The sequence below is a fragment of the Roseofilum acuticapitatum BLCC-M154 genome, assembly GCF_030068475.1.
Taxonomy (GTDB): Bacteria; Cyanobacteriota; Cyanobacteriia; order Cyanobacteriales; family Desertifilaceae; genus Roseofilum; species Roseofilum acuticapitatum.
Genome location: NZ_JAQOSP010000004.1, coordinates 1 through 50,107 on the forward strand (window position 1 = coordinate 1; position 50,107 = coordinate 50,107).

Sequence of the window (50,107 nt, forward strand, 5' to 3'; positions counted from 1 at the left end):
CCTTGATATTACTGGAGTGGGAGCATCTTGCTCCCTGGATTTTTAATTAGGGTATTTCCGCTTCGCGGACATGAATAAGCGAACTTGATATGAAGAAGCGGGCAAGATGCCCGCACTCCTCTAATCCCTTGATATGACTGGAGTGAGAGCGTCTCGCTCCCTGGATTTTTAATTAGGGTATTTCCGCTTCGCGGACATGAATAAGCGAACTTGATATGAAGAAGCGGGCAAGATGCCCGCACTCCTCTAATCCCTTGATATGACTGGAGTGGGAGCGTCTCGCTCCCTAGATTTTTAATTAGGGTATTTCCGCTTCGCGGACATGAATAACTGAACTTGATATGAAGAAGCGGGCAAGATGCCCGCACTCCTCTAATCCCTTGATATTACTGGAGTGAGAGCGTCTCGCTCCCTAGATTTTTAATTAGGGTATTTCCGCTTCGCGGACATGAATAACTGAACTTGATATCATGACTCACCAGCGCCCAGCATTATATTGCATCGTTTGCTCTAAGCGAGGTAAAGCATTCGTCGCCGATTCCCGCACATAACTATCCACCGATTCATCATTCGCCAATTCGGTTAACACTTCTGTCGCTCGCTCATCTCCCATAGAAGCCAAAGCATTAATAATCGATACCGCTAACGCTAAATTATCCGTAGTCTTTAGAGTTTCCACTAATAAATCCAACATCGGCGAACCCACCGCCCCCAATGCCATCACTGCGGCAATATTCACCACCGGATTCGGATGATTGAGAGCCACCTTTAAGCCTTCCACCCCTTCTTCAGGAAAAGTATCAGAGCCATAATTAACAGCCACCTGAGCCAAAGCCTTGACACAACTGGCTTGAATCGTAGGATTATCACTCTGATTAAACAAGGAAACAATGGCAGAAACTGCATCTGCACCAATCACCCCTAACGCTTTCACAGCAGCCCGACGAATATCTACATTTTCCTCATTCACCATTTCAATTAAGCGGCCAATGGTGTTTTCATCCCGATTTTCAGCTAACTGTACCATCGCCCGTTCCCGTAGATTGGGGTTGGGGTGTTTAAGCTGGGTAAATAAAGCCTCAATATCTGTCGTCATTTTAAGCAACTATAACTATTAACTCTTTATACACTAAGAACTCTAAGTCTTGAACTTGACTATATATTAAAGCCAAGCTTTAGACTTAGAGTTCTCTAAAGTTTCATTCTTGAACTTAAAGGTCAAGAATTCAACTCAATTTTCTCCCAGCGATGAACTAGGACAAGGAGTTGATTACATAGTCCAGAAGAGCATTGTACTCAACTAGAGCTTGTGCAGACATATCGCGAGGAGCGCAACCCCGGTTACGAGCGAAGCTCAAAGCTTCAACATAGGGAGCGGTGGGCAGACCTAAAGCACGATAAACTTCACGCTGTCCAGCAATTCCCCACTCATCAAGAGGCCCAGTACCGCCAACTGCCAAGCAGTAGCTAACCAAGCGCAGGTAGTGCTTGATGTCACGCAGACACTTAGCTTTGAAAGTATCGGTGGAATTGGCTTCCCCAGCATTGTTCAGGTAAGAATACTTTTTGATGCAAGCATCATAAGCTTCTTTGGCAACAGCATCAATGTTGCCACTGAGTTTTTCAGCAGCTTCTAAACGAGCAGCAGCCCGTTGGAGGCTACCTTGAACAGACTCTAGGTCAGAGGTGCTAGGAAAACGACCAGCAGCATCAGCAGCAGCGATAGCCGTGGTGAGAACTGATTTCATTTCTTTACTATCTCCAGATTTATGTGATCGGTGTTACTTTTTAATCGACGATTGCCCGTCGCTCTTGGGTGCAGTTATTTATCGGTTTTAGCTTAAAGCGGCAATAACGCGATCAAAGTATCCAGCACACTCAGCAGCTAACGCAGAACAGTCTCCTTGGGGAGTATCATTCTTACGGTATTTAGCTCCTGCTTGAGCTTCAGTATTGGTGTTGGTGATGTGAGCAACACAAATAGCCTTCATGATTTGTACTGCACGAGTCGTAGAAGTTGCGGGAACTCCTAGGGCGGTGTAGGTTTCTTTCAGGCCATTTAAGCACCGATCTTCGAGAACGGAAGCATCACCAGCTAACAAAGCGTAGGTGACATAGCGCAGAATGATTTCACCATCGCGTAAGCACGCAGCCATCCGACGGTTGGGGTAGCAGTTACCACCAGCTTGGATTAGGCCTTGGTTTTCGCAAATCATGCCGGTAATGGCATCAGAAACGCAGCAGCTTGCGTTGCTGGCTACGGCATTAACAGCGTCTAGGCGCTTGTTTCCTTCAGCAATGAAGCCTTTGAGTTCAGCAATTTTGTCACTGCTCAGAGCGGCAGTGCTGGCATCTGCTGATACCACAGCTCTCGAAAAAGCGTCAAGCATTGAAATGTTTCCCTCTCAATAGTTGAATTCAGGTGACCGGTTAGAACTGGTCATAATCGACTATAGGAGATGGACTGTACCCAGACCGGGTTTATGATAAACAAGGTAACAATCCTTTACAATTCTGGGAAATAAATGAGTAAACTGGGAAATCTGCGATCCGGAAAGGGTCGATTTCAAGGTATTTTTAAGGAATCTACTGATGGATGTTCAGTGCTAGAGTTATGGATAAACGATTTTCTCAGCTTTTTAATTTAAGTGAAGACCGGGCGATCGCCCTCTTAGAAATGCCGTTGGATCAGCTCCGCGATCCGAGCGATCGCTATGTAGCGGCTTGTCACCTCATGCATTATCCTACTGAACGGTCGATCGCTGCCCTGATTAAAGCCATTCACAATCGAGAAGATGACCTCTATAATCGCATTGCCCGACGTAAGGCAGTGGAAAGCTTAGGACGATTAAAGGCTGAGATCGCCATACCAACACTGTGCGAGTGTTTAAATGACTCAGATATGTATACCGTGGAAAATGCGGTTTGGGCGATCGGCGAGATTGGTACAGAGGATACAGACATTCTAGAAGCTATTACTCAACTGTTGCAGCAACCCAACCAAAGCTATCGGGTGATTATCCAAGTGTTGGCTAAGTTAGGCTATCAAAGCGCTCTAGAAGCCATTCAACCCTTTATCGACTCAGAAGATCTCTGTATTTCCAGTGTGGCGATCGCCGCTACCTGTCAGTTAAGCCAAGATTTCAGCCAGATGGATCGGGTAGTGAGCTTTCTCCATAGTGACAATCTTAATGTGCGCCGAGCTTGCATCCAAGATCTCATGGATACGAATTATTATCCAGCTCTGCCCAGAATTGTCCAATGTCCTGTTTCCATCGTCTTTCGTCTGCGAGGCATTAAACATCTGGCTCAAACGGGAATTGCTGCTCAGAAATTCACCTTTGCAGAGGTTGAACCCTATTTTGATCAAGTCATCCGAGATCATCCGGATACCCTGGAATTTGTCCATGAATATGACCAAACCCCCAGCCTAGAATTTGCCATTAATGAACTCTATAGTACGGACTTTGGGCGCTGTTATCTAGCCAGTTATACCCTGCTGCACACCTACCCCCAAGATGCCCCAGAGGCTTTACTGGCCACGTTTGCTGATAAAGCCCATAATGACTATGGCGCTCATTACCATGTAGTCAAACTCTTGGGATGGCTAGGTTATGCCCCCGCCTATGATTTACTGGTAGAAGCTCTGCAAAACCAAGCTCCTCAATTCCAAAAATCCAGAGCTGCGGCGGCGATCGCCCTAGGAAATTTAGGCGCAACGGCAGCCATACCCCTATTACATGAGGCTCTGAATACTTCAATTTTTGATCTCAAGTATGCCGCCCTTTTAGCTTTAGAGCAATTAGGCGATCGCCAAGGATCGCAGATCTGCCTCCAGGATACCGATTTAATCTTACAAGCCAAAGCTCTGAGTCAGACATAGGATCTCGGAGCAAAAAGTTATAAGCCATAGAACCTAGTGCTACTTAAAAGGGAAAGGTTACCAATTTGGAAACACTCCTGCCCAATTCCAGTCCCAAAGGCTAGGCTAATAGTTAAGCTTTAGATTAAAGATTATGGCAAAAGAACTGGCAATCCGGACTTGTGGAGTAACCAAACAATTTGACCGCCATATTGCAGTCAACGATCTAGATTTAGAAGTCGGACGCGGTGAAGTCTATGGTTTAATTGGCCCCAATGGTGCAGGGAAAACCACCTTAATTCGCATGTTGGCAGCAGCCGAAGAACCAACGACAGGGGAAATTTATATTAACGGCGATCGCCTCCTCAGAGACCATTCTAACCCCACCCTGAAACGTCGCATTGGTTATCTACCCGACGATTTCCCCGTTTACGACGATCTCACCGTTTGGGACTATTTAGACTATTTTGCCCGTTTATATCAGCTCAAAGACCCCCGCCGTCGGCAACGCCTCTATGATGTGCTAGAACTGGTACAACTGGGCAATAAGCGCAATAGCCAGATTTCTACCCTCTCCAGAGGGATGAAACAACGACTTTCCTTAGCCCGAACCATTATCCATGAACCCATTGTGTTATTGCTCGATGAACCGGTATCAGGATTAGATCCCATTGCGCGAATGCAATTTCGGGAAATCATTAAGGTTCTCCAAGAAGCAGGAATGACCGTTTTAATTTCTTCCCATGTCCTCAGCGACTTGGCAGAACTCTGTACTTCAGTGGGTATCATGGAATTGGGCTATTTAGTCGAAAGCACAACCTTAAAAGATTTGTATCAACGCCTAAGTCGTCAACAAATCTCGATCGCTACCCTAGGATCTCAAGATGCCTTGATTACAGAACTGAAACAGTTTCCCCAGGTGGATGGATGGGAAACCCTCTCATCCGGTCATTTGCGAGTGAACTTTAACGGCACTCCAGAAGAGAGCGCCCAGTTATTGCGATCGCTCATTAGCGCCAATTTACCTGTCACTGAGTTTTATTCTACTCAGGAAGATTTAGAAACCATCTTCCTGAAACTCGGTCATAAGCAAGCATCTTAAGTTAATGCCCTCTGTAAAGGATATATAAAAGATGAGACTAGATTTAATGAACTTCATTGGGGAAATTAACCCCCAACTCTTCCGAGAACTTAAAGGTCGCTTTAAGACTCGCAACATCATGGTTGCCGGGGGAATGTCTTTGTTTGCCCAAGTCCTCGTACTCTTCGGCTTCCTCAATGCATTACCCGATCGCCATAGTGAATATCACCGCTATTGTACCGGAGGAAAACCTGAATACTACTACCACCAGTTACGCTGTTTAATGAATCCCCTGGGCAACCCCGAAATTAACTGGCAACTCTGGTGGTCAGATCTCTTTGTCTGGTTAACCGTGGTCGGGATCTTTGCCCTGTTGGTAGGAGGAAGCTATCTGATTATCAGCGACCTTGACCGAGAAGAACGCAAAGGAACCCTCAATTTTATTCGCCTGAGTCCCCAGTCTACCCAGCAAATTCTTTTAGGTAAACTCCTAGGGGCCCCCAGCTTACTCTATTTTGCCTGCTTCCTTGCCTTTCCACTCCATCTATGGGCAGCACTTAATCTGCATATATCCCTAGGATTACTCGCCCTCTATTATGGGGTGCTATTAGCCTGTAGCGCCTTCTTTTTCAGTGGTTCCATCCTTTTTGGTTTAGTCAGCCATTGGATGGGTGGATTTCAAGCTTGGTTAGCTGGAGTTTTGGTCACTGCTTTTCTGTTTGTCACCTCCATGATGCGGGTTGAAGATGCTCCTATTGATATCTTGAAACTCTTCACCCCCTCTAGCTTGATTCCCTATATGATTGGCGAAAAGTGGCTGGGGAATATTGACTTCTTTAATTACGATTTATTCAGTTTGCGGGATCATTCGGTGGAGTGGCACTGGTTTATTCTTCCCATTGGTAAGACAGTCGTGACCTTAAGTCTGGCTATGGTGGTCGCTTGTGCCGTATGGACAGCTTGGAATTGGCTAGTGATCGATCGCTGTTTCCGCAATCCCAATCAGACCTTAATCGGCAAAAACCAGTCCTTTTGGTTAACCGGATGCTTCAGCCTCTTTACCTTGGGTTTGGCTCCCCATGGATATCAGTTTGAGAATCTATATTGTTTACTGGTGTTCAACCTGATTTTCTTTGCGGGACTAATGGCAGCATTGTCTCCCCAAAGACAGGTTTGTGTAGACTGGGCCCGCTATCGCCATATGTCGGAAACGCGCCATCAAGGATTATTTCAAGAGCTGATGTCTGGGAATAAGAGTCCTGCACTGTTGGCGATCGCCTTTAATTTACTCGAAGCGCAGTTAATTATTTTACCCTGGATCTTAATGTGGCCAGGGGATAACGGCGATCGCCTCCATGGAATCTTTAACCTAGTATTGAGCTTTTCCGTACTGCTCCTCTATGCCAGTGTTGCCCAACTGATTATGATGATGAAATCCAAGAAAAGCGGCATTTGGGCAACTGCGGCGATCGGTGGTGCAATTTCCCTGCTCCCCTTAGCCTTCCTGGTTCTGTCTGCTTATCCTGATGAGACTCCCTTGCTCTGGATGTTTACGATCTTCCCCTGGGAAGCTCTCCACCATACCTCAGCTCTGACTGTGATGGTATCTGTGTTAACCCAATGGGCTGTTGTGGGTTTAGTAGCCACCCAGTATTCTCGACAACTGCGCCTAGCTGGAATTTCAGCTTCTAAAGCCTTGGGCCATGGATAAGGGATCGCCCAGAATTCAGAGATACAGCAGTTTTCTTTCTCGCTTGCGGTACATCTCGATCCCCCCAACCCCCCTTAAAAAGCAGGGGGTTTTCAAAGTCCCCCTTTTTAAGGGGGATTTTCCGCAAGCGGACATGAAAGGGGGATCTTTTGCCTGTACCTCATTACCGCGCTTTGCGCTGTAACACCCATTCCTGATTCTCAATTCCCCTAACCCTGTCCATCAGAGTAGGGGATTTTTGATCTTCTAGATCCTCGATTGTGCCATTCCTGAAGCACTGCGCGACATTGCAAACAAGTCAAATCTTGGAAAAGTTGATCGACTCCTTCGGGAGTATGGGGATAAACCGCGCCGAGGCGATCGCCCTCTATACTCATCTTGGGATCGATCTCGGCCACACATCCATACAACTTTTGATTAGAAAACGAACTATTAATCAGCCATCCCTCTTCATTGAGTAACCGGAGCTTCAGAATCCCCTCTTCTCCAATCCCCAATTCTCGCTCCAGAATACTCGGCACAACCGCCAAAGGCTTTCCCTCATTTCGCACCCGTCCCCCAGGAAAATCCAACGTGACGCTCTGAACTCCTGGACGATACTGGGGCACAGGTAAGATTAAATTCTCCCCTTGAAGGGTGACAATGACCACTGAATCGGCTTTTTCCACTCGCCAATAATCAACGACTTGACCTCGATCATCCTCCAGACGCTCTCCAATCAAGGTCACCCACTCAGAAGTAATTCTGACTAACCTATTGAGTATTTTCCAGTTTTGCACAGATTGATATTGCTTGATTAAAAACCTTGGGAGCGAGACGCTCCCACTCCAGTAATATTAAGGGATTCTAGGAATGCGGGCATCTTGCCCGCTTCTTGAATCCCATTAACCAGACTTGATCTTAGAACTTGTGCGCGTGCAGTACCTCCATCACATCACAGACATAAGCGATGCCCGAATAATCGTCGAAAAACTGTGATGCAACCTCATCCGAAATCTTCACAGCCATATCCCGATTGGGGGTGAGAATCTCAAACTTTACATTCGAGTAGGAATCGCTAACGCTCGGTTCTCCGGACGACCGCACACCGCGACTGCCTTTACCGCCAGCAGGCACGACCGTATAACCGGTAGCCCCGGCTTCGTCGATGATCTTGCCGACCTTTTTTTCCAGTACCTTTTCTGTGACAATGACGAGCTTGCTGGCTTTTTGAGTCATATAAGTTACCTCTTTAGGCGTGTAATTAGTGAACTATACAGAAACTCATGAAAATGGCAGTACCACGCGCTATCACTATCATCTGAGTCAACGAAAGCAGTAGAATCACATTCGTATACAGGTTGTGTAATAGTGCGGTGGCTATAAATAAGCACGATACCATCATACCATCTATGGGTCAATAAGTTTCAGTTATGAAAAAAGTCGGACTGTTTGAGGGCATATATCGCTCTAGCATAGCAGTCTCTTTGACCAGAGACCCAAATGGTAATATAAAAGAAAAACTTATCATTGGAATTTAACATTGCGTTAGTAGCCAGTGAAAAAATTTGTGCATTCTAGGATAGAATAAAGAGTATAGAATTCAATTCTTGATAGACTATTATCTATGAAAGGTAATGCAAAATAGCACATTGCCTTCCAATGCCGTTGTAGAGAAAAACTCTCTCTGAACACCTTATTAACAGGTTTTTACTTAAGACCTGTCTTGTAGGGGTGAAGGCCCTCACCCTTACGCTTTAAAGCTCACTTATCACAATAATCGCCCCTCGTAGAGGAGGTTGAAGGAGGTATTTGTGGATTTTCTTTCTGATTTCTTTACGCTCTTCCTGGGGAAGTTACAGTCCCCAACACTTGGCTTCCTGATTGGTGGTATGGTCGTTGCCGCAGTCAATAGCCGACTGCAAATTCCAGATGCGGTCTATAAGTTCATCGTCTTCATGCTGCTAATCAAAGTTGGCTTGAGCGGCGGCATTGCCATCCGCAATGCCAATATTATGGAGATGCTCTTGCCCGCAGCATTCGCTGTGGTCATGGGTATTGTCATCGTATTCATTGGGCGCTACACATTGGCACTGCTACCGAACGTCAAAGTCGTAGACGGTATTGCCACCGCAGGCTTATTCGGTGCGGTGAGTGGCTCTACCATGGCTGCCGCCCTAACGCTACTAGAAGCAGAAGGCATGGACTATGAGCCTTGGGCAGCCGCACTTTATCCTTTCATGGACATCCCAGCCCTGGTGACGGCGATCGTTTTAGCCAGCATTTATACCAAGAAGCAAAGGGAGAAGTATCTCACAGAAGAGGAATCCTTAAGCAAGCAGTCCGTTGCTGTAGGAGGATATTCCAGCGATAAAGGGATTATCGCCAGTGGATATCCCCGAAAGGAGCGCGTTCCCGGAGGCGATCGCGTCAAGATATGGCCCATCATCCAGGACAGTCTCCAAGGATCTGCCCTATCTGCACTCATGCTCGGCCTCGCTCTAGGTCTGCTGACTCGGCCAGAAAGCGTCTATGAAAGCTTCTTCAATCCCGGCTTTCGCGGACTGCTTTCCATCCTAATGCTAGTCATGGGTATGGAAGCAACAGCAAGGCTCGGTGAACTTCGCAAAGTGGGCCAGTGGTACGCCATATATGCCTTTATTGCCCCCCTACTGCATGGGTTGATCGCCTTCGGTCTCGGCATGATTGCCCACTACGCCACGGGATTCAGCCTGGGTGGTGTTGTGATCCTGGCTGTCATCGCTTCCTCTAGTTCAGACATCTCAGGGCCACCCACTCTACGAGCCGGTATCCCGTCGGCTAATCCCTCCGCCTACATCGGCTCGTCCACAGCCGTTGGCACACCAGTTGCCCTTGCCTTGTGTATACCTCTATTCATCGGACTCGCTCAAGCTTTAGGCGGCTGAATTCAAGACGGGTCGGGGTCTTGCAGCGCTCCTGTCCGGTCATTAACCCGGCAGCTACGATCTAGACTCTAGACCCCTTCCTCCCCTTCATCCCTGACCTTTAATGAATATGGAACCCTTATCGTCAAACCCTTCTCCTCGCTCGTTCAGTTGGTTCAATGGAGACCACATCGTTCGAGTTCTCGAACTGGTACAGGACTTAATTGTGATTTCCTTGTGCATCGGCCTGTTTAGCTTCATGGTGATGCAATTACGAGAGATGTTTCTGTCCCTCTTGCCCCCTTTAAACTTTCCTCGGGTCACTTCCGATATTTTATTCTTGCTAATTTTAGTAGAATTGTTTCGATTGCTAATTATTTATTTAAAGGAGCATCGAGTTTCGATTGGAGTCGCCGTTGAGGTCTCCATTGTTTCTGTACTTCGGGAAATCATTGTCCGAGGCATTTTGGAAACCCCATGGGTGCAAGTGATGGCGGCCTGCTCTTTTCTCATTGTCCTGGGGAGTTTATTAGTTATTCGTGCTTGGATTCCACCAACCTTTGATGGTATTGACCCAGAGCAGCAGGTCTCTCAACGTCACCGGATACGCTTTGGTCAAGCCTTGTCTGAAAGGGATCGTCAACTGGAGGCTCAACCTGTTTCAACCTTGAAGTAATAATTTCTTCTCTGGTGTAAATGTCTCACCAGTACAAAATACGCCTACTCAAAAAGCTGGGGTTATGACCCCGGCTTTTTTCGTTTGATTGGCTTGGTTGTAATTGTCTCTCGCATTTTCGCCAGCTATTTACCTCGATCGCGTCTTTGGCTTATGCTATAGCCCATAGCCCAGAGACTTGACATACCCATCTATAGAAAGTCTCAGAATATCTTGTTTAATGCATAGACTAGATTCTATGTATAAAAAGCGAGCTTAATTCTCGCAAACTGTACATTAATATACAGTTTGATCACTAAAGAAAACCGGTTCAACCATGAAAGTTTTTAACCGAATCAATTTTAATAACCTCCAGGGCGATCTCTTTGGCGGCCTCACTGCCACAGTGATTGCCCTACCGATGGCTCTAGCCTTCGGAGTCGCTTCAGGTGCAGGGCCCCAAGCTGGACTCTATGGTGCAGTTTTGGTCGGCTTATTTGCTGCCCTATTTGGAGGTACTCCAACCCTCATTTCTGAACCGACCGGGCCCATGACAGTAGTCATGACCTCGATTATTGCCCATCTAATTGCCAGCCACGGTCAAGAACAAGGCATGGCCATGGCATTTACTGTCGTCATGATGGCTGGCGGATTTCAGATCTTGTTTGGAGTCCTGAAGTTAGGTAAATATGTGACCCTGATGCCTTATACGGTTGTTTCTGGGTTCATGTCTGGGATTGGTTTAATCATGATCATCCTGCAATTGGGGCCCTTCTTAGGCCAGGCAAGTCCCAAAGGGGGTGTGGTCGGAACATTACGCTCCTTGCCGGATTTATTCGCTAATATTCAACCCATGGAATTGGGTTTAGCTTTGCTAACGGTAGGGATTCTATTTTTCACTCCCTCGAAAGTTAAGAAATTGGTTCCTCCCCAACTGATTGCCTTAATTGCTGGAACACTCATTTCTGTTATTTTCCTAGGGGGTACAGACCTACGGCGGATTGGTGAAATTCCCGGTGGCTTACCGAGTTTACAATTACCCATGTTTAGTTTTGATGTTCTCAGAATCATGGTTGTAGATGCTCTAGTTCTAGGGATGCTCGGATGTATTGATGCCCTCTTAACTTCTGTGGTTGCTGATAGTTTAACCCGTACCCAACATAATTCTAATAAGGAGTTAATTGGTCAAGGTTTGGGTAATATTATGTCCGGTTTATTCGGAGGGATTGCCGGTGCTGGGGCAACCATGGGAACGGTGATTAATATCCAAACGGGAGGACGTACAGCTCTCTCTGGTATAATTCGTGCGGTTGCTTTACTCTGTGTGGTTCTGTTTGCTGGCGGATTAACCCAAAATATTCCCTTGGCTGTATTGGCAGGGATTGCCCTAAAAGTGGGTATTGATATTATTGACTGGAGTTTCCTGAAACAAGCTCATAAGGTTTCCTTGAAAGGGGCCTTGATTATGTACGGGGTGATCGGGTTAACGGTATTTGTAGACTTGATTGCTGCGGTTGGTGTTGGGGTCTTTATTGCGAATATTTTGACGATTGAGCGCTTAAGCGAACTTCAGTCGAATGATGTGAAGACGATTACGGATGCTGATGATGCGATCTTGCTCAATGATGAAGAGAAAGAACTACTCGATCGCGCCAATAACCGAGTATTACTGTTCCACTTAAGCGGGCCGATGATTTTCGGGGTGGCTAAGGCGATTTCTCGCGAGCATACGGCCATGGAAGACCATGATATCTTGATTGTGGATTTGACGGATGTACCGGTGATGGGTGTTACGTCTTCTTTAGCGATTCAAAATGCGATTGAAGATGCTCTCGATCAAGGTCGTCAGGTGATGATTGTGGGTGCTACGGGTAAGGTGAAACAACGGTTAGAAAAGTTGGGTGTGTTGGCCAAATTGCCGCCCCATCATATGTTAATAGACCGTACAGAAGCTTTGCGTCAGGCGATCGCCTTGTTAGACCATCAAAAACAATATGAGTCTGAGGAGAATGATGCTTCTAGTATGGCTTCTTCTTCTGATTTATCCCCTTCTTCCATGAATACTTGAATTCAACCCAATATGTAGGGGAGAATGGCTGTTCTTCCCTACATATCGTATTTTTAGGGATTCATTCCCCAGAACCCTAAAGGCTGCTTTCAATCACTTGACGATACTGACTTTTGGGTTTTACGCCTTTGAGTTCTTGCAATAACTCCTTATCTTTGAACAGTTGTACGGTGGGAGTGCCGGTAATACCGGCATTTTCAGCAATGTCTGGGTCGGCTTCGATGTCAATTTGGATATAGTGAATTTTAGAGTCAAATTCATCAATGACTTTGCTGAGAATGGGTTTGAGGCTGTGACAGGGGCCGCAGGTGGGGGAGGTGTAAAGTACGAGGAGGGGGCGATCGCTTTCATGGAATAATTTCCGTAGGGCATACCCTCCCTTATGCCGTGTTTCCTCCAGCTTAAATGTCTCTTCTGTATCCGCTTGCGTCACCGTTGGAGCCGCTTCTGGTGCTTTTTCCCCTTCTTCCTGCTTAAATTCTTGAGCCAATCCTTGAGCGGATAACCAGCGCTCGGCTAACATGGCTCCCATACATCCGGTTCCAGCAGCAGTAATGGCTTGGCGGAATTCATGGTCTTGCACATCCCCAACAGCATAAACCCCTTCTACACTGGTTTGTACTCCATGTTGGGTGACAATATAACCCACATCATCTAACTCTAATTGCCCTTTGAACAGTTGGGTATTCGGAGTATGACCAATGGCATAGAATAACCCCCCAGACGGTAAGTCTTTCTCCTCTCCCGTTTGGTTATTCTTGACCTTCACACCCCCAAATTTTGTCCCTTCTCCATAGACATCCACAGCTTCCGTATGCCAATGAACCGTAATTTTCGGGTGAGCCAGTACCCGGTCTTGCATCGCTTTAGAAGCCCGCATTTCCCCCTTTCGCACGAGTAAATGAACATGGGAGCCATATTTGGTCAAATACACCGCTTCCTCGGCCGCCGTATCTCCACCCCCAATGACCACCAGTTCCACACCCTTAAAAATGGGTGTTGCTCCATCACAAATGGCGCACGCAGAAATGCCATTACTCCAAAAGTCCTGTTCGTGGGGAAGGCTCAACCGTTTGGCCGTTGCACCGGTGGCAATGACAATAGTATGGGTTTTGAACTCTCGTTCTTCAGATTTTACGGTAAAGGGGCGCTCGCTCAAGTCAACAGAAACCACATCTTCCGTGTACAGTTCTGCTCCCCATCTGACCGCTTGCGCTTTCATCTTGTCCATCAGTTGCGGCCCGGTGATACCATCGGGAAAACCGGGGAAGTTCTCCACTTCTGTGGTGGTCATCAGTTGTCCCCCCGGAATTCCCCCCATCTGATACCCTTCAAACACCACGGGTTTCAGGTTCGCCCGACCCGCATAAATGGCGGCCGTAAACCCGGCCGGCCCGGAACCGATAATCACCAGATTCTCTACTGTGGGGTTGCTCATGTGTTAACTAAACTCATAACGACTACGCTTAGTATAGCGCATGAAAGGTGTAAAAATGTGAGTTGAGCGAGACAAACAGGTTAAAATTAAGCAGAAAGATTAAGCCAATGGTGGGTAACCCAATGGAAGATATTGATAAAATCCGCGATCAATTTAATACTCTCCCCTATTATAATGCCCCTTTAGCCGCAACCCCTAAAGTAGATTACTCTTCCCTTTATATTCATAATATGGTGACGGCTTTTTATCGGCGAGACCAACAGGTAATCGATACAGCCGGGAAAGTTATTTTAGATGCCGGGTGTGGCAGTGGCTATAAATCTCTGACCTTAGCTGAGGCGAATCCCGGAGCGAAAATTGTCGGTATTGATCTCTCGGAAAAATCAGTGGGAATTGCTCGCGAACGTCTGAAGTTACATGGGTTTACGGATGCTGAATTTCATGTCATGCCTATTGAAAATATTGGCACTCTAGAGTATGAATTTGATTATATTAACTGTGATGAGGTTTTATATTTATTTTCGGATATCATCAAATCTCTAACGCTATTAAAATCTGTTTTGAAGTATGACGGAATTCTTCGAGCTAATTTACATAGTAAAATTCAACGGAGCCATTATTATAGATCGCAAAGAATTTGGAAAAAACTGGGATTAATGGATTCAGCGCCCCAAGAGGCTGACTATAATCTAGTGCGAGAAGCGATGCAAAGTCTGAAGCCAGGAGTATTTCTGAAAGAATTTGCTTGGAAAAATAACCAGGAGACTTCTAATGAGTACATTGCTAGAAACCACCTCTTGATTGGAGACAGAGGTTTTGAAATTCCTGATTTGTTCGATGGTCTGAGACAGTCGGGACTAGAGTTTGTAGGTATGGTTCATGCATCTCAATGGGATCTACTCGGTTTGTTTGAGCATTGGGATGAGTTACCGATTGCACTAATGGTCAAATTTTCGGAGTTGTCTACTGAGGAACAACTCCATATCCATGAGTTATTTCATTCGCAACAACGGTTATTGGATTTCTGGTGTGGCCATCCTCAAGGGAATCGGGTCAAGGTAAAAGTTGAAGAATGGACACAAGATCAATGGAATCAGGCAACAGTTCATTTTCATCCACAACTGAGAACCGAAACATTTAAGCATCGGGCGATCGCCTCCATAACCCAAATGAGTGCCCTACCCTTGTATGATTATCTTTCCATCGATCCAGAGAATAGGCCTTTGATCGATAGTGTGGTGGTGAGTCTCCTGTTACCCCTGGTTGATGCTCCCTGTACTTTTAGGGATTTGGTGGGGCGATCGCAAAAGCTCTATCCTGTCGATCCAGTGAGTGGGGAGGCGATCGGCCCCTCCCAAGCGACTCAGAAAGTGAAAGAGCTGCTCATCCCCCTGTACGAGATGGGCTATGTATTGCTAGAGTCCTAAGCCGATCCGGACAAATCAAAAAAAAATTTTGATCGGGGTGATATGAAACTGGAATTGGGTGGGTAAGCTATAGTCAATGGAGTTAGAAGCCTTAGTTTATCGACCCCCAAGGAGAAGTAGATCATCATGAAGACTGAATTTAGAAGCAAGTTCCTGCAACACCTGATCGCGAAGAAAGAAGACGAAGGGTTTACCCTGATTGAGCTGCTGGTTGTTATCATCATTATCGGTATCCTGTCGGCGATCGCCCTCCCCTCCTTCCTCAACCAAGCCAACAAAGCGAAGGAGTCCGAAGGTAAGCAGTATGTGGGTTCCATGAACCGTCAACAGCAAGCTTATTACCTAGAAAAAGACGAGTACACGACTAATATAGCCCAGTTGGGTTTAGGGATCAAAAGCGAAACTGAGAATTATGTTTATGGTATCAGCAGCAATGCAAACACCGGTGTTACCAACTATGCAGACGGTGAGAGCAAATCAGATACTTTGAGAAGCTTCATTGGTGGTGTTCAAGCTGCAAGAGTTGGAGCCGCGTCAGAAGCTACCACTCTTGCCGTTCTATGTCAAACGGATGAAGTGAACTCAAAACCTGTACAGGCAACCTTTAGTACCAGTACCGGTCCTAGCTGTCCCACTGCCTATTCTCCATTGTAGGATGGCTCGATCTCTAATTCCTGTAGTATAGACACAGGTTTATGGAAAAAACAGGGTTACTTAGAGAAAAACCCAACCTAAAACGAGTACCATGAGCTGGAATCCCTAGGAGTGTCTCTGTCAGACTCCTAGGGATTGCTATCAATAACCGTCTATAATATCTGATGTTGCCATCAGATATTATTTCAAGTTTTTGCTAGGTCACAGAAGATGGATAATATCATGTCCGTCTGAACATGGACTGAACAAGGGGCTTAAGCCCCTTGTTATAGGCTGATGAGAAAGTTCTGTGTGAGTCCTAACTCTCCCTTTCACTGCTATATAACATCCATAAAGTTAAACAACACATCAATGACGTTTTGCTTCTGATTCTTTAAGTAGCTCGGTCTAGTTGTCATCTCACATTCCTATGAATTATGATTGAAACCTTCACATCAAATTTACAGCAGCAAGCTATTGAGTATTTAAATACAGGTAAGTACACTCAAGCCATTACCCTCTATAACAAAATTGTTGAAACTGATTCAGCATCAAGGCAAGATTATTGGTACTTAGGATTAGCATTGCTTCTTGATGGACAAGAAGTTGAGGCCCAGGTCACTTGGATGTTAGTGCTTGGAGAAGCAAGCGCAGAAGAGGTCGAAATATGGACAAGAGAATTGCTGGAAGTATTAGAGTCTTCAGCGAATCATCACCAGGAAGCAGACCAGATTCAATTAGCTTGGGTTATCCGTCAGCATATTCGTGAAATAGATCCGACTCATGTTAATAATCTGTTTAAAATTTTACAATTAGGTCTCAAGCTAGAAATTTTAACTGAAGAAGAGATTAATGAGATGGAGTTAGTATCCATCTTAGAAAGCGAGGGAGAGCAACTCAATCTTGATTTTGAACTCTTCATAGAAAGTATAAGACTATTTTTAGATCAAGCACCTCTGACTCCTATATTACCTCAGTTACTAGAAGCCAGTATCCCTTATGTTCTTACTAAGAGTGTATATTCTTTTGTCTCTGTTGTCATGTTGGCCTGTGTAAAAATATGTCAAACGCTCAAACGACCTCATTTAGCCGTTATATTCAGTAAAATTGCACTCAAGGCTAATCCAGAAGATGTTGAAATTTGGAGGCACTTATCGGCCCACTATCAAACTGCTCATGAATACGACGAAGGGATTGAAGCCGCTAAAAAAGCTTATTCACTCTCCACAAGAAACATTGATAAAATCTGTAGTTATTTCTTACATCTTAGGGGACTGATGGGAGCAGGGGGATATTGGCAAGAAGCCCTTAGTATTTTGCATAAAAAAGCTGATTTACTTCATTCTCTCAACCCAGATGAAGCCAGTAATTACCCACCTGACCTGAATAGTCGCCTCTATACTGTGGCCTATTTCTTCCCCTATTTTGAAGATGATGCTCAAGGTAATCGTCAGATTCACAATCACTTAGGGAAGTTTTGTAAAGGGGGCATTCAGTTCCATCATCAAGAGGAAGTTAAGAGATATCACCAAAATTGGAATCCTCCTGCCCAACCCCATAAACGGCTCAAAATTGGTTATTTATCCCATTGCTTTGCCACTCATTCTGTAGGATGGTTAGCTCGCTGGTTATTTGAGCATCATAACCAGGAAGAGTATGACATTTATGGCTATGTTGTAAACTATCGATCGCAGATTCCAGATCCCTTACAACAATGGTATGTTGAGCATATCCCTAATGTTCGTAAACTGGGACTGGGTTACATGGAAGTAGCCGAGATCATTAATCAAGACCAAATTGACATTTTGGTAGATATGGATAGTCTCACTTTAGATCTCCCTTGTGCCGTAATGTCGATCAAACCAGCTCCCATTCAAGTAAGTTGGTTGGGATGGGATGCACCAGGAATTCCAGGTGTAGACTATATGATTGCTGACCCCTATGTTTTACCTGACAATGCCCAAGATTACTATAGTGAAAAAATTTGGCGGCTCCCTGAAACCTACATTGCAGTCGATGGATTTGAGGTGGCTGTGCCTACATTGCGTCGAAAAATGTTAGATCTACCCACTGATTCCATTGTATATTTTAGTTCACAAAGTAGCTATAAACGCCATCCAGATATGGCCAGATTACAATTACGGATTATTAAGGAAGTCCCCAATAGTTATTTCCTAATTAAGGGGTTTGGAGATCAAGAATCGATTAAACGATTTTTTATTGAGTTAGCTGAGGAGGAGGGACTCCCAGAAGAGCGTTTGAAGTTTATTCCTGCTGCTCGCTCAGAGGCGATACATCGAGCGAATATGGGCATTGCTGATGTGGTTCTAGATACCTATCCTTACAATGGAGCTACTACAACCTTAGAAACATTGTGGATGTGTGTTCCTCTAGTAACGCGAGTTGGTCAGCAGTTTGCTGCCCGCAATAGTTATACCATGATGATGAATGCGGGCATCACAGAAGGCATTGCTTGGACTGATGAAGAGTATGTGAAATGGGGAATTCGTTTTGGTACAGAGCCAGAGCTACGTCGAAACGTGCATTGGAAGTTGAAAGAATCCCGTAAAACTGCACCATTGTGGAATGCAAAGAAGTTTGCCCAGGAAATGGAAAAGGCCTATGGGCAAATGTGGCAACTTTATGTTGAGTCAGCAGGTTAGAATGACTAGACCCATTTAATGGCAATTTTGATCTTCAGAAAAGTTTAGGGTTCAGATTAGGGTGACTCATCAGTTGGTGATGTACTTAATTCATCCGGTTGAGTCGTATTTAATTGCTGTTGAAGTTCTTCATAAAGCGTTTTATAGGTGGTGTCTTCTGGTGCAACTTCGATTAAAGTTTCTAGCGGTTTGACCACCCCTTCAAGGTTATTCATTTGGAGTCGAACCATGATTAGACCTTCTAAGGCTACTTTGTTTTTGGGTTCTCGTTCTAAAACGGTTAGGTAACCTCGTTCTTGGCTTAAAAGTTGGTCTTCAACCGTCAGAGTTTCAGTTTCTGAAGAGGGATTAGGTCTAGGAGGGGTGCGAAAGAGTCGAGTAGTGGCCAAAGCAGTAGACCCAAAGAATGCAAGTGCGCCAAAGATAGCGAAACATCGTTGTAAGTTAGTCATTTTTTTATGTCAATCATTACTAACAGAAGGATACTGCCTAGAAACTGATCCTAGGCAGTTGATACTTTTAGAATACCCCAACTTAAGCCAATCGAAATCAGGATAATACCCTGAGTTGTGCATTTTCAGCTAAGGGGAGGGAGGTGGAATAAGCTGATTAATCCTACCTTCTGAATCCAGAATAACATGACCCCCAAGTTCCTCCATCCTCGAAATGGCCCTCCGTCGAGTTTTGTCATCTGTTGCATTAAACAGTACAAGCTGCCAGGCCTGAAATTGTGCTTGTTTACTGTCTGGATTCTCCTGTAAAAATGCTGCGGTTGCAGCAGACAGTCTGGAGATCAACTGACTCTCTGAATCAGAATATTCACTGGCCCATTCCGCTACCTTAGCAAAGGATAGTTCTGCTGCTTCTCCATCTCCGAGAAACAAAAGTTGGTCAGTGCCCAAGTAACGCCAAATATAGTAGGAATGGTGGGGATCTTTGGGATTAAGAGACTGTAATCCTTTTTGCATCATTTCTACGGAAAATTCAGGTTTTCCTAAATATAAGGATACACTGGCAGACATGCCAAAATAAGCGGGAATAAATCGGGGGTCTTCATTGAGTGCGATCTGAAAATATTCAGGAGCTAAATCATAACCGGTTTGATCGCGGGCTGGATCGTCCCCAAAATAGATGAGAAATTTAATAAAGCTCCAATTGGCAATAAGATTATCAAAGCCGAAATTGGGCAAAACCTGGAGTAATTGCAGTTCGATCGCTTCTTGAGCGACTTCTTGCTGTAGTTGGGGTAGCGATCGCTCCCTGGAAGCGACTTTAAGACGGCTTAATTTAGGCAATTGTACTGAAACAATAGCCAGAGAACACAGGAGCGTTAACCCTGCTGTTGCTAAGGTATTAGTCCACTGTCGGTTCATTAACATGGAGATCTCCTAGCTCAATAACCGGAATAGTCTCGACCTGAGATAAGGCGATCGCCTCTTGATTTTCATCCTCTAGTCGAATTCGTCCCTGTAACTGAGGGATTAACACTGACCATTGAGCCTCACTCAAGTCCCCTACTAACACAATTTCGGGCCCTTCATCAACCTCTAGATTCTCTTCCATCAGCAAATTCATCGCTACGCTCGATAGGAGAAGATCCGCATCTTCGGCTTCTATATGAGTATGATCGATCAGCAAAGTCATTTTAGCGCGATCGCCATGACTGACTAGACCTTTGATTACCTCTTGCAAGGCTAACCCAATCCTTTCTTCAGATTTTGACCAATCTGGAAATATAATTAAATTGATCTCTTGCAGATTTAGAAGAGCCAAAGTCGCCTTCAGCAGGGCTGAACTCATAGTATCAGCCATTTTCTGCCAAGAGAACTGCTTCGCTTGGGCTAAACCTTTAGTTATCAATGAGCGACGAACACTAGGCTTTTGCACTTCACAGAGTTGCTCGGCCAAACCCTCAACATCATTCGGATCGACATAAATAACCGCATCTCCCCCAACTTCTGGAAGGGAAGCATTGGCACAGGTAATGACCGGACAACCACAAGCTAAAGCTTCTGCTACCGGCATTCCAAAGCCCTCATATACCGAGGGATAAACCAAAGCAACCGCCCCAGAATAGGCGACTCTCAACTCTTCATCCGGGAGAACCAATGGATGTACCACAGTCCCTGAAGCATATTGTCTGTATTCGTTGCCGAGAGTCACACCACTTCCTGTACAGACAATTTCAAACCCTTGTTTGCTGTGCAGTTCGGCAAATGCCCGGAAAAATAGGATAGTATTTTTATAATTTCCACCCGCACCCACCAGCAGAAAATAAGGCTTGGTAATCCCATATTTGTATTTAAATTCGCTGATTTGGGCGGCTGTAGCTGGCGTAAATGTGGGCGAAACACCGCAATGAGCGACAGCAATTTGATCGAGAGTAACCTCTGGGAAAAATTTGACCAGATCGCGAGCAGTGCTTTCAGAAATAGAAATGTAGGCATCCGCATGACTGATGGCATGGTGTTTTTCACGCCACATGGGTTGATTAAGATCTGCGCCTAGGACTTCCGGAATCATGTCATAGGCCATGAACACAGAAGGGGTGGATAGGGGAGTCGTATAGTAAGTAGAGATGAATAGATCTGCCCCTTCGCGATCGCAAACTTCCTGAAGCATTTGTTTGTCTGCTTCTGTATTGTTGTAGTCATAAGCAGGAACGATCCGAGATGTGATTCCAGGTACTTGGGCAGTGTTTGAGCGATCCAGTAAGAGGATATGATTGGCAAAGTCAGTTTTAGCCCATTCTGCCAGTAGCGATCTCCAAACCCGCGCAATCCCTGTATTATAAAGCTGGAAGAACACACCATCGATCGCTATGGTCGGCGATCGCTTTTCAACTGGTTTCGAGAGTTTTGAGAATTGAGGTTGTAAGAATTTCCAATTTCCTTCAGTTACCTCTTTCTGGACTAAGGGAACGATACCCAATGACTCAGCGCGATCGACCCTTGTCTCATCTCCCACCCATGAGAAATAATCGCGAAGATAAACCGGGAACTGAGATACTGACTGTAGCGATCTCCACTGGTTAACCGCATTTTGATAGCCGTAATACTGCTCTTTAAATCGCAATTGTTCCGGAGTCACATAGGCAAAATGTTGGAAAACCAAACCCTCTTTTTCCGTTTCCTCATGAGTCAAAGGATTAATTGCAGCAATATTTTTAAACTGTCCATCCAATAAAGGTTCAACCAATATCGGAGGTTCATGAGCTGCCCAAACATATCCCGGCTTAAACCTCCAAGTCCGCAACCAATCCTGTTGCGGATTTTGAGTGTAGCAGTTGCGGGTACTAATCACTAATTGTTCTCCAACAAAGTACCAGCACCAGTAATAGGCGGCCGTTTTCTCCGGATTTCTGATGAACAGTTTCCGACTATTACAAATCTGCTCTAATGTCCAAATTTCATCTACATCTATCTGCCACAGCAAGCATTCTTCTTGAATATTGGCTAAAGGAGCATTCACCATTTCTCGCTTCCCGTCCCAGAATTGCCCCTCTGGTTTTCGATACAGGGTTATATTTTCTGGATACTCTGCTTTGAGTTGATCTAAATACTCAGATGTTCCATCTTTACTCAACCCTTGGTTATGAATCTCATCCGTTACTTTTCCACCAAGTTTGACACTCCAACTGGTATCATGTTTGAGGTCAGCCACTCCTTCAATAATATGCCAATGCCATTTAAAAGGAAGTTGTTTTAGAATGTCGATGTGGTATCGAATAAAGGGTTCACCGTTAAGGACAATAGTGAAGAAATGGATGGGGATGTCGCAAACTGGGTTAATCTTTTTCTGTTTGCTTTTTGCAAAAACAGAATATCCATTACGCACCAACAAATTATAGCTAATTAAATCATAGTTGGGATCTGCCAATAACCTGCGATGACTGCGATAGTTTTTGAAGGTATTAATATCATCAAGCATGATCCACTTTGCACCATATACTTGATCCAGTTCTATGCTACCTGTAAACTCAGAACCATCTATTAAAACTGCATCAAACTGATTTATGTTATTTTCTTTCTTTATAATCTCAATTCCATTTTCAATTAAGCCAGCTTCCCTTAAATATGTCCGATCTTCTTTCAGCCACTCTAAAACCAGATCAAGAGAATAATTATTTAATCCACTTTTGTATTTATGATAGAAATCCGACACTTCTAATTCTGGTGGGAAATCATCTATTGAAACGGATGAAACATTATAGGGCTTAAAAAAGGATTTATTCTGATATCTTTCCTTCAATTTTTTGAATCTAGATTTGGATACTTCTATAGAAAACAACCTTGGTTTATGAGGGTTGAACATAATACCTTTCACCAAGGCTTCTGTGCTACCTTCTCCCGAAGATGCCCCAATCTCTAGTATGGTTTGCAAATTTTGGGTTCTAGCAATCCGCTCAATGTGCAAATAGAATTCATCATTTTTTATTTCAGGTGCAATGATTTTCTGTAGAGAAGATTTATCCAACCCTTCTTTATTTTGCTTAGTTAATTGAGTTTTGGGTTTTTCCAGAATAGTCAACAAACCATTATTTTTGAACGATTTTCGACCTGGATATAAATTTTCTAATTTCTCTTGTATTCTTTGATCAATTGAACCTTCAAACATGACTTGCGTTTGAATAGATTTGAATTGACTAGCTCCAATAAAATCTAAATAATCTTCTGTGAAATAACGATTAATATGAGGGGAATTATAAACATAATATACAATTAAGTCGGCTGTTTCTTTATCGGTATATTGACACAAATAACTGCATAGCTCTGGAGGTCTCATTAATAAGTGACCCCAAGGGGGAATGGGTGAATTGGAAAACTCAAAAACTTGCCCAGATTTATCTATTATTTTGGGTAAATGATGCCCATCACTGGATGACCATATGGGTGCAAATAGTGAGAAGAGTTTTCCCCCTGGTTTTAAAGCCAGAAACATTTTATCTAAGGCAGCCGGTAATTTATGAATATGCTCGAAAGTGGCAATGGAAAAAATAAGATCGTATTTTTCGTAATATTCTGGGGGCAAGTCTTCTATATTGGCTAAGAAAAAGTTATATTTTTCTAGAGATCTGTCTTTAAATCCCAATTGAGAAATATCCTTGAGATCGTAAAGAATAGTGCCTGCATGAGATAGTCCTCCTGCTTCCTGGAGAGAGTCTTCATAGTCTGGTGTTTCGATTGCTGACCAAGATTTTACATCAAGATAGTTAAAAACGAATTCTGGGGGCAGACTCCCCCCTACTTCTAAAACATCTTTCCCGGCAAAACCAACTAACTCTTGACAGATATGGGCAAAGGAGACATGATAGCTGAGATTAAACTTACTTTGACATTCAGCAATATTGGATTCACTTAGCATTGTTCCTTCTACCCGATTCTCAATTGAAGTCTGTTGATACCGATCAGTATTCCCCATTGACTGAGAAAAACGATCGCCCCCTACAAAATCCCGGTCAAATCTAGGCAGAAGCCTGGCAAGACCTCTGTGGCTGATACACTGGTGGGAGCATCTAGCGCTTCTGGGGGCTGTTTTCAGTTCATCCACCAACCGAGAGGACAACCTTATCGAGGTATTCTTGCATTTTAGCTTGGGTTGTGGCTAGGCGATCGCCTCTGAGACAATTTCCACAGCCAAGTCGGTTAATATGAGAGGAAACGAGTAAACCCATGCGATCGCGCTATCATGACCCTAGCCATTAAACCCATTACCGATGCAGAATTAATGCAACTCAGTTCCCAAAATCCCGGACTGAGATTTGAACGCAAGGCCGATGGAACTTTAATCACAATGCCACCAACCGGAAAAATCTCTAGTAATCGAGAACTAAAAGCAGGTGCTTATTTATTCGCCTTTGTAGACTCTCATGAGTTAGGAGAAGTTTTTAGTTCGAGTGGGGGGTTTATACTCCCTAACGGTGCGTTATGCTCTCCTGATGCTGCTTTTATTGCCAGAGAACGTCTCCCAGAGGGATGGGATACTGGAGAAGACGAATTTTGCGATATAGTCCCTGATTTTGTCATTGAAATTCGTTCTAAGACGGATAGCTTAACTAAGTTAAAAGCAAAGATGGCAGAATATATCGACAATGGGGTGAAATTAGGATGGTTAATCGATCGCATCAACCGTCGTGCTTTTGTTTATCGTGCTGATGGTTCGATTACGCAATATCCAGAGAATGCAATCCTAGAAGGAGAAGATGTGATTCCGGGTTTTACCGTCGCTTTGCAAAAAATATTGTAGTAGTTGTAGTGGCTTGGCAAGCTTAAAACTGTAGGTTGGGTTGAACGAAGTGAAACCCAACTTTCGTCAGACGGGTGTTGGGTTTTCGGCAAAGCCGACATGTTCATGTCGCGAAGCGAAACGTTCCTCAACCCAACCTACATTCTTACCTACCGAGATGTTTGAGATTGCTTCATTGCTTCGCTCCATTCGCAATGACATATCATAACTGACATTATTCAGATTTGATATCACAATCGGCGATCGCCCCCTACCAAATGGCAGTCAAATCTAGGGAGAAACCCAACAGAACCTCTTCTCCCGATACACGGGTGGGAGCCTCTAGCACCTCTAGGGGTTGTGCGGGACGGTAGATTTCCACTTGGCGCTGTTTGCGGTTAATCAACCAACCGAGACGGCAACCATTATCGAGGTATTCCTGCATTTTGGCTTGAGTTTTAGCCAAACGATCGCTCGGAGACAGAATTTCCACCGCAAAGTCAGGACACAGGGGGAGAAACTTTTCCCGTTGTTCTGGGGTAAGATTATGCCAACGCTCTTTCGTAATCCAAGCTGCATCTGGAGAGCGATCGCTGCCATTGGGTAAATGAAACCCAGTGGAAGAGTCGAACACTTCACCGAGTTGGGTTTGTTCATTCCACAAGGCCAGTTGCACAATCAGTTTAGTATTCACACGGCCCGTTTCGCCACCTGTGGGGGGCATGATATGGAGTTCTCCCGTTGCACTGCGTTCGAGTTTAACTTCTGGGTTTTCTTGGCAGAGTTGATAAAATTGCTCAGGGGTGAGTTGAATGATGGGATCGAGATTAAGAGTCACCATGTTTCTAAGAGATGTAGAGCGTTAACTTAACCGAGCCGTACATTCGAGGATGAGGCGCTGATTCTCGATCGCATGGGGAACAATTTCCGAAGCTTGACGAAACGCCGCGATCGCCTCCCGATAATGAGCCAGAGCCGCATGACATAATCCTAAGCCATGGAGCGCCCCAAAGTGACTCGGATTTAAGCGCACCACCTCCTCACAATCGGCGATCGCCTTATAATACTCCCGACGCATATAATACAATACCGCTCTCCGGTTCCAAGCCTCCGCAAAATCCGGCCAATCGCGAATCACTTCCGTTAGCACCTCTTCTGCTCTATCAAATTGACCCGCATCCAACACTCTCTGAGCCTGTTGCAGTCGCTTTAAACCCATCAGTCCCTTCTGGTTAAACCAGCGCCGCCATAGCTCCTGAATTGCTTGTTCGCGCACTGGTTCAGAGTCGCTCTGGAGATCGGATAGCAAACCATCTAATTCTGGATCGCGCATGGTTTTCCACAAGAGTCCTTTTCTCTAGTGTATTACCCTTTTCGAGTTTTGAGCCAAATTCAGGCCTGTTCGCTCATCAAGGATTCATACTGATCCCCTGTAATCCGTCCCCCTTCTTTCAGAGTTTGGGCAATTTCCGATAAAGTTAAGACAGAATGGCCACAATAACCCTCTTCTTTCAGTTTCTCTTTCACTCCCCGCTCATGATCGATAAACACCACAATATCTTCCACTTCTAATCCCACCGATTTCAGTTTTGCCGCTCCTTCCATGGCACTGCGTCCAGTAATGAGGATATCCTCAATCACCACCACTTTTTCACCCGGTTCAAAATGGCCTTCAACTAACCGTTTTGCCCCATAATTTTTTACTTCTTTGCGAGGATAAATCATCGGATGTTCTAGGCGCAAGGCTAATCCCGTGGCGGTGGGTAAAGCTCCGTAGGGAATTCCAGCAATGCGGTCAAATTCTAAGGTCTTCAAAATATCAGCATAGGCGCTAACAATTTGATGGAAAATTTGCGGCAAGGAAATAATTTTTCTCAGGTCAATGTAGTAGGGAAACACTTGACCAGAAGCTTGCACATGATCCCCAAACGTGATGCAGCCAATATCATAGAGTTGCAGGATCAAATCTCGATAGGGCGTAGCGTCCAAGAAACAGACATCAGGAACCCATAGCTCGCAAGTCGGACGACCTTCGAGTTTTTGTTGTCGTTCTTGATTGATTTTGTCGCGTAAATCGGCGATCGCCTCCCTAGGTTTTTTTTCTGCGAATATTTTTGGAGGAATCGGCAGTAATAAGCCATCCCCACTGCTATTCAAACCCGCATCTAAAATTTCCGTAATCTCCGGGAAAATGCTATCATAATCCGTCAATAAAATCAACCGTTCTGGAGCGATAAGACGGACTTGTGCCAGCACATCCGGCATCACCTCCCCTAGGGATAAAGCCAGTTGATCGGGTGTGCCCCAACTTTGGGCAGCTTCAACGAGATGGAGATAGAGAGGGGTATCGCTATGGGGATAATCTTGGAGAACAGAGCCGGAAGGATTACCCGTATAACAGAGGACAAACACCAGGCGATCGCTATACATCAAAAACGGAGCCACTTGGTCTAAACCCGCATAGGGCAGTACCGTACAGCCATCCATTTCCCAAGTTTCAAACACCAACCGCGCAAACCCGGTACTCGTCTCTAAATTACTATATTGGGCATCCAAAATAATCGGAATAGAAACAGGAATCGATCGCCGAATCGATTGCAGTAAACGTATTCCCTCAGCACCTAAAATCTGATACGCGCCCAAATTCAAGGTATAGGCACACACGAGATCCTGAGTTTGGGAAATTCTCTCCTGTAAATCCTGCTCTAAATCCGGATCGAGATTCGCGTAGAGCAGACTCTCCGTTTTTGAGATCGCCCCTTCATACTTGTGCCAAAAAGTCATTATGCCTCCTGCTCAAACAGCACCCTAATATACTCGGCCTCGATAAACTCGTTTATGACGGGCTTTTTCCCCATCATTTTGCTCTGGCTTCTGCACAGAAGGCACAGCTTGCAGACGAGGTGGACTCTCTCCATTCTGTTCAGATGCAGCAAACGAATGAGAAGCACTCTCTAAAGATTCGTCAGAGTTCAGGGCACTCTCCAGGGAGGGAGGCGATTGGCTGTTCTCCATGTCCTGTTTTAAGGCTAGTAGACAAGAAACCAGGGGATCGTTGTGAATCGTTAATCCTCCCAGAGCCAATAGAACTTTCTTGATGCCCGCAATCACTTTAAGCGCTAGAGTATCCGCTTCAAAAGGCGGTAGAATATCCAGCGCTCCATAGGCGATCGCCGCTTGCCGTTGGGAATGAGTCACTTCCGGATCTGTACTCTCTAGCAGAATCACCCCAATTTCTGGATCTTGCTCTTGACAACAGCGACAGAATCCTTCTGGCTCTAAATCTGGAGTTTGTCGATCCATGAGAATCACCACCGGTTGCGGACGATCGCTAGATTGGATCTCTTCTAGCATTTCCAATACATTGGCGGCAGATGCTGCCAGGATTACTGCCAAGTTTTGGCAGATTAACACTCTTTGCCATATCCACCGTTGGAAATCGGAGGGTTGACATAAAAGAACAGTCGCTCTTGGATTAGTCATGGAAGGATTAGACAAATGGATTTAGAGTAGAGAAAATTGTAAAGTATAAGCTAAGTTTATATTTTAATCTTTTGATTAACGGTTTTTAAGGAATTCCTTACGATCGGTGTAACAGAAAACAGCACAAAAATTCTGTATCATTTAATTCATTTAATGGTCAGATCTTTCATGCACAATCAAATTTGAGATGGCTCAGGTGGATTCCTTTTCCCTAGGGTTTTCCCACGGTGAGAGAATTCACTCTTCTATTCAGTTGTTAATGAGACTTAAATAGTTTACCCAAAATCCGTATATTTAAGAAATGAGAAAACCCTATTTACAGCTTGAGGCAAAAGTCTCAAAGAAACCCACTCAGCCCCCAATCAGCATTAAGCAATACTCCCTTTGGTTTTGGGTAAGTTTAGGAATAATGACGGCTTTAATACCTCTTGGATGGCAGGCGATCGCCCAGGCTCAGACCCCCAGCACTTCAAGTAGTGACATCCCCGATCAAATCCAAATCGTGCTTAATACCCTGTGGGTAATTTTTGCTGGAGTGCTGGTATTTTTTATGAATGCTGGCTTCGCCATGCTAGAAACGGGCTTTTGCCGTCACAAAAGCGCTGTCAACATTTTAGCAAAAAATCTGATTGTATTCGCCTTATCTTCTCTAGCCTTTTGGGCCACGGGATTTGCCTTAATGTTTGGCGATGGTAACCCCTTCATTGGAGTGCAAGGGTTTTTCTTAAGTGGGCCTGACAATAGTCCAGCCATTGGTGAAGCCTATGAAGGCATCTATCGTTCCCTAGATTGGGCCGCGATTCCCCTAAAAGCCAAATTTTTCTTCCAACTCGCTTTTGCCGGTACGGCCGCCACCATTGTCTCTGGAGCAGTAGCTGAACGGATTAAATTTGCTGCTTTCATCCTCTTCAGTATCGGCTTAGTCGGATTAGCCTATGGCATTATTGGCCATTGGATTTGGGGCGATGGATGGTTAGCCCAACTAGGGTTTTGGGACTTTGCCGGATCGACCGTCGTTCATTCTGTGGGGGGATGGGGGGCTTTTATGGGGGCAGTTTTATTAGGGCCGCGCATGGATAAGTATCCAAATGGGCAAATTTCGGCTATTCCTGGTCACAATTTAGCCATTTCTACCCTAGGTTGTCTGATTCTGTGGTTGGGATGGTTTGGATTTAATCCCGGTTCAACTTTAACAGCCGATCCAGAAGCCATTACTCATATAATTCTAACCACCAATATGTCAGCCGCCGCCAGTGGATTAACAGCCACGATAGTGTCTTGGCGCTATTTTGGCAAACCCGATCTGACCATGATTATTAATGGCATTTTGGCGGGCTTGGTGGCAGTGACGGCATCCTGTGCTTATATCCATATTGCGAGTGCGATCGCCATTGGTGTAACCTCTGGCATCATCGTCGTCTTTTCAGTGGTCTACTTGGAACAATGGCGCATTGATGACCCAGTAGGAGCCATTTCTGTCCATTTAGTTTGTGGGATCTGGGGAACCTTGGCACTGGGACTCTTTAGTGTGGGGCCGAATATTTATCCTTGGTATAGCGACATGAACGGCCCATTGGCAGGATTATTTTTTGGGGGCGGTTATTCCCAATTCCTCAATCAGTTATTGGGGGTGTTGGCAGTGGGATTTGCCATGATTGCCTTTAGTTTGTTGTTATGGTTAACCTTGAGTTTTACAGTGGGGATACGAGTAACTCCCATGGAGGAACAAGAGGGCTTAGATCTGAGCGAACATAGTATGGAAGCCTATAGTGGATTTATAAAAGAGCAGGATTGAACAGAGATTGATGGACTGGGATAGCTGGTTTAAACGGATTGAAGATCTGGTGATGCTCCACTCTCCCAGTGGAGTCGAGGGGGAGATGACTCAGTTTCTGTTGGCTGAGTTTGAGCGTCTGGGAGTCGAGGTCAAGGTAGATTGGGCTGATAATGTGGTGGCTAAAATTCCGGGTAAAGATCGCAGCCGGGCGATCGCCGTTACAGCCCATAAGGATGAAATTGGGGCCATCGTCAAGCGGCTTAAACCAGGGGGACGGTTGGAGGTGGCTCGACTAGGAGGCTCGTTTCCTTGGGTGTATGGGGAGGGTGTGGTTGATATTTTGGGCGATCGCCGCACTCTTTCCGGTATCCTTAGTTTTGGCTCTCGCCATGTTTCCCATGAATCTCCCCAAAAACTCCAGCAGGAAACCCAGCCGGTAGAGTGGGAAAAGGTTTGGATCGAAACCAAACTGAGTCAGGAGCAATTGCAGGAAGCTGGAGTCCGTCCAGGAACTCGCGTAGTAGTGGGAAAACAGCGTAAGCAGGCCCTACGATTACAGGATTATATTGCCAGCTATACCTTAGATAATAAGGCTTCGGTAGCCATTCTTTTGGCTTTAGCCGAGCGAGTCAAAGAACCTGCCCTTGATGTCTATTTAGTGGCTTCGGCTAAGGAAGAGGTGGGGGCACTAGGCGCTTTATATTTCAGCCAGCGTCATCAGTTAGAAGCCTTAATTGCCCTAGAAATTTGTCCCTTAGCGCCCGAATATCCCATTGCTGATGGAGTCGCTCCGGTTTTGCTCTCCCAAGATAGTTATGGCCTCTACGATGAAGGCTTAAATAGGGAGTTACAGCAGGCAGCCGATGGGGTGAATGTCCCCCTTCAACGGGCGATTTTAAGTAGCTTTGGTAGTGATGCCTCCATTGCCATGAAACTTGGCCATGTGGCTCGTGGAGCCTGTTTGGGCTTCCCCACCCAGAATACCCACGGCTATGAAATTGCCCATTTAGGAGCGATCGCCAATTGTTTAGAAGTCCTGGTCAGTTATTGCGATCGCCTATGAATGATTCATTAATTGCCGAATCATGCTATTGGCTTGGGATGCATAGCCGCCGCCAAACAGATTAAAGTGATTGAGAATATGATAAAGATTGTAAAGAGTTTTGCGAATATTATAGCCCGGATTGGGGGGTAAAACTTGATGGTAGCCTTGATAAAAAGAAGCCGGAAAACCGCCAAATAATTCGGTCATGGCTAAATCAACTTCGCGATCGCCAATATAAGTAGCTGGATCGAAAATCACTGGTTCTCCAGACACCAAGCAAGCGGCATTTCCCGACCATAAATCCCCATGGACTAGGGAGGGTTGGGGGTGATGATCCCGCAACAGTTCGGGAAGGGCTTCTAACAGTTCTTTTTGCTGCGGAAAATTTCCCCCTCGCCGTTTGGCTAATCGGAATTGATAGCCTAATCGATGTTCCCGATAAAAGTCTACCCAATCGGCTGTCCAAGTATTAATCTGGGGAGTAGAGCCAATGGTATTATTGCGATCCCAGCCAAATTCTGGGCGGGGCGGTTGGGCACTGTGCAGATACGCCAATTTTCGCCCCATTTCTGCCCAAGATTGGGATTTTCCACTCCCGAATTCTAACCATTCTAAGACAATGTAGGCCGAGTTGCCTGCCACTCCCGTACAAAGAGGAGCCGGAACGCGGATGGTTTGGGTATCCTGCATTTGTTGTAAACCCAAGGCTTCTGCTTCAAACATTTCGATGTCCACAGCGCGATTGAGTTTGACAAAATAGGTGCGATCGCCGCTTCCCTGAACTTGATACCCTTGATTGATACAACCGCCACCAACGGAGCGATGGGATTGGATTTCAAAGGGTTGGTTAGTGACTTCGCTGATGCGATTGGCAATTAGATTCCACATGGCTCAGTTTGATGCTGCACAATTGATGCTCACAGACCCATTATTCGGGTTTTATGGTGACGATACCATAAGCTTCTGGAGAAAGATAGGAACGGGCAGCCCCTTGTAGATCTTCCACTTCTAGAGAGCGAATACAAGTGGGATAATTCAGCGCTAGGTTAACATCTTGGAGCATGGCTTGATGATATCCATACAGATTAGCGCGATCGCTCGGTGTTTCTGTGCCGAAGATAAACCGGTTTGCCACTTGTGTGCGAATGCGTTGCAGTTCTGAATCTTGCAGATTATAGCTTAGGGATGCGATTTGTTCGGCGATCGCCTCTTCCACCTCTTTTAGATGCTCCGTCGGCAACTGGGCCGCCACATAAAACAACCCTTGGTTATGATAAGTTAAATTCGCCGCCACCACACTCGACACTAAATTCCGTTCTTCCCGCAACTGGCGCACCAACCGAGAAGTCCGTCCTTGAGACAAGATAGAACTGAGAACATCAAACGCATAAGTTTTTTCCTGAGCCAAAGCACCCGGCACTCGCCACACCATCACCAACCGTGCTTGTTGTAAACTCGGATCGACAGACTCTCGACGCTCAATCGTCGTAAACGGTGCTTCACTCAAACCATTAAAAGGGGCAGCGTCTGACAACTGCCCTAATGTTGGTAGAACCGTTTTTGTGTTTTTCAACCGTTCCCCAGTTACCGTAAGGGTGCAACTATCCGCCACAATTTGGATCAACTCATCTACCGGCAGATTGCCCACCACCGCAGCAGTCAGGTTTTGCGGGTGATAATAGTGCTGATGAAAGTCCCGCATTTGTTCCGGTTTCAGGGTTTCAATCGTCTCTTTTGGGCCTAAAACCGGGCGACGATAGGGAAGCGTTTCAAAGGCTAATTCCATCGCTTTTTGATAGACTCGGCGACGGGGATTATCTTGAGCGCGATGAATTTCTTCAATCACCACCGAGCGTTCCCGTTCAAAGGCTTCATCAGGGATACTGGCGTTTAAAACCACCTCAAATTGCAGGGGTGCTAAGTCTATAAAGTCTTGAGGCGCGGTCGTGATATAGAATTGGGTGTAATCTTGGCTCGTCAGGGCATTGGTGATGGCTCCTCGTTCTTCGATCTGGCGCTCAAATTCACCTGGGGATAGATTAGGTGTGCCTTTGAAGATCATATGCTCTAGGAAGTGAGCCATGCCATTGATAGGGTCTGATTCTACCGCAGAACCGACGGGGAGCCACAGGCTTAAATTCACGGCATCCACTGGCATTTGCTCGGCGACGATGGTTAAGCCATTTTGCAGGTGACGCACCGTGGGAGCGATGCACCGTGCTGGAGTAGCTGACCTAAGCAGGGTTGAAGTCATTGAAGAAAAGTATCACAAGGTACAAGATTCTTCTTCTATGGTAAACACTTCTGCTAAAACTGGTGTGTATTGCTCGATTCGTTTTAGAGATCGTTAACTTTGGGGGGTTGGAGTTGGCTGGTGGGAGAGGGAGATATCTGGGATTTGGGGCGATCGCACTCCCGTTGTAGAATGTCTTTGATGAACTCAGGTAACCAGATGGGGTGGTTTAGAAATCATTTTATCTGAAAGCTGATGAGATTTTTACCGTGCGATCGCTAGTCATCATTCATGAAAACGGTAAAATACGAATTCTTAATTTAGATTCATTAATCGTTACCAATGCTCCGGATTGCAATAAATCTTGGCTTTTCTCAATAGCTTGAATAACGATATTTTCCAAATGAATCGGTAACACATTTTGTGTGCGAACTTGGATAACACTCGGTTTATTGTCCTGTGTTATTGCCAGTAATGCACCAAAGTCTAAATCATGGGTAAAAACAATATAGCCCTGGTCACTTGCCCATTGCATAATCTCTCTATCTGTTGCATTTGGATTGCCCACCGATGACCAATGTATTGCCTTAATTTCATACTTTCCAAAAACATCAATCCAATCGGGTGAAAGATTCATATCAATCACAATTTTCATGAGGCACTTAAAGAAAGTTCTATCTCTTCAACACGCCAGGCAGCATAAGCTAAAGATTCTCTCAAATCTTCAGGTTCTAGATAAGGATAGGCTTGTAAAATTTCATCATGAGAAGCACCGGTTGCCATTAAACCTAAAATCATCCCTACCGTGACTCTCATTCCTCGGATACAAGGTTTTCCGCCCATCACTTCTGGGTTAATTGTAATGCGGGTAAGTTGATTCATCGATCTTATTCCTTGATTCCTTATTTTAGTTCAATTTTATCTGGTTCTAGATAAAGGGCTATAGCCTCCCGAATATTCACATAAAATATATGATACCATATATTTACCTCCTCACATGAACTGAGTAACACATATAAAAATACTTATGAACGATCTACAAAAAATTTACGATACTCTTCGTTGTCTTCCTTCTGATGAACTGTATCAGCCCGATCTCATGACTCCAGATCAAAAGGAATATTGGTTTCAACTGCGATCGATGTATGAATTACAAGCAGAAGCTTGGAAGAGTAGCTATCTAGTCAAAGGGTATTATCCCCTTGACGAGAAAGTTGATCGAAGAGAAATCACTCAACAAAAGCAAGCTTTATTTCAGTTGTCTGTTCAAGAAATTCATGCTCGTTTGAAACTCTTTAATGCACTTTATACTCGTCTGGAACAAGCTAACACTATTCTCGACAGAGAGAGGAGAAAGGGTTTGTCTTGTGGTCTACTGATTGTAGATCAAATGATCAAATCAGTAACTCCAAATACTGATTTCAATTCTGGATGCGATTTGCTGATTCAGTCCCTGATAGATGATGCGAATAGTGATTTTAAGGATTCACTACATTATAGCTCTTTTTCTAAAAAAAAGTGGAGTGATATGTGTGTATTTTTCACTAAATATCTGGAAGATTACCGTCTCGGAAGATTTTCTTTGTCTCAGCAATTCAAGCAAGAACTACGCCGCCAAACTTCTCACCTTCATTTCTCAAAACCAGGAGTTACTTTTTCTTCCTTATTGCAATGTTCATTATTGAGCTTGGTTGATCGAGACTTTAAATCTAAATTCAATCAATATATTCCTACAGTTGTAGAAGCTGTAAAAGTAGCCAGTAGAGCAAGTCGCAAAGTGCGTAGCTATGAATGGCATCACGGAATCCTCAAACAAGGTTGTAAGCAATGTGGTACATACCATTAAAGCTTAACAAAACTTCACATCTGGAACAAGATTGAAAACAGGCATTGTTGTAGGGGTTAGGTTGGAGAAGTCCTTGATTTGGGGGTCAACTCAATGAATATCATTCTTAACATTATCTTTGGCATTTTCCTAGGAACAGTCTTATTCATTGGGAAAGAAACTGGAAATGGATTGTGCTTATTGAGCTTTTTCTTCTTGTTTGGAGTCTATCTTTTTTGGGCAGCATCCCAAATTTTACAGGAACTCCTCAACCTCTTGAGTGTCTTGGGCGCTTAACGTCAGAAAATCGGTATCGTTTCTAAATCGAAGGAGCTAGGGAGCGAGACGCTCCCACTCCATTAATATCAAAGGATTGGAGGAGTGCGGGCATCTTGCCCGCTAGTTATACCCTCTAACCGGATGTATAGTCCCCTAAAAACTTAACGAAACGTTACAATCGTTAATGTTCCCTTGTTTACTGCTCAGATCATGGCTCAGTCTCACTCCTCCTCCAAACCTCGCTGTATCGTTGTGGGTGCGGGTATTGGCGGCTTAACTACCGCCGCGCTCCTGGCTCATCGGGGGTATTCGGTGCTGATCCTGGATCAAGCCATTGTGCCGGGGGGATGTGCTTCCACGTTTAAGCGGCGCGGGTTTACGTTTGATGTGGGAGCGACGCAGGTGGCGGGGTTAGAGGCGGGGGGAATTCATCATCGGATTTTTCAGGAATTGGAGATCGAACTACCGGAGGCAACGCCTTGCGATCCGGCTTGTGCGGTGTTTTTGCCGGGGGAAAAAGAACCGATTTCTGTGTGGCGAGATCCTCTGAAATGGCAACAGGAACGGCAGCGACAGTTTCCGGGAAGCGAACCGTTTTGGCAGTTGATGAATACGCTATTTCAAGCGAGTTGGCGGTTTCAGGGGCGAGATCCGGTGCTGCCTCCGCGTGATTGGTGGGATTTGTGGCAACTGGTGCAGGCGATGCGCCCGGATACGTTGATTACTGTGCCGTTTGCCCTGTTGACGGTGTGGGATGCACTGAGGTTGATGGGGGTGGGAAAAGACGATCGCCTGAAAACCTTCCTCGATCTGCAACTGAAACTCTATTCCCAAGTGGATACCACGGAAACCGCTCTCTTGTATGCTGCAACCGCTCTGGGGGTTTCCCAGGAACCTCAAGGGCTGTATCATTTACAAGGGAGTATGCAAGTTTTGAGCGATCGCCTCGTCGCTTCCCTAGAACGAGATGGCGCTACCCTGCTCATGCGCCACACTGTCGAGCAAATCGAAACCAAAAATGGGCGAGTTACCGGCGTGCGTATTCGCAACCTGAAAACTGGAGAAACTTGGAGCGAAAACGCGGATCATGTTGTTGCTAATGTCACGATTCACAACTTAGTGCAACTTTTAAACTCTGACGATCTAGCCACCAAAATATACGCCAACGGCTATAGCCAGCGCCTAAAGCAAGTCCCCTCACCCAGTGGCGCATTTGTCGTTTATCTGGGAGTCGAACAAGCCGCTATTCCTGAAAATTGCCCGCCCCACCTACAATTTTTGTACGATCCCGATGGCCCCATTGGTGAGAATAATTCCCTCTTTGTCTCCGTCAGTCATCCCGGAGATGGACGCGCACCAGACGGAAAAGCCACCATTACCGCTTCTTCCTTTACAGATACAGAGCAATGGTGGAACAGTGCAGACTATGAGCAACTGAAGAAACAATTTACCGAAGCGGCGATCGCCCGTTTAAGTCAGTATTTCCACTTGACTCCAGAGACTATTATCCACGTCGAAGCCGCCACACCGAGAACCTTTGCCCATTTTACAGGGCGCGATCGCGGCATCGTCGGCGGTATGGGACAACGCCTAACCACCTTCGGCCCCTTCGGCTTTGCCAACCGCACCCCCATCGGTAACCTCTGGCTCGTCGGAGACTCCACCCACCCCGGAGAAGGAACCGCAGGCGTATCCTATTCTGCCCTAACCGTCGTTCGGCAGATTGAGATCGCGTCCAGCTAATCAGAAAAAAAGTAAAATTGAACTCATATTCAAACGTAGATCGAAGGAGAAATATCTATGAGTACAGAGCGCTGGAATGATGAACGGTTAGACCGTTTAGCCGATCAGGTATCCGATCTGCTCAATACAGCTCGCCAGCACGATCGCCTGATTGAAAGCAATGCCCGTGCCATCGAAAGACACGATCGCCTGATCGAAAGCAATGCTCGTATCCTTCAAGCTTTAGCCAATGCCTTAGCAGAAGCAGGGGAAGAAAGACGACAGCAATACGCCATTATGCTACAACATCAAGAAGAGATTCGCGGACTGCAAACAGAAAATCGCCGTATACTCGATGTCCTGCTTAATCAACAGAATCAGCAAAACGATTCTACCGATGAATGAACCTTCCCGAACAGCACATTCAAATTTTCACCATTTTCGTCATCCGAAACCAATCCGGTTGGGATAGATCGTTAGCAATAATCGTCACTTGCACCCTATCCCCACTCTGAATTTGCTCATCCCCCTTTTGAGTCGGGTAAATAAAATTGAGAGTCTCCATCTTAACCTGTTCAGCAATATCGGCTGGCAGAACTTGCTCCAGACGAACCGTGACATAGGTTTTTAAGTTTTTTACTCCCGCTCTCTTACTCACATCTGCGATCGCCATCTCCACCACCGTAGCGATCGCCTCAAACGTAATCGGTTTAGCACTCATGATCTTCAGGTCAACCTCCCCCTACCTATTTCCTATGTCGTTTTCTTAATCGAACTTTTCTTACTCGTTTTTTTATCTCCCTTCTTATCTTCCGAGTCTCCCGGAGCTAGAGGCCCTAACGTCACATCCGCATCTCCCGATCGAGATAAAGCCAATAAATTCTTGTACAGGGCATTGGGAAGCATGATATCTCCATATTGACCCGCTCCACTCGGTGCAGACTTACCAATAGATTTAACTGCTTCTACCGCAAAATTGGTGCAATTATACTTAAATAAATTATACTTAGCATCCTTTTTCGCTTCCACATATGCCATCAAGCCATCCACTTCCGGCTGAGTTAACGCATAAGATTTTTCACCCTTAGAAGCATGGGCTATATCCGGTTCTTCCACGCGCCCAGGAACCCATTTTTTCGGATTTAGTGAAAAGCCAGTATGACGGCGATCGAGACTGGTTCCACTCCCTGGAGTTTCTAAACGCTTCATCCGTGCGGTGCTATCATACGTCCATGTACTGGCTCTGTAAATCAGAGGATAAAACCCAAAAGAAGAACCGGTTGGCGACTGCAATAATCGTTTAGTCGGTTGACGCATAGCATCGGGCACATCGGTTGGATTGTTATAACTGAGCTTCAAAAACGTATGGCCCACATTCGCCTTAGCGAGGTCTGTTAACCCCAATCTACTCCGATCTGCTGTTTCCACATCTGCACAGAGCTTCAAGGTCGCAACCGGTGCTGTTACCGTTGTATCTTCAGTCGTGGTGGGAGCTGGCGTTGCAGTGGTGGGTGTAGATGTATCTGTTTCATCACCATCAGCCCGTTGAATTGAGGATTGAGTCGATTGGCGATTAAGGGGGTGTGAAAACCATAGATTATGGTGGTCTCCTAGGGGATAGCGCTGGATGGGGAAATTTAGTGCAGAGGGAGACTGAAGCGGGATGTTGCTTTTCCACCGATCGATCTTAGCTTGCATATCTGGAGCCAGTTCCCTAGGGGGCTGATCGGTTTGTAACTCAAAATTCGCCCCATCGGGTGTTCGTTGAGCCAAGGGTTGACGATCGCCAGTCGGTTGTATGGGTGTGGGTTTTCGAGACATGATAGGAGAGGGACTAAACCGAGGTGTTTTAGAACCCGTGCCCAGATTTTGAGAGGACTTCCGACGTATTCGCTGAGTAGACATACTCGCCCTTTGCCTCTGATATAAAATTTAAGTCTTGAATTTAAGCTTAACAGAAAAATTCTTCATGATTGAAATCGATCGCGCTTGTGTTACCTTTAATCCCGGTACTGCTCTGGAAACTCCCGCCCTCCGCCAGGTTTGCTTGAGTGTTCCGGCTGGGCAGTTTGTCACTGTCATTGGCTCTAATGGAGCGGGAAAATCAACACTGTTAAATTTAATTAGTGGCGATCGCCTGCCGGACTCTGGACGCATTGATATTGCTGGTCACAATGTTACCTCATGGCCCACCCAAAAACGGTCTAAATTAGTCGCTAGAGTGTTTCAAAATCCCCTCTTGGGATCTTGTGCGAATTTAACTGTAGAGGAAAATATGGCTTTAGCCGTTCAACGGGGAGGCTTTCGCGGCTTAAAATTAGCCCTTCCTAACCGTCGTCGCGCCCAATTTCGGGAGCAGTTAGCCCGTTTGGGATTAGGCTTAGAGCGCAGATTAGGCGATCGCATGGGATTATTATCAGGAGGACAACGACAAGCGGTAAGTCTGCTCATGTCTACCCTCGCGCCCACTCAAGTTTTATTATTAGATGAACATACCGCAGCCCTCGATCCGAAAACGGCTGATTTCGTCTTGGAGTTAACTCGCCAAATTGTCCATGAGCAGCATTTAACCACGATCATGGTTACCCATAGCATGAGTCAGGCCTTGAGCATGGGCGATCGCACAATTATGTTACATGAAGGACAGATTATTTTAGATATCGCAGGAGAGGAACGGGAAGGCTTAGAGGTGGCGGATCTGTTAGAGCGCTTTAATCAGCTTAAAGGGGAAGAATTGGCCGATGATTCCTTATTATTAGGATAATCCCCATTTCTGTTCACCTCGATGGATTGAACCATGAAGCTAAACCTGAACCCCAGTTGGCAAGAGAAGATCGCCCAGATCGCCAGCGATCGCCAAAAAACCTCAGAAGAGGTCGTCCAAGAGGCGATCGCCCTTTATTTAGGAGAAGTTGCCGCTAATTCCGGCGATCGTCTGGTTGTCTTAGAACAAGAAGTCGCTCTTCTAAAGCAAACCGTCAATCAACTGCATACCCTGATTACCGTCATCCGACAGCAACAACTCAAAGATACATCCAACCAAAAAACACCCGTTTCAGAAACTATTTTTATGCCCGAAATTGATGACGATATAGAGGATGAACCCGATGAAATTCTCTATGATTTTCTCGAACCGAGTTAACCCCCATTTTTTTGATTGCACCTTTGGTTTTATGCTGACGAGCTAAAAATGGGGCTGCGGCGATCGCTCCGAGCAGGTCTGCCTCTCCTATCCGCTTCAACTGTACCCAATCGCTCCCCATAGAGCCAACTGTCTCTCAGGCTTTGTCCTTTTGCCAACCCCCCATTCCTGCCAATCAGACTCACACCACTGTTAAGATTAAAGAAAGTCCTCACCGCCGAGACGGTGGCTATGATTGTTACTTTTTTCGGCTGTCGGCGACAGGGAAATTTTTAATTTTTAATTGAATCATGACTTGTATTCTTGTAATTGAAGATAATCCAGAAATTATCAGTAATGTAGTAGATTTTCTCGAAGCCGAAGACTTTGAAACCTTGAGTGCCGAAAATGGTCGCCTCGGTCTAGAACTGGCCTTTTCCCATCGAGTAGACCTGATTCTCTGCGATGTCATGATGCCCGAACTTGATGGTTATGGAGTCTTAAGTGCCCTGCGCCAAAATCCAGCTACAGCAACCGTTCCCTTCGTTTTCCTCACCGCCAAAGGAGAACGACAAGACCTGCGGGTGGGGATGAACTTAGGAGCCGATGATTATCTGATCAAGCCCTTCACCCCTGATGAACTATTAGAGGCGATCGCCGCTCGCCTAGAGCGCTCGGCCCAACTCGAACAGTACGATACGCTTACTGGGCTGCCCCAAATCAGCACCCTTGGCCAACCGGAAGGCTTCTTTAGTCAAGCCGTAGCCCAAAGTAACCTCAGCCGTTCTCTAGTGCCCTTTATGCTGATCGGCTTAGACCGTCTTGAGCTAATTCAAGAAGCCATTGGTCATCGTCAAGGAGAAGAGGTCTTAAAAGCGATCGCCCAACGACTCACTCAGTCGATCCAATCCCTCGGCGGCCAAGTGGCTAAAGGCAATGGGGCCCAATTTGCCGTAATGTTACCCCCAGTCGCCGATCAAACGGTGGCCACAGAGCAAGGCAAACGGATTTTAGAAGAGATTGCCCAACCTCTGGTCATCGGCCATCATACAGCGATCGTCACTGGCAGTATGGGCATCAGTTTCTATCCCACAGCCCCTAACTTTGACGAGCTGCAACGGCAAGCGAGTATCGCCCTGGGTAATGTCAAGAGCTTAGGCGGTAACCATTATCGTGTCTATGTTCCCCCCCTATTCGGACTTGACCAAACCAGAGACCTCAAACTGGAAGAAGACTTTTACCAAGCCTGGTTAGCCAACCGATTTCAAGTCCGCTACCAACCCAGAATTGAGGTCAAAAAACACCAATGCATTGCAGTAGCTGCCAGCCTTCACTGGGAACATCCCCAGATGGGTAACCTACCCGCTAAAAAATTATCCGAATTAGCCACAGGGTGCGGATTAAATTTAGTGTTAGACCAATGGATCTTAGAGCAAGCCTGTCAACAACTGAAAACGATCCAGGGTACAAAACAGCCCCTGCGTGTTGCCCTGCGGGTATCTGAACAGCTTTTTAGTGAAGACCTACTCGCTATTATCGATCGCATCGGTCAAACCCATAGCTTTCCTACGGCTCGCCTAGACCTAGAATTTTCAGCAACCACCTTACTCAGCGCCAAGAATCAAAATCAAATGGCAGCCACTTTGCGATCGCTCCAACAGCGAGGAATTTCGATTACCATTGATGGTTTGGGGCAGGGCAATCAGTTTCTTAAGGACTTAGGTTCCTTACCTCTCCATGCCTTGAAACTCGATGAGAGCTTAATTCAATACCCTCAGCAAAATCAGCCCCTGATTAAAGCCATGATTGAATTGTGCCATAACTGGAAATTGAAGGCGATCGCCACCGGAATTGCTACCCAGGAACAGCAAAGGTTTTTACAGCGCCATAACTGTGATTTAATCCAATATCAACAATCCTACGATCTCCGATCGCTCAAAGGACGTTTACTACAACGATTCTAAATTATGTCTCTATTTCCTATTCTGCCGATCGCGCCAGCGAAACGGAGTTTTATCGCTGCCCTTATGGTCATCACCCTAAGTCCGAACCTCCATCTGGCCCAACTTTCCCCATCCCTAGATAGCACCTCTTGGCAATGGATCGATTGGACTCAAGGGGATACTACCGAGCGTCCCCTTTCCCAAGAGCCAATTACCCTGATGTTCAAAGAGGGTAAGGTCAGTGGCTTTGGTGGATGTAATAATTATTTCTCTAGCTACCAAGTCGATGGCGATCGCGCCAGCGAAACGGAGTTTTATCGCCTCATCCTGTCCGCTCCCTTCGGCCGCACATTCAAAGCCTGTGGCAACCTCTCCCAGCAAGAAGACCAATTTTTAGAGCAATTAGGGCAAGTAGAGCGTTACCAAATTAACTCCGATGGAGAACTGTACTTGTTTTATCGTCACAATGGAGAAACCGGACAAATGCGCTTTAGACCCATTTCTGACTCTTCTCCAGCACAGACTTCCTTTACCGATATTCCCGATAACTATTGGGCCCAGGACTTTATCACTGTTTTAGTTGAGCGTAATCTGATGTCTGGATTTGCTGATGGCACATTTCGCCCCGATACCCCAGTCACCCGCGCCGAGTTTGCCAGTTTGCTCCAGAAAACCTTCGATCTCCCCCAAGTGCGTAAGCGCGTTCTCTTTCGAGATGTGCCCCAAGACTTTTGGGCCCAGGGAGCCATTCAATATGTGGCCACAACTATTCCCCAACTGATGGGGGGCTATCCAGGGGATCTCTTTCGCCCAGAAGAGCGGATTTTAAGGGTTGAAGTGCTGGTGAGTTTAGCCAATTTATTACGGGAAGTACCAGAGGTGGATCGAGATCTAATGTTAGCTTTATATGAAGATCGCCAGGAAATTCCTGATTATGCCTTAGAAAAAGTGGCGATCGCCACTCAACAGCAGATAGTGGTTAATTATCCTCAAATTCGGCAACTGCGTCCCAACCAACCTGCCACCCGTGCAGAAGTAGCAGCCCTCATCTATCAAGGGCTAGTGAAAACCAATCAAGCTCCCGAAGTGGAGTCCCCCTATCGCATTAATCCTTAATTTCTCCCCTTTTCCCACAAGCTTCACCTAATTCTCAGGTTATTCTAGATTCAAGATTGGGATAAATCCGATCCCGACAATCTAGATTCAGTCTAAACAGACAGTCCCTAGGGCGCATCTATCACCCGAACCGGGCCTATTCGGACTGCAACAAATTTCTGACTATTTCCATCAGGAAAAACGCCCTCTTTCAACCCTCTAGTTATTCTTTATCCTGATGAGGTGCTAGAGAATCGCGTTAATCTAACAGAAGAGTCATTCTTCTATCGCTAACTTTGAGGATCGAGGTATAGCGGGCTTTTGCTATCCCAACTTCTCAACAAACTGGTGTGAAGATGGCCGCTCCCTTCTAGGGGCCAAACGGGGTTATCCACCACTCTCAACCAAGCCAAACATGCTGAACCGTCAAAACTACCCGCTCAAAAACTTGACTTCAACTCCGGGATGGCAACGCTGGATTGGAGGCGCTCTTGCTGCACTAATCTTGATGGCACTAAAGGGAGTGGGCTTAGTCGAACAACTGGAGCAGTTAGCCTATCGAGGGTTATTTCAATTACGAGGAGAAGAATCTTGGCATAGTGATGTCGTGATTGTGGGCATTGATGAAATGACACTGAAAAATCGACAAAACTCCAATCACCCCCGCCAAATTTATGCCGCCCTTTTGCAGAATTTGGCCCCCAGTCAACCCCGGATGGTGGTTTTGGATATTTTGATGCACGACCCCTCCCCTGATGATGCACAGTTGGCTCAAGCCATGGGTCAAGTTCCCGTAGCTCTGCCGGTGGCTTGGGATAAGCAAGGAAATCAGAAAGACCCCACTCCAGCATTGGCCGCCAAGGCAGTGGTGATGGGCCATGTTCTGAGCAATCAAGATCATGATGGCTTAACTCGTACTGTAGAACCTCAATTGCGTCAGATTCCAGCCCTTGGGGTGGCGGTGGCGAATGCACTGAGGCCTGAGTCTCGGTTATTAGATGTAAATGACTCAGATCCCTTATGGATTAATTGGCCCGGATCGGTGCAACATTTACCCCAATATAGTTTCTCGGATGTGATGGAAGGGCGAGTATCTCTGGAGGAATTCCAGCACAAAATTGTGATTGTGGGGGCTAATGTAACGGGTTTTAATCCGATCCTGACTCCCTTTGATATTAATCCTGCCGCTAATGGGATTCATCTTCATGCGGCGGTGGTGAGTAATTTGTTATCCCATAATGCACTGCAACAGGTGGAGGCATCTTGGCATCCGGTATGGATACGGTTGTTCTATTTTGGTGGAGCGATTGGTTTGAGTTCTGTGGTGGTGCTTTGGTCGTTTCGCAAACAGGCGATTGTGGTGGTGGGGTTGGGGGGGCTATGGCTGAGTATTTGTTATGGTGCTTTCGGTTTTTATTATCTGTTGCCGGTGGTGTCTCCTTTGGTGTTGTTGGGTTTGACGTTGTTTATGGTGACGCTTCAAGATCGGTTGAAGATGAAGGCGATTTTGGTGGAGCGGGAGAAGCAGTTATTTGAGTCGGCGTTTTATGACCCGGCGACGGGTTTGCCCAATTATGCTTGGTTTATGGATCGCTTGGAGGGCTTACTTTCGCGAACTCGCGGACAATCGCAGCAGCCTTTGTTTGCGGTCTTTTTTATTTATATCGATCGCTCTAAGGTGGTGAATCCCGATTCGGGCCATCGGTTGAGTAATGAGTTGCAGGTGGCGATCGCCGGTCGCATTGAAGAAGCTTTGAGGCGATCGATTCCCCTCTATTCCTCTCGCTCTCTTTTGTCTCCCCATACTTCCCCTTTTTCCTCTCTTTCAGAGATTTCCTCTGTTGCTCCTCAATTTACGATCGCTCGTCTGGATACAGATACGTTTGCGGTTTTGCTTGAGCCTTTATCCTATCCATCCCAGGCGATCGATGTTGCCCAAAGTATTTATCAAACTCTCTCCCATAACTCGATTGGTTATGGTTTAGTCGCCAACTCCGTAGAGCCAGATGAAACGATGAGTTTACTGGCAGAAAATTTGTCTGCTATGACTGCATTTATTGGGGTGGCTCTATCGGCGGTTAATTCTGAGTTCGATCGCCTGTCAGTTAATATCTATTCTCAGGCAGAAAGTATGCTCAGAGATGCAGAAATTGCCATGTATCAAGCTAAGGTTAAAGAGAGCAATCATTATGCTATCTTTGACCAAAATCTCCACAATGCAGAAGTGCAAAGATTAGAACTGGAATTGGATCTGCGCCGAGCAATTAATCGCGCTCGCAGAGAACAGGAAAATTTGTCGGGTGCGATCGGTAATTCTAATCCTTCTCCTGGCCATTTTTCTTATGCCTCAGAATCATGGGTCTCGGATCTAGAAGCTCAAAGCGATTTTCGCCTCTATTATCAACCGATTGTTTCTTTTAACACCGGTCGAATTAGTGGATTTGAAGCCCTAGTCCGTTGGTATCATCCTACGCGAGGTATGGTTTCCCCGGTAGATTTTATCCCTTTGGCTGAAGAAACCGGCTTAATTATGGATTTAGGAGATTGGATTTTAAAGACAGCTTGTTATCAGTTAAAAGAGTGGCAAAATAAGTTTTCTCATGGACTCGATGTAACCATGGTGGTTAATTTGTCAAGTTTGCAGTTACATAATCCTCAACTCGTTCATCAGATTCAAACCTTACTGGATGAAATGAATTTAGATCATCGGTATTTAAAATTAGAAATTACTGAGAGTGGATTGATGGAAAATGAAGAGATTGCTCTAGGCTTATTGAAAACATTGAGAGAAGCAGGAATTCAGTTGAGTATTGATGATTTTGGTACGGGTTATTCTTCCTTGGCTCGGCTACATAATTTGCCCGTAAATACATTAAAAATTGATAAGTCTTTTTTGGAAAGAACAGCCTTAGATCATGAAAGTTGGGAGATTATTGAGACGATTATTATTTTGGCCCATAAGTTGGGATTGACAGTGGTAGCTGAAGGAATTGAAACCGGGGATCAGTTTGAATTACTTCATAAACTCAATTGTGATTATGGTCAAGGGTATTGGTTATCTCGCCCTATGGATGCTTCAGGAGCAACAGCACTGTTGGCGAAAAATCCCCAGTGGTAATGATCCTAGTGATGATAAACTAGAGGTTAGAATCTGCAAAAAAGGAAACGCTATGCGAATTTTGGTCATGGGTGGCACGCGCTTTATTGGCGTGTATTTAACGAAACTATTAGTAGACCAAGGTCATGAAGTGGTCTTATTTAATCGAGGTAATAAACCTGCACCTGTGGCAGGGGTGACGGAAATTCATGGCGATCGCACGGATGCCAGCGAAATCCAAGATCGGCTTGCTGGTGAAGAATTTGATGCGATTTTTGATAATAATGGCCGGGAACTGAGCGATACTCAACCTCTGGCGGATTTGTTTGCTGGGAAGGTGAAACACTTTGTCTATATGAGTTCGGCTGGAGTTTACTTAAAATCTGAACAACTGCCCCATATTGAGGGCGATTCTGTAGACCCGAAAAGCCGCCATAAAGGAAAGTTTGAAACGGAGAAATATCTCCAGGAAAAGCAACTTCCCTTTACTTCGATTCGCCCCACGTATATTTACGGGCCGTTGAATTATAATCCTTTAGAAGCTTGGTTCTTTGATCGTATTGTGCGCGATCGCCCCCTTCCCATTCCCGGTACAGGAAATGCCATCACTCAATTGGGTCATTGTTATGACTTAGCCCAAGCTATGGTAGCGGTTTTGGGCAATTCTCAGGCGATCGGCCAAATCTACAATGTTTCTGGGGAACGCTATGTAACGTTTGATGGATTAGCCCAAGCTTGTGCGATCGCCTGCGGAAAATCCCCGGAAGAGATCCAAATCATTCATTATGACCCCAAACAATTTGACTTTGGCAAGCGCAAAGCCTTCCCCATGCGCGTTCAGCATTTCTTTGCCGATATTCACAAAGCCAAAACCGAACTCAACTGGCAACCGAAATATGACCTAGTGTCTGGCTTAAAAGATTCCTTGACAACTGATTATTTGGCTCAAGGGAAAGATAAACTAGAGGTCGATTTTTCCCTTGATGACCAAATCTTGAACCGTTAACTCTCTTGTTTTTCCAGACTGGCTCTTATATCAAATCCTTAAATGGTTGCTAGTTTCTGTGTACTGTAGAGACCTGGGTGCGATTCGTGCGGGTTTCCGCAAGCGGACATGAATACAAAAATAGTTGTCAGCCTACAAGATTTGGGTATAATATCAAGTCCGGTTTCCGCAAGCGGACATGAAAATGTGTTAAGAAGCGGGCAAGATGCCCCCACTCCTCGAATTCTTTGATATGACTGGAGTGGGAGCATCTTGCTCCCTGGATTTTTAATTAGGGTATTTCCGCTTCGCGGACATGAATAAGCGAACTTGATATAACCCGCCCCTACAGAGATCTGTAGCGTAAATAAATAGATTTGATATTACTGCCAATTCTCCCAATCCTCATTGAGAATTGAGGTATTGGGAAAAGCGATGGGATTTCCCTGATTGACTAATCGCCTTTGCAGTTGTTCTAATTGCGGTTCCGGTGCGGGCAAATTATCGACTAATTCATAGGGCATAATCTCGTTTTCTAGGGCAAAAATTACTGTATTTCCGGCGGCTGCACCCACTGACCATTCAAAGGAATGCACCCGATAAGCGGCGGCGGCAATATGACTAGCAGCGATACTTTTTCCGGCAATTAAAAAGTTATCCAGTTGTTGGGGAATCATGGCTCGTAGGGGAATTTGAAAGGGATAAGCCGTACCAGCACCTCGACGCTCTCCTTCACGCTCAGTGTTTCCTGGTTTTTCTGGGGGAGTTTCGGTCATGCAGGGGTGAAAGTCGATCGCATAATGACCAATGCCGACAGAATCAGGATAGATGGTGGAGCGGGTGCGCCGTTGGGGAGGATTAGGTAAAGTATCGGACTGCAAGACCTCGATCGCCTCTAATCCGGCGATCGCCGCTCGAAAGGCTCTGTATTCGTCTGGCGGTAAGGCTTGTTGGTAATAGTCATCTGTATATCCCTGGCGGGAAATATCGATTTCCCAGATCGTAAAGCCATCGGGATAGGCCCAACTGGGACGGCCGATAATCCGTCTGCCTTCGCGCATATAGGGGTATTTGGAGAGTCCATGAGCGGTTCCCATGGGCGAGTCTAACCCGGATAAAAAGCGATAATTGGGATGGGTGTCTTTTACTCCATCCCCCAATTGAGAATCCGTAGTACCCGCTACTAACCAGTAATAAAATCCTAAAGCATGTTCTTCCGCTTTGCGTAAGGCATCCACCCGCAAGCCTCCCATCCATCCCCCAGGCTGCAATTGCCCCATGGCTTGCAGTTGGTTTGCGGTATAAATAAAGTTATCAACTGAAGTTCCGGGACGGTAATCATTGCCCCAAGTCCAGTTTTGCATGGCAATATCGCCAGGAGTGGGTTTAGTAAAGCCAATGCCACCAAATCGGGTACTTTCTCCGGTTTGCGGACTCCAAATCCGCCGATAGGTGAACACCAGATCGAAACTGGCTAGGCGCTCTAATTCGTAGCTATAGTAAGGGGCATATTGGGGGTAAAACTCTGGCATCACCTGGGGTTGGGGTTCGTCCGTGGCTTCCATGGCGAAGGTGTAGGTAAAGCCTTGGGTGCAGTAAGGATCGCCGGTTTCACTGGCGGAAGAGGGTTCTAGAGGCGATCGCCGATCGATCCCCAGACGATGGGGAATATTAGTCAGTCCAATTAATTCTCCGGTTTCCGTCGCATCGATGACATACCAGGGTTTATCCTGGGGTGATATGAAGCGGATAATACTTTTAGTGAGATACGGGGAATCCTCATAGGTGTAAGCATCTTCCAGGGTTTGGGAGAGAAACCGGGTATTTAGGGGAGGAGCTGAAGGTGCAGGCTGGTGTTGAATGGCGATCGCCCCTTCAATCCGGGTGCGATTCGCATTATAATCCAGGTCTTTGACCACCGTATTCGGATACCAATGGAGCCTCCCCTTTCCCCGTTTTGCCGCCGCTTCTAGCATCTCCATCAGGATCAGATGACCATCTTTAGGGAGGAAACAGGAGACACTCACCCAACAGTCCCCTGGATTAAGTTTGCCATAGCGACGAAAGATGCGATCGCGCAACTCCAAATACCCGCGAGAATAAAACAACTGCGCTCTCTGCGTCGTTCGCTCATCCAATGCCGAAGTTCCCTGGGATGAAATTTGACCCCCTAACCAGTCCGTCAACTCCGTCAAACAGACCGTTTTTCCCCCCAACAGTGCCTCATAAGCGGTCGCCGTTCCTGCCAGTCCACCTCCCACCACCAGTAGATCGCAGGAGACCGTTTTATCCGGTTCTGGACTCGCTAGTGCCGCGCTTGATGAGAATCCAGTCAGGATTAAGGTACAGAGTAATCCTAGATATTTTGTGATCGTAGAGCTTAAGTAGATGTAAGTTCGAGTATCGAGTCTATCCATTTTTCAACCGTTTATGCCCGCCTTGATATCTTGGTTAGATTAAGGGTATTAACCAAATCACTCATCATCCTAACAATCAGTCATCAGCAACGGGTAAGCTCTTGACGTTCAATTCATTGCCCCATGGCTTATCATCGAAAAATGTGGGTAGAAACCCCGTCCTTCTAGGACGGCTTTACGTTATAATAAGGGAAAAGCCACATTGACCTTAAAGGCGGGTGAAACTCCCAGTGGTGGGACACTCAGTTAAAAGACGGTTAACCGAAATGGTTAACTTGGTGGAAACACTCTGAACACAGCCCCCACAAGCAAAGACTTTGAGTGAGTGAAGCAAAATACTTACAAGTAGCCTGAATGGTGGCAACACCGGACAGAGTAGTGGGAATTGGCATCCCCTATCGCGCAACACTGGTATTCGACTAAAAACGGTATTGGGA

General features: G+C 45.7%; 43 protein-coding genes and 1 pseudogene. 22 read left to right on the forward strand and 22 right to left on the reverse strand.

Features of this window, described 5'->3' with window-relative positions; genetic code table 11:
* Positions 1 to 475: 475 nt before the first annotated feature.
* From PMG71_RS00390 to cpeB, 3 genes are all read right to left on the reverse strand, one after another.
* Positions 476 to 1,096, reverse strand: coding sequence for a HEAT repeat domain-containing protein (locus PMG71_RS00390; RefSeq protein ID WP_283751647.1), 621 nt, complete (start codon positions 1,094 to 1,096; stop codon positions 476 to 478).
* 157 nt (positions 1,097 to 1,253) lie between these two features.
* Positions 1,254 to 1,748: a C-phycoerythrin subunit alpha gene (gene cpeA, locus PMG71_RS00395; RefSeq protein WP_283751648.1), complete on the reverse strand. Its 495-nt coding sequence runs from the start codon at positions 1,746 to 1,748 to the stop codon at positions 1,254 to 1,256.
* An 87-nt stretch (positions 1,749 to 1,835) separates the two neighbouring features.
* On the reverse strand, positions 1,836 to 2,390 hold the full coding sequence (cpeB, locus tag PMG71_RS00400; protein ID WP_283751649.1) for a phycoerythrin subunit beta: 555 nt from the start codon (positions 2,388 to 2,390) through the stop codon (positions 1,836 to 1,838).
* A gap of 224 nt (positions 2,391 to 2,614) precedes the next feature.
* Between cpeB and cpeY the strand changes: the two genes are divergently transcribed.
* From cpeY to PMG71_RS00415, 3 genes are all read left to right on the forward strand, one after another.
* Positions 2,615 to 3,883 carry a C-phycoerythrin alpha-cysteine-82 phycoerythrobilin lyase CpeY gene (cpeY, locus tag PMG71_RS00405; protein WP_283751650.1) on the forward strand — a complete coding sequence of 423 codons (1,269 nt, stop codon included), beginning with the start codon at positions 2,615 to 2,617 and terminating at the stop codon, positions 3,881 to 3,883.
* A 133-nt stretch (positions 3,884 to 4,016) separates the two neighbouring features.
* Positions 4,017 to 4,964, forward strand: coding sequence for an ABC transporter ATP-binding protein (locus tag PMG71_RS00410; RefSeq protein ID WP_283751651.1), 948 nt, complete (start codon positions 4,017 to 4,019; stop codon positions 4,962 to 4,964).
* Between the two features lie 31 nt (positions 4,965 to 4,995).
* Entirely contained in the window at positions 4,996 to 6,654 is a 1,659-nt protein-coding gene (locus tag PMG71_RS00415; protein ID WP_283751652.1) for a hypothetical protein, read from the forward strand.
* Positions 6,655 to 6,863: 209 nt separating this feature from the next.
* On the opposite strand, the gene PMG71_RS00420 is transcribed toward PMG71_RS00415, so the two are convergent.
* The gene (locus PMG71_RS00420) at positions 6,864 to 7,433 is read right to left on the reverse strand and encodes an NUDIX hydrolase (RefSeq protein WP_283751653.1); all 570 of its coding nucleotides are present in this window, start codon (positions 7,431 to 7,433) and stop codon (positions 6,864 to 6,866) included.
* A 121-nt stretch (positions 7,434 to 7,554) separates the two neighbouring features.
* Complete coding sequence (locus PMG71_RS00425) at positions 7,555 to 7,872, reverse strand: P-II family nitrogen regulator (RefSeq protein WP_283751654.1); 318 nt, start codon at positions 7,870 to 7,872, stop codon at positions 7,555 to 7,557.
* Positions 7,873 to 8,447: 575 nt separating this feature from the next.
* Here PMG71_RS00425 and PMG71_RS00430 point away from each other — a divergent pair.
* From PMG71_RS00430 to bicA, 3 genes are all read left to right on the forward strand, one after another.
* Positions 8,448 to 9,560 carry a sodium-dependent bicarbonate transport family permease gene (locus PMG71_RS00430; protein ID WP_283751655.1) on the forward strand — a complete coding sequence of 371 codons (1,113 nt, stop codon included), beginning with the start codon at positions 8,448 to 8,450 and terminating at the stop codon, positions 9,558 to 9,560.
* A 109-nt stretch (positions 9,561 to 9,669) separates the two neighbouring features.
* Positions 9,670 to 10,215, forward strand: a complete 546-nt coding sequence (locus tag PMG71_RS00435) for a phosphate-starvation-inducible PsiE family protein (protein ID WP_347179156.1) — start codon at positions 9,670 to 9,672, stop codon at positions 10,213 to 10,215.
* Between the two features lie 316 nt (positions 10,216 to 10,531).
* The gene (bicA, locus tag PMG71_RS00440) at positions 10,532 to 12,262 is read left to right on the forward strand and encodes a bicarbonate transporter BicA (RefSeq protein ID WP_283751657.1); all 1,731 of its coding nucleotides are present in this window, start codon (positions 10,532 to 10,534) and stop codon (positions 12,260 to 12,262) included.
* A gap of 76 nt (positions 12,263 to 12,338) precedes the next feature.
* Here bicA and trxB read toward each other — a convergent pair whose 3' ends face one another.
* Positions 12,339 to 13,700: a thioredoxin-disulfide reductase gene (trxB, locus tag PMG71_RS00445; RefSeq protein ID WP_283751658.1), complete on the reverse strand. Its 1,362-nt coding sequence runs from the start codon at positions 13,698 to 13,700 to the stop codon at positions 12,339 to 12,341.
* A gap of 122 nt (positions 13,701 to 13,822) precedes the next feature.
* Here trxB and PMG71_RS00450 point away from each other — a divergent pair, with 122 nt between their 5' ends.
* The 3 genes from PMG71_RS00450 (at position 13,823) to PMG71_RS00460 (ending at position 18,423) form a co-directional block, all read left to right on the forward strand.
* Positions 13,823 to 15,127 (forward strand): class I SAM-dependent methyltransferase, encoded by a 1,305-nt coding sequence (locus PMG71_RS00450; protein WP_283751659.1) that lies wholly within the window; start codon positions 13,823 to 13,825, stop codon positions 15,125 to 15,127.
* Positions 15,128 to 15,253: 126 nt separating this feature from the next.
* On the forward strand, positions 15,254 to 15,781 hold the full coding sequence (locus PMG71_RS00455) for a type IV pilin-like G/H family protein (RefSeq protein ID WP_283751660.1): 528 nt from the start codon (positions 15,254 to 15,256) through the stop codon (positions 15,779 to 15,781).
* Between the two features lie 416 nt (positions 15,782 to 16,197).
* A complete protein-coding gene (locus PMG71_RS00460) occupies positions 16,198 to 18,423 on the forward strand; it encodes an O-linked N-acetylglucosamine transferase, SPINDLY family protein (protein ID WP_283751661.1) in 2,226 nt (741 codons plus the stop codon).
* A 56-nt stretch (positions 18,424 to 18,479) separates the two neighbouring features.
* Here PMG71_RS00460 and PMG71_RS00465 read toward each other — a convergent pair whose 3' ends face one another.
* From PMG71_RS00465 to PMG71_RS00480, 5 genes and pseudogenes are all read right to left on the reverse strand, one after another.
* The gene (locus PMG71_RS00465) at positions 18,480 to 18,875 is read right to left on the reverse strand and encodes a tetratricopeptide repeat protein (protein WP_283751662.1); all 396 of its coding nucleotides are present in this window, start codon (positions 18,873 to 18,875) and stop codon (positions 18,480 to 18,482) included.
* Positions 18,876 to 19,004: 129 nt separating this feature from the next.
* A complete protein-coding gene (locus tag PMG71_RS00470) occupies positions 19,005 to 19,802 on the reverse strand; it encodes a hypothetical protein (RefSeq protein WP_283751663.1) in 798 nt (265 codons plus the stop codon).
* The gene (locus tag PMG71_RS00475) at positions 19,777 to 22,740 is read right to left on the reverse strand and encodes a glycosyltransferase family 4 protein (protein WP_430540986.1); all 2,964 of its coding nucleotides are present in this window, start codon (positions 22,738 to 22,740) and stop codon (positions 19,777 to 19,779) included. Before PMG71_RS00475 ends, PMG71_RS00470 begins: the two co-directional genes overlap by 26 nt.
* Positions 22,741 to 23,340: 600 nt before the next feature.
* Positions 23,341 to 23,844 (reverse strand): annotated as a pseudogene (locus PMG71_RS23765) (class I SAM-dependent methyltransferase); the annotation flags it as partial.
* A gap of 121 nt (positions 23,845 to 23,965) precedes the next feature.
* Positions 23,966 to 24,097: a hypothetical protein gene (locus PMG71_RS00480; protein WP_283751665.1), complete on the reverse strand. Its 132-nt coding sequence runs from the start codon at positions 24,095 to 24,097 to the stop codon at positions 23,966 to 23,968.
* A gap of 14 nt (positions 24,098 to 24,111) precedes the next feature.
* On the opposite strand from PMG71_RS00480, the gene PMG71_RS00485 reads away from it, so the two are divergent.
* Positions 24,112 to 24,669, forward strand: coding sequence for a Uma2 family endonuclease (locus tag PMG71_RS00485; protein ID WP_283751666.1), 558 nt, complete (start codon positions 24,112 to 24,114; stop codon positions 24,667 to 24,669).
* Positions 24,670 to 24,919: 250 nt separating this feature from the next.
* On the opposite strand, the gene PMG71_RS00490 is transcribed toward PMG71_RS00485, so the two are convergent.
* The 4 genes from PMG71_RS00490 to PMG71_RS00505 are packed head-to-tail and all read right to left on the reverse strand — an operon-like array spanning position 24,920 to position 28,131.
* Positions 24,920 to 25,489 carry a Uma2 family endonuclease gene (locus tag PMG71_RS00490; protein ID WP_283751667.1) on the reverse strand — a complete coding sequence of 190 codons (570 nt, stop codon included), beginning with the start codon at positions 25,487 to 25,489 and terminating at the stop codon, positions 24,920 to 24,922.
* A gap of 21 nt (positions 25,490 to 25,510) precedes the next feature.
* Complete coding sequence (locus PMG71_RS00495; protein WP_347179158.1) at positions 25,511 to 25,981, reverse strand: tetratricopeptide repeat protein; 471 nt, start codon at positions 25,979 to 25,981, stop codon at positions 25,511 to 25,513.
* Positions 25,982 to 26,040: 59 nt separating this feature from the next.
* On the reverse strand, positions 26,041 to 27,432 hold the full coding sequence (pyrE, locus tag PMG71_RS00500; protein WP_283751669.1) for an orotate phosphoribosyltransferase: 1,392 nt from the start codon (positions 27,430 to 27,432) through the stop codon (positions 26,041 to 26,043).
* 24 nt (positions 27,433 to 27,456) lie between these two features.
* Entirely contained in the window at positions 27,457 to 28,131 is a 675-nt protein-coding gene (locus PMG71_RS00505; protein WP_283751670.1) for a response regulator, read from the reverse strand.
* A 301-nt stretch (positions 28,132 to 28,432) separates the two neighbouring features.
* Here PMG71_RS00505 and PMG71_RS00510 point away from each other — a divergent pair, with 301 nt between their 5' ends.
* Positions 28,433 to 29,926 (forward strand): ammonium transporter, encoded by a 1,494-nt coding sequence (locus tag PMG71_RS00510; protein ID WP_430540985.1) that lies wholly within the window; start codon positions 28,433 to 28,435, stop codon positions 29,924 to 29,926.
* A 10-nt stretch (positions 29,927 to 29,936) separates the two neighbouring features.
* The gene (locus PMG71_RS00515; protein ID WP_283751672.1) at positions 29,937 to 30,971 is read left to right on the forward strand and encodes a M42 family metallopeptidase; all 1,035 of its coding nucleotides are present in this window, start codon (positions 29,937 to 29,939) and stop codon (positions 30,969 to 30,971) included.
* On the opposite strand, the gene PMG71_RS00520 is transcribed toward PMG71_RS00515, so the two are convergent.
* The 4 genes from PMG71_RS00520 to PMG71_RS00535 all read right to left on the reverse strand — a co-directional run bounded on the left by PMG71_RS00520 (position 30,966) and on the right by PMG71_RS00535 (position 34,068).
* Positions 30,966 to 31,841: a fructosamine kinase family protein gene (locus PMG71_RS00520; protein ID WP_283751673.1), complete on the reverse strand. Its 876-nt coding sequence runs from the start codon at positions 31,839 to 31,841 to the stop codon at positions 30,966 to 30,968. The two genes, PMG71_RS00515 and PMG71_RS00520, sit on opposite strands and share 6 nt — an antisense overlap.
* A 40-nt stretch (positions 31,842 to 31,881) precedes the next feature.
* Positions 31,882 to 33,207, reverse strand: coding sequence for a M16 family metallopeptidase (locus PMG71_RS00525; protein WP_283751674.1), 1,326 nt, complete (start codon positions 33,205 to 33,207; stop codon positions 31,882 to 31,884).
* 268 nt (positions 33,208 to 33,475) lie between these two features.
* Entirely contained in the window at positions 33,476 to 33,841 is a 366-nt protein-coding gene (locus PMG71_RS00530; RefSeq protein WP_283751675.1) for a DUF5615 family PIN-like protein, read from the reverse strand.
* Positions 33,838 to 34,068, reverse strand: a complete 231-nt coding sequence (locus PMG71_RS00535) for a DUF433 domain-containing protein (protein ID WP_283751676.1) — start codon at positions 34,066 to 34,068, stop codon at positions 33,838 to 33,840. The genes PMG71_RS00530 and PMG71_RS00535 overlap by 4 nt, the downstream gene beginning before the upstream one ends.
* 145 nt (positions 34,069 to 34,213) lie before the next feature.
* Between PMG71_RS00535 and PMG71_RS00540 the strand changes: the two genes are divergently transcribed.
* The 4 genes from PMG71_RS00540 to PMG71_RS00555 all read left to right on the forward strand — a co-directional run bounded on the left by PMG71_RS00540 (position 34,214) and on the right by PMG71_RS00555 (position 37,417).
* On the forward strand, positions 34,214 to 35,032 hold the full coding sequence (locus PMG71_RS00540; RefSeq protein WP_283751677.1) for a hypothetical protein: 819 nt from the start codon (positions 34,214 to 34,216) through the stop codon (positions 35,030 to 35,032).
* 93 nt (positions 35,033 to 35,125) lie between these two features.
* On the forward strand, positions 35,126 to 35,308 hold the full coding sequence (locus PMG71_RS00545) for a hypothetical protein (protein WP_283751678.1): 183 nt from the start codon (positions 35,126 to 35,128) through the stop codon (positions 35,306 to 35,308).
* Positions 35,309 to 35,500: 192 nt separating this feature from the next.
* On the forward strand, positions 35,501 to 37,033 hold the full coding sequence (gene crtD / locus PMG71_RS00550; RefSeq protein WP_283751679.1) for a C-3',4' desaturase CrtD: 1,533 nt from the start codon (positions 35,501 to 35,503) through the stop codon (positions 37,031 to 37,033).
* 57 nt (positions 37,034 to 37,090) lie between these two features.
* Complete coding sequence (locus PMG71_RS00555; protein WP_283751680.1) at positions 37,091 to 37,417, forward strand: hypothetical protein; 327 nt, start codon at positions 37,091 to 37,093, stop codon at positions 37,415 to 37,417.
* 19 nt (positions 37,418 to 37,436) lie between these two features.
* Here the strand turns inward: PMG71_RS00555 and PMG71_RS00560 are convergent, their stop codons facing one another.
* Both PMG71_RS00560 and PMG71_RS00565 read right to left on the reverse strand, forming a co-directional pair.
* Positions 37,437 to 37,733: a hypothetical protein gene (locus tag PMG71_RS00560; RefSeq protein ID WP_283751681.1), complete on the reverse strand. Its 297-nt coding sequence runs from the start codon at positions 37,731 to 37,733 to the stop codon at positions 37,437 to 37,439.
* 32 nt (positions 37,734 to 37,765) lie between these two features.
* Positions 37,766 to 38,833, reverse strand: coding sequence for a hypothetical protein (locus tag PMG71_RS00565; protein ID WP_283751682.1), 1,068 nt, complete (start codon positions 38,831 to 38,833; stop codon positions 37,766 to 37,768).
* A gap of 148 nt (positions 38,834 to 38,981) precedes the next feature.
* On the opposite strand from PMG71_RS00565, the gene PMG71_RS00570 reads away from it, so the two are divergent.
* The 6 genes from PMG71_RS00570 to PMG71_RS00595 all read left to right on the forward strand — a co-directional run bounded on the left by PMG71_RS00570 (position 38,982) and on the right by PMG71_RS00595 (position 47,274).
* Positions 38,982 to 39,776, forward strand: coding sequence for an ABC transporter ATP-binding protein (locus PMG71_RS00570; RefSeq protein ID WP_347179159.1), 795 nt, complete (start codon positions 38,982 to 38,984; stop codon positions 39,774 to 39,776).
* Between the two features lie 33 nt (positions 39,777 to 39,809).
* Positions 39,810 to 40,154, forward strand: a complete 345-nt coding sequence (locus PMG71_RS00575) for a hypothetical protein (RefSeq protein WP_283751684.1) — start codon at positions 39,810 to 39,812, stop codon at positions 40,152 to 40,154.
* 290 nt (positions 40,155 to 40,444) lie between these two features.
* On the forward strand, positions 40,445 to 42,097 hold the full coding sequence (locus PMG71_RS00580; RefSeq protein ID WP_283751685.1) for an EAL domain-containing protein: 1,653 nt from the start codon (positions 40,445 to 40,447) through the stop codon (positions 42,095 to 42,097).
* A gap of 3 nt (positions 42,098 to 42,100) precedes the next feature.
* On the forward strand, positions 42,101 to 43,192 hold the full coding sequence (locus PMG71_RS00585; protein ID WP_283751686.1) for an S-layer homology domain-containing protein: 1,092 nt from the start codon (positions 42,101 to 42,103) through the stop codon (positions 43,190 to 43,192).
* A 394-nt stretch (positions 43,193 to 43,586) separates the two neighbouring features.
* On the forward strand, positions 43,587 to 46,289 hold the full coding sequence (locus PMG71_RS00590; RefSeq protein WP_283751687.1) for an EAL domain-containing protein: 2,703 nt from the start codon (positions 43,587 to 43,589) through the stop codon (positions 46,287 to 46,289).
* A gap of 52 nt (positions 46,290 to 46,341) precedes the next feature.
* Positions 46,342 to 47,274: an NAD-dependent epimerase/dehydratase family protein gene (locus tag PMG71_RS00595; protein ID WP_347179160.1), complete on the forward strand. Its 933-nt coding sequence runs from the start codon at positions 46,342 to 46,344 to the stop codon at positions 47,272 to 47,274.
* 362 nt (positions 47,275 to 47,636) lie between these two features.
* On the opposite strand, the gene PMG71_RS00600 is transcribed toward PMG71_RS00595, so the two are convergent.
* Positions 47,637 to 49,670 carry an FAD-dependent oxidoreductase gene (locus tag PMG71_RS00600; RefSeq protein WP_283751689.1) on the reverse strand — a complete coding sequence of 678 codons (2,034 nt, stop codon included), beginning with the start codon at positions 49,668 to 49,670 and terminating at the stop codon, positions 47,637 to 47,639.
* Positions 49,671 to 50,107: the final 437 nt, after the last annotated feature.

What these genes read in the sequence shown, in the direction of transcription:
- PMG71_RS00390 (WP_283751647.1), bottom strand. Translation starts at nt 1,096, where the DNA reads ATGACGACAGATATTGAGGCTTTATTTACCCAGCTTAAACACCCCAAC.
- cpeA (WP_283751648.1), bottom strand. Translation starts at nt 1,748, where the DNA reads ATGAAATCAGTTCTCACCACGGCTATCGCTGCTGCTGATGCTGCTGGT.
- cpeB (WP_283751649.1), bottom strand. Translation starts at nt 2,390, where the DNA reads ATGCTTGACGCTTTTTCGAGAGCTGTGGTATCAGCAGATGCCAGCACT.
- cpeY (WP_283751650.1), top strand. Translation starts at nt 2,615, where the DNA reads ATGGATAAACGATTTTCTCAGCTTTTTAATTTAAGTGAAGACCGGGCG.
- PMG71_RS00410 (WP_283751651.1), top strand. Translation starts at nt 4,017, where the DNA reads ATGGCAAAAGAACTGGCAATCCGGACTTGTGGAGTAACCAAACAATTT.
- PMG71_RS00415 (WP_283751652.1), top strand. Translation starts at nt 4,996, where the DNA reads ATGAGACTAGATTTAATGAACTTCATTGGGGAAATTAACCCCCAACTC.
- PMG71_RS00425 (WP_283751654.1), bottom strand. Translation starts at nt 7,872, where the DNA reads ATGACTCAAAAAGCCAGCAAGCTCGTCATTGTCACAGAAAAGGTACTG.
- PMG71_RS00435 (WP_347179156.1), top strand. Translation starts at nt 9,670, where the DNA reads ATGGAACCCTTATCGTCAAACCCTTCTCCTCGCTCGTTCAGTTGGTTC.
- bicA (WP_283751657.1), top strand. Translation starts at nt 10,532, where the DNA reads ATGAAAGTTTTTAACCGAATCAATTTTAATAACCTCCAGGGCGATCTC.
- trxB (WP_283751658.1), bottom strand. Translation starts at nt 13,700, where the DNA reads ATGAGCAACCCCACAGTAGAGAATCTGGTGATTATCGGTTCCGGGCCG.
- PMG71_RS00450 (WP_283751659.1), top strand. Translation starts at nt 13,823, where the DNA reads ATGGAAGATATTGATAAAATCCGCGATCAATTTAATACTCTCCCCTAT.
- PMG71_RS00455 (WP_283751660.1), top strand. Translation starts at nt 15,254, where the DNA reads ATGAAGACTGAATTTAGAAGCAAGTTCCTGCAACACCTGATCGCGAAG.
- PMG71_RS00460 (WP_283751661.1), top strand. Translation starts at nt 16,198, where the DNA reads ATGATTGAAACCTTCACATCAAATTTACAGCAGCAAGCTATTGAGTAT.
- PMG71_RS00465 (WP_283751662.1), bottom strand. Translation starts at nt 18,875, where the DNA reads ATGACTAACTTACAACGATGTTTCGCTATCTTTGGCGCACTTGCATTC.
- PMG71_RS00470 (WP_283751663.1), bottom strand. Translation starts at nt 19,802, where the DNA reads ATGTTAATGAACCGACAGTGGACTAATACCTTAGCAACAGCAGGGTTA.
- PMG71_RS00480 (WP_283751665.1), bottom strand. Translation starts at nt 24,097, where the DNA reads ATGGGTTTACTCGTTTCCTCTCATATTAACCGACTTGGCTGTGGAAAT.
- PMG71_RS00485 (WP_283751666.1), top strand. Translation starts at nt 24,112, where the DNA reads ATGACCCTAGCCATTAAACCCATTACCGATGCAGAATTAATGCAACTC.
- PMG71_RS00490 (WP_283751667.1), bottom strand. Translation starts at nt 25,489, where the DNA reads ATGGTGACTCTTAATCTCGATCCCATCATTCAACTCACCCCTGAGCAA.
- PMG71_RS00495 (WP_347179158.1), bottom strand. Translation starts at nt 25,981, where the DNA reads ATGCGCGATCCAGAATTAGATGGTTTGCTATCCGATCTCCAGAGCGAC.
- pyrE (WP_283751669.1), bottom strand. Translation starts at nt 27,432, where the DNA reads ATGACTTTTTGGCACAAGTATGAAGGGGCGATCTCAAAAACGGAGAGT.
- PMG71_RS00505 (WP_283751670.1), bottom strand. Translation starts at nt 28,131, where the DNA reads ATGACTAATCCAAGAGCGACTGTTCTTTTATGTCAACCCTCCGATTTC.
- PMG71_RS00510 (WP_430540985.1), top strand. Translation starts at nt 28,433, where the DNA reads ATGAGAAAACCCTATTTACAGCTTGAGGCAAAAGTCTCAAAGAAACCC.
- PMG71_RS00515 (WP_283751672.1), top strand. Translation starts at nt 29,937, where the DNA reads ATGGACTGGGATAGCTGGTTTAAACGGATTGAAGATCTGGTGATGCTC.
- PMG71_RS00520 (WP_283751673.1), bottom strand. Translation starts at nt 31,841, where the DNA reads ATGTGGAATCTAATTGCCAATCGCATCAGCGAAGTCACTAACCAACCC.
- PMG71_RS00525 (WP_283751674.1), bottom strand. Translation starts at nt 33,207, where the DNA reads ATGACTTCAACCCTGCTTAGGTCAGCTACTCCAGCACGGTGCATCGCT.
- PMG71_RS00530 (WP_283751675.1), bottom strand. Translation starts at nt 33,841, where the DNA reads ATGAAAATTGTGATTGATATGAATCTTTCACCCGATTGGATTGATGTT.
- PMG71_RS00535 (WP_283751676.1), bottom strand. Translation starts at nt 34,068, where the DNA reads ATGAATCAACTTACCCGCATTACAATTAACCCAGAAGTGATGGGCGGA.
- PMG71_RS00540 (WP_283751677.1), top strand. Translation starts at nt 34,214, where the DNA reads ATGAACGATCTACAAAAAATTTACGATACTCTTCGTTGTCTTCCTTCT.
- PMG71_RS00545 (WP_283751678.1), top strand. Translation starts at nt 35,126, where the DNA reads ATGAATATCATTCTTAACATTATCTTTGGCATTTTCCTAGGAACAGTC.
- crtD (WP_283751679.1), top strand. Translation starts at nt 35,501, where the DNA reads ATGGCTCAGTCTCACTCCTCCTCCAAACCTCGCTGTATCGTTGTGGGT.
- PMG71_RS00555 (WP_283751680.1), top strand. Translation starts at nt 37,091, where the DNA reads ATGAGTACAGAGCGCTGGAATGATGAACGGTTAGACCGTTTAGCCGAT.
- PMG71_RS00560 (WP_283751681.1), bottom strand. Translation starts at nt 37,733, where the DNA reads ATGAGTGCTAAACCGATTACGTTTGAGGCGATCGCTACGGTGGTGGAG.
- PMG71_RS00565 (WP_283751682.1), bottom strand. Translation starts at nt 38,833, where the DNA reads ATGTCTCGAAAACCCACACCCATACAACCGACTGGCGATCGTCAACCC.
- PMG71_RS00570 (WP_347179159.1), top strand. Translation starts at nt 38,982, where the DNA reads ATGATTGAAATCGATCGCGCTTGTGTTACCTTTAATCCCGGTACTGCT.
- PMG71_RS00575 (WP_283751684.1), top strand. Translation starts at nt 39,810, where the DNA reads ATGAAGCTAAACCTGAACCCCAGTTGGCAAGAGAAGATCGCCCAGATC.
- PMG71_RS00580 (WP_283751685.1), top strand. Translation starts at nt 40,445, where the DNA reads ATGACTTGTATTCTTGTAATTGAAGATAATCCAGAAATTATCAGTAAT.
- PMG71_RS00585 (WP_283751686.1), top strand. Translation starts at nt 42,101, where the DNA reads ATGTCTCTATTTCCTATTCTGCCGATCGCGCCAGCGAAACGGAGTTTT.
- PMG71_RS00590 (WP_283751687.1), top strand. Translation starts at nt 43,587, where the DNA reads ATGCTGAACCGTCAAAACTACCCGCTCAAAAACTTGACTTCAACTCCG.
- PMG71_RS00595 (WP_347179160.1), top strand. Translation starts at nt 46,342, where the DNA reads ATGCGAATTTTGGTCATGGGTGGCACGCGCTTTATTGGCGTGTATTTA.
- PMG71_RS00600 (WP_283751689.1), bottom strand. Translation starts at nt 49,670, where the DNA reads ATGGATAGACTCGATACTCGAACTTACATCTACTTAAGCTCTACGATC.